General features: G+C 71.0%; 49 protein-coding genes, 2 tRNA genes, 1 other RNA gene and 1 pseudogene (1 of these 53 running past the window's edge). 37 read left to right on the forward strand and 16 right to left on the reverse strand.

All coding sequences use genetic code 11. The features are described from left to right. Positions 1-526 (forward strand): integrase core domain-containing protein (locus ABD073_RS05650; protein WP_343872956.1); only part of this gene is annotated, 526 nt, incomplete at its 5' end. Positions 527-680: 154 nt separating this feature from the next. Here ABD073_RS05650 and ABD073_RS05655 read toward each other — a convergent pair. The 4 genes from ABD073_RS05655 to ABD073_RS05670 form a co-directional block, all read right to left on the reverse strand. Continuing rightward, positions 681-768: transfer RNA gene (locus ABD073_RS05655), tRNA-Ser, on the reverse strand. Between the two features lie 51 nt (positions 769-819). Next, complete coding sequence (locus ABD073_RS05660; RefSeq protein WP_343872957.1) at positions 820-1,185, reverse strand: PaaI family thioesterase; 366 nt, start codon at positions 1,183-1,185, stop codon at positions 820-822. A 4-nt stretch (positions 1,186-1,189) separates the two neighbouring features. Next, positions 1,190-1,552 carry a PaaI family thioesterase gene (locus ABD073_RS05665; RefSeq protein ID WP_343872960.1) on the reverse strand — a complete coding sequence of 121 codons (363 nt, stop codon included), beginning with the start codon at positions 1,550-1,552 and terminating at the stop codon, positions 1,190-1,192. A gap of 57 nt (positions 1,553-1,609) precedes the next feature. Continuing rightward, complete coding sequence (locus ABD073_RS05670; RefSeq protein ID WP_343872961.1) at positions 1,610-3,031, reverse strand: amino acid permease; 1,422 nt, start codon at positions 3,029-3,031, stop codon at positions 1,610-1,612. Positions 3,032-3,166: 135 nt separating this feature from the next. Between ABD073_RS05670 and ffs the strand changes: the two genes are divergently transcribed. Next, positions 3,167-3,263: signal recognition particle sRNA small type (gene ffs / locus ABD073_RS05675), an RNA gene on the forward strand. A gap of 53 nt (positions 3,264-3,316) precedes the next feature. Here the strand turns inward: ffs and ABD073_RS05680 are convergent. Further along, entirely contained in the window at positions 3,317-3,892 is a 576-nt protein-coding gene (locus ABD073_RS05680; protein WP_343872962.1) for a DUF5655 domain-containing protein, read from the reverse strand. 508 nt (positions 3,893-4,400) lie between these two features. Here ABD073_RS05680 and ABD073_RS05685 point away from each other — a divergent pair. From ABD073_RS05685 to murJ, 18 genes and pseudogenes are all read left to right on the forward strand, one after another. Then, positions 4,401-7,127 (forward strand): DNA polymerase III subunit gamma and tau, encoded by a 2,727-nt coding sequence (locus tag ABD073_RS05685; protein WP_386751400.1) that lies wholly within the window; start codon positions 4,401-4,403, stop codon positions 7,125-7,127. Between the two features lie 49 nt (positions 7,128-7,176). Continuing rightward, positions 7,177-8,352 (forward strand): glycerate kinase, encoded by a 1,176-nt coding sequence (locus ABD073_RS05690; RefSeq protein ID WP_343872964.1) that lies wholly within the window; start codon positions 7,177-7,179, stop codon positions 8,350-8,352. A 73-nt stretch (positions 8,353-8,425) separates the two neighbouring features. After that, entirely contained in the window at positions 8,426-8,743 is a 318-nt protein-coding gene (locus ABD073_RS05695; RefSeq protein WP_343872965.1) for a YbaB/EbfC family nucleoid-associated protein, read from the forward strand. A gap of 107 nt (positions 8,744-8,850) precedes the next feature. Further along, a complete protein-coding gene (recR, locus tag ABD073_RS05700) occupies positions 8,851-9,474 on the forward strand; it encodes a recombination mediator RecR (RefSeq protein WP_343872967.1) in 624 nt (207 codons plus the stop codon). 2 nt (positions 9,475-9,476) lie between these two features. After that, a complete protein-coding gene (locus ABD073_RS05705) occupies positions 9,477-10,319 on the forward strand; it encodes an HAD family hydrolase (RefSeq protein WP_343872968.1) in 843 nt (280 codons plus the stop codon). Between the two features lie 394 nt (positions 10,320-10,713). After that, positions 10,714-11,268 carry a PadR family transcriptional regulator gene (locus ABD073_RS05710; protein ID WP_343872969.1) on the forward strand — a complete coding sequence of 185 codons (555 nt, stop codon included), beginning with the start codon at positions 10,714-10,716 and terminating at the stop codon, positions 11,266-11,268. Between the two features lie 3 nt (positions 11,269-11,271). Further along, a complete protein-coding gene (locus tag ABD073_RS05715) occupies positions 11,272-12,033 on the forward strand; it encodes an ABC transporter ATP-binding protein (protein WP_343872970.1) in 762 nt (253 codons plus the stop codon). Then, positions 12,030-14,429 (forward strand): ABC transporter permease, encoded by a 2,400-nt coding sequence (locus ABD073_RS05720; RefSeq protein WP_343872971.1) that lies wholly within the window; start codon positions 12,030-12,032, stop codon positions 14,427-14,429. The genes ABD073_RS05715 and ABD073_RS05720 overlap by 4 nt, the downstream gene beginning before the upstream one ends. A gap of 99 nt (positions 14,430-14,528) precedes the next feature. Next, on the forward strand, positions 14,529-15,548 hold the full coding sequence (locus tag ABD073_RS05725) for an LLM class flavin-dependent oxidoreductase (RefSeq protein ID WP_343872972.1): 1,020 nt from the start codon (positions 14,529-14,531) through the stop codon (positions 15,546-15,548). A 263-nt stretch (positions 15,549-15,811) separates the two neighbouring features. Beyond that, positions 15,812-17,794, forward strand: a complete 1,983-nt coding sequence (locus tag ABD073_RS05730) for a SpoIID/LytB domain-containing protein (RefSeq protein ID WP_343872973.1) — start codon at positions 15,812-15,814, stop codon at positions 17,792-17,794. 378 nt (positions 17,795-18,172) lie between these two features. Next, positions 18,173-18,928: pseudogene (locus ABD073_RS05735) on the forward strand (glycoside hydrolase family 3 protein); the annotation flags it as partial. Between the two features lie 129 nt (positions 18,929-19,057). Next, positions 19,058-20,236, forward strand: a complete 1,179-nt coding sequence (locus ABD073_RS05740; protein ID WP_343873146.1) for a glycoside hydrolase family 3 C-terminal domain-containing protein — start codon at positions 19,058-19,060, stop codon at positions 20,234-20,236. Beyond that, positions 20,233-21,117, forward strand: a complete 885-nt coding sequence (locus tag ABD073_RS05745) for a dienelactone hydrolase family protein (RefSeq protein WP_343872974.1) — start codon at positions 20,233-20,235, stop codon at positions 21,115-21,117. Before ABD073_RS05740 ends, ABD073_RS05745 begins: the two co-directional genes overlap by 4 nt. 241 nt (positions 21,118-21,358) lie before the next feature. Continuing rightward, positions 21,359-24,607, forward strand: coding sequence for an isoleucine--tRNA ligase (gene ileS / locus ABD073_RS05750; RefSeq protein WP_386751341.1), 3,249 nt, complete (start codon positions 21,359-21,361; stop codon positions 24,605-24,607). A gap of 141 nt (positions 24,608-24,748) precedes the next feature. Further along, positions 24,749-25,774 (forward strand): Gfo/Idh/MocA family protein, encoded by a 1,026-nt coding sequence (locus ABD073_RS05755; protein ID WP_343872975.1) that lies wholly within the window; start codon positions 24,749-24,751, stop codon positions 25,772-25,774. Positions 25,775-25,793: 19 nt separating this feature from the next. After that, positions 25,794-26,072 (forward strand): GNAT family N-acetyltransferase, encoded by a 279-nt coding sequence (locus ABD073_RS05760; RefSeq protein WP_343872976.1) that lies wholly within the window; start codon positions 25,794-25,796, stop codon positions 26,070-26,072. A gap of 216 nt (positions 26,073-26,288) precedes the next feature. After that, positions 26,289-27,554, forward strand: coding sequence for an aspartate kinase (locus ABD073_RS05765; RefSeq protein ID WP_343872977.1), 1,266 nt, complete (start codon positions 26,289-26,291; stop codon positions 27,552-27,554). Next, positions 27,551-29,377: a murein biosynthesis integral membrane protein MurJ gene (murJ, locus tag ABD073_RS05770; protein WP_343872978.1), complete on the forward strand. Its 1,827-nt coding sequence runs from the start codon at positions 27,551-27,553 to the stop codon at positions 29,375-29,377. The genes ABD073_RS05765 and murJ overlap by 4 nt, the downstream gene beginning before the upstream one ends. A 356-nt stretch (positions 29,378-29,733) precedes the next feature. On the opposite strand, the gene ABD073_RS05775 is transcribed toward murJ, so the two are convergent. The 3 genes from ABD073_RS05775 to ABD073_RS05785 all read right to left on the reverse strand — a co-directional run bounded on the left by ABD073_RS05775 (position 29,734) and on the right by ABD073_RS05785 (position 33,292). Continuing rightward, positions 29,734-29,810, reverse strand: a tRNA-Pro gene (locus tag ABD073_RS05775). A gap of 69 nt (positions 29,811-29,879) precedes the next feature. Beyond that, on the reverse strand, positions 29,880-30,785 hold the full coding sequence (locus ABD073_RS05780) for a metallophosphoesterase (protein WP_343872979.1): 906 nt from the start codon (positions 30,783-30,785) through the stop codon (positions 29,880-29,882). Then, entirely contained in the window at positions 30,782-33,292 is a 2,511-nt protein-coding gene (locus tag ABD073_RS05785) for a transglycosylase domain-containing protein (protein ID WP_343872980.1), read from the reverse strand. The genes ABD073_RS05780 and ABD073_RS05785 overlap by 4 nt, the downstream gene beginning before the upstream one ends. A 159-nt stretch (positions 33,293-33,451) precedes the next feature. Here ABD073_RS05785 and ABD073_RS05790 point away from each other — a divergent pair, with 159 nt between their 5' ends. Continuing rightward, positions 33,452-33,790 (forward strand): WhiB family transcriptional regulator, encoded by a 339-nt coding sequence (locus ABD073_RS05790; protein ID WP_343872981.1) that lies wholly within the window; start codon positions 33,452-33,454, stop codon positions 33,788-33,790. 82 nt (positions 33,791-33,872) lie between these two features. Here ABD073_RS05790 and ABD073_RS05795 read toward each other — a convergent pair whose 3' ends face one another. Both ABD073_RS05795 and sp36 read right to left on the reverse strand, forming a co-directional pair. Next, entirely contained in the window at positions 33,873-34,331 is a 459-nt protein-coding gene (locus ABD073_RS05795; protein WP_343872982.1) for a RidA family protein, read from the reverse strand. Beyond that, positions 34,331-34,495 carry a Sp36 family protein gene (sp36, locus tag ABD073_RS05800; protein WP_343872983.1) on the reverse strand — a complete coding sequence of 55 codons (165 nt, stop codon included), beginning with the start codon at positions 34,493-34,495 and terminating at the stop codon, positions 34,331-34,333. The genes ABD073_RS05795 and sp36 overlap by 1 nt, the downstream gene beginning before the upstream one ends. 478 nt (positions 34,496-34,973) lie before the next feature. Here sp36 and ABD073_RS05805 point away from each other — a divergent pair, with 478 nt between their 5' ends. Next, positions 34,974-35,141: a hypothetical protein gene (locus tag ABD073_RS05805; RefSeq protein ID WP_343872984.1), complete on the forward strand. Its 168-nt coding sequence runs from the start codon at positions 34,974-34,976 to the stop codon at positions 35,139-35,141. Positions 35,142-35,150: 9 nt separating this feature from the next. On the opposite strand, the gene ABD073_RS05810 is transcribed toward ABD073_RS05805, so the two are convergent. After that, positions 35,151-35,879, reverse strand: a complete 729-nt coding sequence (locus tag ABD073_RS05810) for a Crp/Fnr family transcriptional regulator (protein WP_343872985.1) — start codon at positions 35,877-35,879, stop codon at positions 35,151-35,153. A 172-nt stretch (positions 35,880-36,051) separates the two neighbouring features. Between ABD073_RS05810 and nth the strand changes: the two genes are divergently transcribed. Genes nth through ABD073_RS05830 form a run of 4 tightly spaced genes read left to right on the forward strand, consistent with a single transcriptional unit; the run spans position 36,052 to position 39,863 of the window. Then, on the forward strand, positions 36,052-36,783 hold the full coding sequence (gene nth / locus ABD073_RS05815; RefSeq protein WP_343872986.1) for an endonuclease III: 732 nt from the start codon (positions 36,052-36,054) through the stop codon (positions 36,781-36,783). Continuing rightward, positions 36,780-37,421 carry a TlpA family protein disulfide reductase gene (locus tag ABD073_RS05820; RefSeq protein ID WP_343872987.1) on the forward strand — a complete coding sequence of 214 codons (642 nt, stop codon included), beginning with the start codon at positions 36,780-36,782 and terminating at the stop codon, positions 37,419-37,421. Before nth ends, ABD073_RS05820 begins: the two co-directional genes overlap by 4 nt. Further along, positions 37,418-38,098, forward strand: coding sequence for an NUDIX hydrolase (locus ABD073_RS05825; RefSeq protein WP_343872988.1), 681 nt, complete (start codon positions 37,418-37,420; stop codon positions 38,096-38,098). Before ABD073_RS05820 ends, ABD073_RS05825 begins: the two co-directional genes overlap by 4 nt. A gap of 49 nt (positions 38,099-38,147) precedes the next feature. Beyond that, entirely contained in the window at positions 38,148-39,863 is a 1,716-nt protein-coding gene (locus tag ABD073_RS05830) for an alpha-glucosidase (protein ID WP_343872989.1), read from the forward strand. Positions 39,864-39,951: 88 nt separating this feature from the next. Here the strand turns inward: ABD073_RS05830 and ABD073_RS05835 are convergent, their stop codons facing one another. From ABD073_RS05835 to ABD073_RS05845, 3 genes are all read right to left on the reverse strand, one after another. Next, on the reverse strand, positions 39,952-40,539 hold the full coding sequence (locus tag ABD073_RS05835) for a phage holin family protein (RefSeq protein ID WP_343872990.1): 588 nt from the start codon (positions 40,537-40,539) through the stop codon (positions 39,952-39,954). Between the two features lie 58 nt (positions 40,540-40,597). Further along, positions 40,598-41,899 carry a Na+/H+ antiporter NhaA gene (gene nhaA, locus ABD073_RS05840; protein WP_343872992.1) on the reverse strand — a complete coding sequence of 434 codons (1,302 nt, stop codon included), beginning with the start codon at positions 41,897-41,899 and terminating at the stop codon, positions 40,598-40,600. 90 nt (positions 41,900-41,989) lie between these two features. Next, a complete protein-coding gene (locus tag ABD073_RS05845; protein WP_343872993.1) occupies positions 41,990-42,742 on the reverse strand; it encodes a class I SAM-dependent methyltransferase in 753 nt (250 codons plus the stop codon). 200 nt (positions 42,743-42,942) lie between these two features. Between ABD073_RS05845 and ssd the strand changes: the two genes are divergently transcribed. The 9 genes from ssd to ABD073_RS05890 all read left to right on the forward strand — a co-directional run bounded on the left by ssd (position 42,943) and on the right by ABD073_RS05890 (position 51,040). Further along, positions 42,943-43,989, forward strand: a complete 1,047-nt coding sequence (ssd, locus tag ABD073_RS05850) for a septum site-determining protein Ssd (protein WP_343872994.1) — start codon at positions 42,943-42,945, stop codon at positions 43,987-43,989. Beyond that, positions 43,989-45,134, forward strand: coding sequence for a TadA family conjugal transfer-associated ATPase (locus tag ABD073_RS05855; protein WP_343872995.1), 1,146 nt, complete (start codon positions 43,989-43,991; stop codon positions 45,132-45,134). Before ssd ends, ABD073_RS05855 begins: the two co-directional genes overlap by 1 nt. Next, a complete protein-coding gene (locus tag ABD073_RS05860; protein WP_343872996.1) occupies positions 45,131-45,916 on the forward strand; it encodes a type II secretion system F family protein in 786 nt (261 codons plus the stop codon). The genes ABD073_RS05855 and ABD073_RS05860 overlap by 4 nt, the downstream gene beginning before the upstream one ends. Position 45,917: 1 nt before the next feature. Continuing rightward, positions 45,918-46,649 (forward strand): type II secretion system F family protein, encoded by a 732-nt coding sequence (locus ABD073_RS05865; RefSeq protein WP_343872997.1) that lies wholly within the window; start codon positions 45,918-45,920, stop codon positions 46,647-46,649. 835 nt (positions 46,650-47,484) lie between these two features. After that, positions 47,485-47,736, forward strand: coding sequence for a DUF4244 domain-containing protein (locus tag ABD073_RS05870; protein WP_343872999.1), 252 nt, complete (start codon positions 47,485-47,487; stop codon positions 47,734-47,736). 173 nt (positions 47,737-47,909) lie between these two features. Beyond that, positions 47,910-48,227, forward strand: coding sequence for a TadE family type IV pilus minor pilin (locus ABD073_RS05875; RefSeq protein WP_343873148.1), 318 nt, complete (start codon positions 47,910-47,912; stop codon positions 48,225-48,227). Between the two features lie 212 nt (positions 48,228-48,439). Beyond that, entirely contained in the window at positions 48,440-48,823 is a 384-nt protein-coding gene (locus tag ABD073_RS05880) for an Rv3654c family TadE-like protein (RefSeq protein WP_343873000.1), read from the forward strand. Positions 48,824-48,908: 85 nt separating this feature from the next. Then, complete coding sequence (locus ABD073_RS05885) at positions 48,909-49,745, forward strand: YceI family protein (RefSeq protein WP_343873001.1); 837 nt, start codon at positions 48,909-48,911, stop codon at positions 49,743-49,745. A 125-nt stretch (positions 49,746-49,870) separates the two neighbouring features. After that, positions 49,871-51,040, forward strand: coding sequence for an AAA family ATPase (locus ABD073_RS05890; RefSeq protein WP_343873002.1), 1,170 nt, complete (start codon positions 49,871-49,873; stop codon positions 51,038-51,040). A gap of 154 nt (positions 51,041-51,194) precedes the next feature. On the opposite strand, the gene ABD073_RS05895 is transcribed toward ABD073_RS05890, so the two are convergent. Together ABD073_RS05895 and ABD073_RS05900 are read right to left on the reverse strand one after the other, a co-directional pair. Beyond that, positions 51,195-53,453: a DEAD/DEAH box helicase gene (locus ABD073_RS05895; RefSeq protein WP_343873150.1), complete on the reverse strand. Its 2,259-nt coding sequence runs from the start codon at positions 53,451-53,453 to the stop codon at positions 51,195-51,197. Positions 53,454-53,615: 162 nt separating this feature from the next. Then, on the reverse strand, positions 53,616-55,292 hold the full coding sequence (locus tag ABD073_RS05900) for a S8 family peptidase (RefSeq protein ID WP_343873003.1): 1,677 nt from the start codon (positions 55,290-55,292) through the stop codon (positions 53,616-53,618). Positions 55,293-55,389: 97 nt separating this feature from the next. On the opposite strand from ABD073_RS05900, the gene ABD073_RS05905 reads away from it, so the two are divergent. After that, on the forward strand, positions 55,390-56,895 hold the full coding sequence (locus ABD073_RS05905) for a DUF7059 domain-containing protein (RefSeq protein WP_386751349.1): 1,506 nt from the start codon (positions 55,390-55,392) through the stop codon (positions 56,893-56,895). Positions 56,896-57,031: 136 nt separating this feature from the next. Beyond that, a protein-coding gene (gene topA, locus ABD073_RS05910; protein ID WP_343873005.1) for a type I DNA topoisomerase crosses the window boundary here: on the forward strand, positions 57,032-57,195 show its beginning. The gene runs 2,680 nt beyond the window's last position; the window shows 164 of its 2,844 coding nt (coding positions 1-164); its start codon is at positions 57,032-57,034; its stop codon lies off the right edge, out of view.

Below are 57,195 nucleotides of genomic sequence, written 5' to 3' on the forward strand. Positions count from 1 at the left end.
GGCGGACGCGCCGAATGTGGTGTGGGCGGTGGACTTCCAGTTCGACGCCGACGAGCACGGCCGACCGATCAAGATCTGCTCGATCGTCGACGAACACACCCGGGAGTGCATCGGCGGCCTCGTGGAGCGCTCGATTACCGCCGACCGGCTCACCGCCCACCTCCAGGACCTCGTCGCCGCCCGGGGCGCCCCGGCGGTGCTCAGGTCGGACAACGGGCCGGAGTTCATCAGCGAGGCGATGGCCGACTGGGCCGGCACCCGCACCGGCCTGTCCTACATCCCTCCGGGCTCGCCGTGGCGCAACGGGTACGTCGAGTCGTTCAACAGCCGGATCCGCGACGAGTGCCTCAACATCAACAGCTTCTGCTCGCTGCTGCACGCACAGGTCATCATCGGCGACTGGAAGGACGAGTACAACCACCACCGCCGGCACTCCTCGCTCGGCTACCTACCCCCAGCCGAGTACGCTCGGCAGTGCACCCATCAAATGGAAACCGACGACTCACAGAACGTCCGGACCGAATGAAGGGGGCGGCTCATGTGGGTTGACTCTTGGACGGATGACTTTGGGGATGGCCAACGAACGCCCAACGACGGCACCTGAGACCAGAACTGAGACTATGACCCAGAACGCCCCCGGCTCTCTCACGAGCGCCGGGGGCGTTTCCCCTAGTGGGGGGTGGCGGAGGATACGGGATTTGAACCCGTGAGGGCGTGAACCCAACCCGCTTTCCAAGCGAGCGCCATAGGCCTCTAGGCGAATCCTCCGTGGGAGAGCCTACAGGGATCGCCGCCCGGGGCGCCAATCAGGCCCAGCGCTCACCCGCCCACGTGCCGCAGGGCGAAGGCGCCCTGCCCCTGGGCCAGCATCTCCCCGTCGGAGGATCGGACCAGCCGGGCGCTGGCGAAGGCCGTCCGGCGCGACAGCCTCACCACCTCGCCGGTGGCCACCACCTCGTCGCCCAGGTGCGCCTTGTGCAGGTAGCTGGTGGACAACTGCATGGTCAGGATCGTCGGCCCGTCGCCGATCTCGAGCCGGATGGCCCGGCCCATCGCGGAGTCCAGCAGCGCGGCGAACATGCCGCCGTGCATGGACCCGGAGGCGTTCTCCACCCGCTCGTCCACCACCATCCGCACCGACGGACCCTCGTCCACCTGCACGCCGTTGTGCTCGTAGAAGCCCACCGGCTCAGTCCTTCTGCACCACCGCGAAGGTGGCCTGGCCCGCCGCGATCAGCTCGTCGTCGCCCACACGTCGCACCTCGCCGTCCACCAGGCACAGCGTCTTGGAGGACTTCTTCACCGTCGCGTCGGCCACGAGCTCGTCGCCGGGCTCAGCGCCGTTCAGATAGGTCACCGAGAGCTGCACGGTCACCACGCTCGCCTCGGGATCGTCCAGCTGCTCGCGGCAGGCCGAGCCCATCGCCGAGTCGAGCATGGTGGCCAGCAGCCCGCCGTGCACACCGCCGGAGGCGTTCTCGCTGCTGGCATCGGTGCTGGCCCGCGTTGTGCCGTCGTCGGCGCTGACCCCTACGTGCTCAAGAAAACCCATGGCCGCGAGTCTCGCAGACTCGCGGCCATGGATGGCGGACCCCAAGGGGTGGGGCGGCTAGTTCTGGTGCAGCTCCGCCGGCGTCGCGTCGTCGGCATCCGGAGCCACGACGTTGCCGCGGCTGCGGTACCAGGCCACGCCCAGGATGATGAACCACAGCGGCGTCACCAGCAGCGCCTGCCGGGTGTCGCTCTCCTGGGTCAGCAGCACCAGCACGAAGGCGAAGAAGACCAGCACCACCTGCGGCATGAACCGCGCGCCGGGCATCTTGAAGATGCTGCGCGCGTGCGCCTCGGGGAAGCGCTTGAGGTAGCGCATGTAGCTGAGCAGGATCAGCGTCCACACGAAGATGAACAGCACCGACGAGATCGTGGTGACGATGGTGAAGGCGCCCATGATCGAGTCGTTCAACATCAGCAGGATGGCGGTCAGGATCAGCGTCACCGAGGCCACCAGGCCGGCCACCGGCACCGCATTGTTGCTCAGTCGGCCGAAGCGTTCGTGCGCCATGCCGCGGTGGGCCAGACCGTAGAGCATCCGGGAGGTGGAGTAGATGCCCGAATTGCACGAGGAGCTGGCCGAGGTCAGCACCACGAAGTTCATCACCGAGGCGGCCGCGGTCAGGCCCAGCAGGCCGAACAGGTTCACGAAGGGGCTCACCGCCGGGTTCACCTCGTCCCAGGGCGTGACGCACATGATGGCGGCCAGCGCCAGAACGTAGAAGATGATCACGCGCACCGGGATCGAGTTGATGGCCTTGGGCAGCGTCTTCTCCGGATCCTTCGCCTCGGCCGAGGTGGTGCCCACCAGCTCGATGCCGACGAAGGCGAAGACCGCGATCTGGAAGGCCGCGAAGAAGCCCTTGAAGCCGGTGGGGAAGAAGCCGCCGTGGCTCCACAGGTTGCTCACCTGCGCCACCTGGCCGTTGGGGGCCTTGAAGTGGGTCACGATCATCACCAGCGCGGCGACGATCAGCACCACGATGGCCACGATCTTGATCATCGCGAACCAGAACTCCAGCTCGCCGAACAGCTTCACGGTCAGCAGGTTGAGCGCCAGCAGGCCCAGCATCACCAGCGCCGCCAGCACGATCGACAACGTCTTGTCGTGCACCCAGTAGTCCCAGTAGCCGCTGATCGCCACGACGTCGGCCATGCCGGTGACCACCCAGCACATCCAGTAGGTCCAGCCGGAGAAGAAGCCGGCCCAGGGGCCCAGCATCTCCGCGCTGAAGTCCTGGAAGCTCTTGTAGCGCAGGTCGTGCAGCAGCAGCTCACCCATGGCGCGCATCACGAAGAAGAGCATCACGCCGATGATGGTGTAGACGAGCAGCAGCGACGGACCGGCGGCGTGGACGGTCTTGCCGGAGCCCATGAACAGGCCGGTTCCAATCGCGCCACCGATGGCGATCAACTGGATGTGGCGGTTCTGGAGGTTGCGCTGCAGGTGGCCCTCGTCGGCCGGAGACTGGTCAGTCATGGAGGTCCTTCAGGAAATGGCTCCCCGGCTGGGAACGTGCAAACGCTACGCCCGCAGGCCTGTCCCGGCGGGGAGATCGCATGGTGGGAGGGGCCCGGGTTTCGTGCTGGGGCCCCGGCGGCGCTATTCTTGTCCGCAAGGTCCCCGCGCGGTGGTACCTCGCCCAACTCCCCCAGGGTCGAAAGACAGCAAGGGTAAGTGAGCTCTTCCAGGTGCGCGGGGACCCCTTGCATGTCCGGGGCCGGTCAAGGCCCCCTCGACCTGTGCCCGCCTTGCGTGGTCGGATCAGCCATTCTGCTGGTAGGCCAGCTGCAGCAGGTCTCGTGCCTGCTCGACGGCCGTGTGCGGCTCGGTTCCGGCGTCGAAGTGCATCCAGTGGGTGGCCTGGGCGAATCCCTTGGCCGGCTCGATCCTCTCGTCGACGGGAGCCTCGCGGAAGCGCCGTCCCAGCCGCACCGTGCCGCGCGGGCCGGGAACGATCGCGGCGAACTGGCGGGCGCGGACCACAGGGGTGTAGCTCGCCCGGCCCTCCACGCGGACGTCCTCGCCGGTCTGCGCCGCCGCGGCCACCAGCGCGTCGTGCAGGGGGCGCAGCGGCTCCTTCTTGCCCGTGTACATCTGGTCGGCGAAGGCGTCGGCGCTGGGCATGGTCCAGCCGGCCCGGCCGGCCGCCTCGAAGGCGATCGCCCACTGCGAGTTCTGCTTGACGCCCTGCTCCTTGAGCCAGCGACGCACGGCCGGCTGGTCGAGTGGATCGAGCTCGGCCGCGGACACCATGGCCACCCACTGGTCCATGTCGTGGCCGGTGCGTTCCTGCAGGCTGCGGCTGACGGCCGCGCTCATCTCGTCGGGGGAGGCCATGGCGCCATCCTGCCCCATGGTCGTCGGCCAGGGGAGCAAGCGCCGGGTGCCGCGGATCACGGCCCGTCGGAGCTAATCGCCCCTGCAGCACCAGGGGCGATGCGGTGCGTCGGGACGTGATGCGCACCGGTCTGCCGTGATCCAGGCCTGTGCCGTCGCGGCAGGTCGAGGACGGGTCGAGGGCTGCACCGCGCGACCTCGAAAACTGTCAGCGAGCTCGCATAGGGTGACCAGCGTGGACGAGGACTACGACGAGCCGATGGACGAGGGTGACGCCCTCTTCGCCGAGCAGCGCTTCGAGATGGACGGGCCGGGCCTGTTCGGCTCCGACGAGCCTGCCGGTGATCCCGCCGCGGCTCCGCCGGACGCCGCCCCTGCCGTGACGCAGGAGCCTGACGACGGCCTGTCCGACGATCCCGAGGAGGATCTGCTGATCGGCGGTGCCGACTTCGTGGCCCCCGACGACGAGTCCGCCCCCGATGCGGTCGATGCCGAGAGTCTGGCCGAGATGGCGGGGATCGAACTCGACGAACAGGCCGATGCGGAGCAGGCGGCTGCGCCCATCGAGGGTGCGCCCGACGCGGACGCTGCGGCTGTCGCCACGAACGCCCCGACGCCCGAGCCGGAAGCTGCCCCGGTCTCCGAGGAGATCCCGGAGGAGAGCGCTGAGGCCGAGGCTTCCGTCATGCCCGCGGCCGCCGTCGTCGCCGAGCCTGCTCCGGCCACCGGCCCGTCGGTGACCCGTCCCACGGGTGAGCTGCAGGCCCCGGCCGGCCGCGAGGCCCGCGGCGTCGACAACGCCCCGGCCGCCCCGCTGGCGCTCTACCGTCGCTACCGTCCCGAGACCTTCGCCGAGGTGATCGGGCAGGAGCACGTCACCGACCCGCTGCAGCGCGCGCTGACCAACAACAAGGTGAACCACGCCTACCTGTTCAGCGGCCCGCGCGGCTGCGGCAAGACCACCAGCGCCCGGATCCTGGCGCGCTGCCTGAACTGCGAGCAGGGCCCCACGCCCACCCCCTGCGGCGAGTGCCAGAGCTGTCGTGACCTGGCCCGCGGCGGCAACGGCTCCATCGACGTGATCGAGATCGACGCGGCCTCGCACGGTGGCGTGGAGGATGCGCGTGACCTGCGCGAGCGGGCCTTCTTCGCCCCGGTGCACAGCCGCTACAAGATCTACATCATCGATGAGGCCCACATGGTGACGGCCCAGGGCTTCAACGCCATGCTGAAGCTGGTGGAGGAGCCGCCGCCGCACGTGAAGTTCATCTTCGCCACCACGGAGCCGGAGAAGGTGATCGGCACCATCCGGTCGCGCACCCACCACTACCCCTTCCGCCTGGTGCCGCCGAAGGTGCTGCAGAACTACCTGGGCACGCTGTGCCAGGCCGAGGGCGTCAACGTCGACACCACCGTGCTGCCGCTGGTGGTGCGCGCCGGCGCCGGCTCGGTGCGTGACTCGCTGTCCGTGCTGGACCAGCTGCTGGGTGGCGCCGCCGAGCAGGGCGTCAGCTACGAGCAGGCCTCGGCACTGCTCGGCTACACCCCCGACGCGCTGCTCGACGAGATCATGGACGCCTTCGCCGCCGGTGACTCCGCCGGGGTCTTCGCCACCATCGACAAGGTGATCGAGGTGGGCCAGGACCCGCGTCGCTTCGCCGAGGACCTGCTGCGACGCCTGCGTGACCTGGTGATCGTGGCCGCCGTGCCCGATGCCGTCTCCTCGGGCCTGATCGACGTGGCCGCGGACCAGGCCGAACGCCTCGAGACCCAGGCCAACGGCATGGGCCCCGGTGAGCTGACCCGCGCGGCCGAGGTGATCGCCACCGGCCTGACCGACATGCGCGGCACCACCGCTCCGCGCCTACACCTGGAGCTGATGTGCGCGCGGGTGCTGCTGCCCGGCGCCGACGTCGACGAGCGCGGCGTGCACGCCCGTCTCGACCGGTTGGAACGACGCATCGGCATGCCCGGCGCGCCCGTCCCCGCCGATCCCACGGCGGGGCAGTGGAGCCCCGACGAGCTGGGCGTTCCCACCGAGCCCGCCGGGCCGCAGGCCGCCCGCGCCGCCGCACGGCCCGCCCCGCAGGCCGATGTCGCTGCGCAACAGCCGGCGCAGCAGGTGCCGGACCAGGTCGCGCCCCCGCAAGGCGCGGCGCAGCCGAACACAGCCCGGCAGGACGCAGGTCAGCAGGAGGGCCAGTTCGGCGGACCTGAGGGGCAGGCTGCGGGCCAGCAGCGACCCGCCCAGGCGCCGGAGCAGCCGGCCTCACAGGCTCCCGCCGGGCAGGGTGCCCCCGCCCAGGCAGGGCCCGCCCAAGGTGGCCCGGCCCAGCAGGGGCAACCCGCCGGCGCTCCCGGGCAGAGGCCTGCCCAACCGCAGGGCCAGCGTCCCGCGCAGGGCCAGCGTCCGGCGCAGCCGCAGGGTCAGCGTCCCGCCGGTGGACAGCGCCCCGCCGGGCCCCCGCCGGGCCAGCAGAACGCGCCCCAGCCCGCCCCACAGCAGTCCACCCCGCAGCCGCCGCGCGGTGGCGCCTCGATCAGCGCGGTGGACGTGCGCCGGCTGTGGCCCCAGGTGCTCGAGGTGGTGAAGAGCCGCCGTCGCTTCGCCTGGATCCTGCTCAGCCAGAACGCCCAGGTGGTCGACGTCGACGGCAACCAGCTGGTGCTCGGCTTCGCCAACCAGGGGGCCCGCGACTCCTTCACCTCCGGCGGCAGCCAGGACATCCTGCGCGACGCCATGGTGGAGGTGCTGGGCGCAGACCTGCGGATCAACGCCATCCTGGAAGGCGGCGGTGGCCGCCCCTCTGGCGGCGCGCCCGTGGGCGGCTCCGGCGGACCGGGCGGAAACGTCGGCGGCCCGGGCGGCTCCGCACAGCCCCAGCAGCCAGCCCCTGCAGCGCCCTTCGACGGTGCAGCGCAGCAGGCACCGAGCCAGGACGCTCCCCAGCAGGCACCCGTCCCACCGCGGCCCGACGGCGACCCCGGGCCCAGCACCCCGGTCAGCGCACCGCCTCCCGACGAGGCGCCCGACACCTCACGCTGGACCCAGCAGGCCCGCCAGAACATCCGACCCACCGCCTCCGGGCCGGCACCGGACGAGCCCGAGGTGGACGAGTCGCAGCTGGTCAGCGACGACGACGAGGACCTGGACGAGTCAGGGGAGTCGGCCGCCGAGCTGATCACCCGCACCCTGGGCGCCCATGTCATCGCCGAGGAGCAGCCGGGCCTCTGATGTCCTGCCCCGGCCTGCGCTCGTGGCACGCCGCGCGGCAGGATGAGGCATGCGCATCGTCCTGGCACCCGACTCGTTCAAGGAGAGTCTCACCGCCCAGCAGGTCTGCGAGGCCCTGGAACGCGGACTGAAGACCCACCTGCCCTGGGCCGACTTCGTCCACGTCCCGATGGCGGACGGGGGAGAGGGCACGGTGCAGTCGCTGGTGGACGCCACCGGCGGCAGCCTGCGCACCACCCCCGTCACCGGCCCGCTCGGTGAGCCCGTCGAGGCCACTTGGGGCGTGCTGGGCGACGGCACCACCGCCGTCATCGAGATGGCCGAGGCCAGCGGTCTGGGGCTGGTGCCCCCCGATCGTCGTGACCCCCGCTCCACCACCACGCGCGGCACCGGCGAACTGCTGCTCGCCGCCTGGCAGGCCGGCATCGACCACGTCGTGCTCGGCATCGGCGGCAGCGCCACCAATGACGCCGGGGCCGGCCTGGCCCAGGCCCTCGGCGCGCGGCTGCTCGACGCCGACGGCCAGGAACTGCCTGCCGGCGGTGCGGCGCTCGCCCGGCTGGACCGCTTCGACCTCTCCGGCCTGGACCCTCGTCTGGCCAGCACCACCATCGAGGTGGCCTGCGACGTGACCAACCCGCTGTGCGGGCCCGAGGGCGCCAGCGCCATCTACGGTCCGCAGAAGGGTGCCGATCCCGCCTGCGTCGCCGAGCTCGACGCAGCCCTGGCCCGCTTCGCCCAGGTGGTGGCCGCCGACCTGGGCCGTGAGGTGGCAGACGTCCCGGGCGCCGGGGCGGCCGGCGGGCTGGGCGCCGGGCTCTTGGCGCTGGCCCCGCACGCCCGGCTTCGGCCCGGCATCGACATCGTCGTGGACCAGTCGCGCCTGGCCGAGAAGCTGGATGGGGCTGCCCTGGTGGTCACCGGCGAAGGCCGCATGGACGGCCAGACCCGCTTCGGCAAGACCCCGATGGGCGTCGCGCTCGCAGCCCATCGTGCGGGAGTGCCGGTGGTCGGCATCGCCGGTAGCCTCGGCGACGGTGCCGAGGAACTGCTCGGCGAGGGCTTCGTCGCCATCCTGCCCGTGCTCGACCGGCTCGATGAGCTGCCCGCCGTGCTGGCCGCGGCCGCGCAGAACGTCGAGCGCACCGCAAGGCAGGTCGGGGCGCTGCTCTCGCTGCCGCTGCAGAGCGCGTCAGGGCAGGAGCCTGTCACCGGCACCGCGTAGGCTTGCCCCTGCACCGCGGGACACCGCGCGCAGTCATCCACCACCGGCCCCGTCCGGCGACGAGAGGACCACCATGTTTCCCGAGGGTATGGACATGAACGCACTGCTGGCGCAGGCCCAGGCCATGCAGGCCCAGCTGCAGCAGGCACAGGCCCAGCTGGTGGCCTCCAGCTTCACCGGCACCGCCGGCGGTGACCTTGTCGAGGCCACCATCACCGGCGACGGCGAGCTGACCGCGCTCACCATCAAGCCCGAGGCGATGGACCCCGAGGATCCGGAGAGCCTGGCTGACCTGGTGCTGGCCGCCGTCCGCGACGCCAACGCCCAGCTCAAGACCAAGGCCGCCGAGGTCATGCCCGCCATGCCCGAGATGGGTGGCCTCGGCTTCTGAGCCGCATCGGCCCCGGACCCTCCCAGTGAGGGTCCGGCGGGCCGACCTGCCCGGCCACGCCGGGACGCACCGACGCAACTGCCGCCGTCGCGGCACGGAAGGACACGATGTACGAGGGCCCGGTACAGGACCTGATCGACGAGCTGGGCCGCCTGCCCGGCGTCGGCCCCAAGAGCGCCCAGCGCATCGCCTTCTGGATGCTGGACCAGCCCGCCGAGGAGATCCAGCGCTTCGCCCAGGTGGTCAGCGAGGTGAAGGCCAAGGCGCGCTTCTGCCAGGTCTGCTTCAACGTCTCCCAGGAGGAGACCTGCCGGATCTGCCGCGACCCGCGCCGCGACCAGAGCGTCATCTGCGTGGTGGAGGAGAGCAAGGACGTGGTGGCCATCGAGCGCACCCGTGAGTTCCGCGGGCTCTACCACGTGCTCGGCGGCGCCATCAGCCCGATCGACGGCAAGGGCCCCTCCGACCTGCACATCCGCGAGTTGCTCAGCCGGCTCGCGGATGGCACCGTGACCGAGATCATCCTGGCCACCGACCCCAACACCGAGGGCGAGGCGACCGCCACCTACCTCTCGCGCCTGCTCAAGGACATGGGCCTGCAGATCAGCCGCCTGGCCTCCGGCCTGCCCGTCGGCGGAGACCTGGAATATGCCGACGAGGTGACCTTGGGCCGCGCCTTCGAGGGCCGCCGCTACGTCGAGGGCTCCTCGCGCCCCACCCCGCGGGTCTGACCATGACCGGGCCGCTCCGGCTGGTCGCCACCGACCTGGACGGCACCCTGCTGCGCAGCGACCGCACCGTCAATGCGTGGACCCGCAGCGTCCTCGACGCCTGCCGCGCCCGCGACGTGCTGGTGGTACCGGTGACCGCCCGCCAGCCCGTCAGTCTGCGCCCGATTGCGGAGCAGTGCGGGATGGACGAGACCGCCGAGCACGGCTGGGCGCTGTGCTCCAACGGTGCGCTGGGCATCAACCTGGTCAGCGGCGAGGTGCTCTTCGAGCGACTGCTTGCCGTCGACGTGGCGACGACGCTGGCCGAGGCCCTGGCGGTGGACCTGCCGGAGGTGCGCTTCGTCGCGGTGCGGGATCGTGGCGACGCCTTCGTGGCGCAGGAGGGCTATGCCGCGATGGCCAGTTTCACCGACCACCACCGTGATCCGGCCTCGATGGGTGCTGCTGCGCTGTCCGAGGTGCTGGCCGAACCCAACTTGAAGCTGGTGCTGCGCCATCCGCAGCTGGCGCCGGCCGAGCTGCTGGCCAGGGTTCAGGCGCTGGGGCTGGAGGGCGTCGAGCCGACGGTCAGCGGCGCTGATTTCGTCGAGGTCTCCGCGGCCGGTGTCACCAAGGCTACCGGGCTCGCCCTGCTCTGCGAGGGGCTCGGCATCCAGGCCGACCAGGTGGCGGCCTTCGGCGATGCCCACAACGACATCGCCATGCTGCGCTGGGCCGGCACCTCGTACGCGATGGACCACGCCGACGACGAGGTGAAGGCGGCGGCCACCGGTGTGGCCGGCGATCACGACGACGACGGCGTCGCTCGCACCCTGATGGACCTGATGCGCTCCGGCCGGATCTGAGCGGTCCGGGCCTTGGGCCCGCTGACCGCACAGTCCGGCCTCTGGGCCCGCTGACCGCACAGTGTGACGGTTTGGTGGGGGTAGTCGCCCACCAATCTGTGACATTGATGCTCTGGACGGTGACCGGCCATCCTGTCGAGGTGGCGGGGAGCACGAGCACCCGGAATGGAGAAGGCCCCGGCGTCCAGGGTGATGGACGCCGGGGCGGTCCGGTGCTCGCTCCCTCAAGCGCTCACCGGTGACCAGAAGGGTGGCTTGCCCCCATTCAATCAAAGATGAGAATCATTTGCAACAAACAGTGATGGACCGAATCCTCATGCAGGCTTGTGCATGCATACCGAGTATGTGACTATGGAGCATCCGCACCGCATACCGAGTATGCACAGGAGGTTTCATGTCCGTACGCCAGTCCCTGCTCGCCCTGTTGGGCGAGCGGCCCCGGCACGGTTACGAGCTCAAGAGTGAGTTCGACCGTCGCACCGGTGGCTCTTGGCCGCTGAACATCGGGCAGGTCTACACCACGCTCGAACGCCTCGAGCGCGACGGGCTCGTCCAACGTGGCGAGGCCGACGACGAGGGGCGGGTTGTGCACAGCATCACCCCTGCCGGCCGCGCCGAGGTGGACGAATGGTTCGCCAATCCCGTGGCCATGAACAACCCGCCCCGCAATGAGCTGGCCATCAAGATCGCACTCGCCGTCACCCTCGACGACGTCGACGTGGCCGCCCTGATCCAGACCCAGCGGCGGGCCTCGCTGGAGAACCTGCAGGCCTTCACCCGGGCCCGTCGCCAGGCCGACCCCGACGACCTCGCCTGGCAGCTGGTGATCGAGTCGCTGATCCACACCGCGGACGCCGAGGTCCGCTGGCTCGACCATTGCGAGGCCGCGGCCCTGCGCGCTGCGCGGCGGCGCACCCAGTCCACTTCCCCGACCACCGACAGGAGCTGACCCATGGCGATCCTCGAGATGCGCGGCGTGAGCCGCCACTACGAATCCGGCGCGAACCAGGTGCTCGCGCTCGACGGGTTGGACCTGAGCGTGGAGGCCGGGGAGTTCGTGGCCGTGATGGGCCCGTCGGGTTCGGGCAAGTCCACCCTGCTCGCCGTGGCGGGTGGGCTTGACGAGGCCTCCTCCGGCGAGGTGCTGATCGACGGTCGTTCCCTGGCCGGTCTGGGCCGTGACCAGCTCGCCGAACTACGGCGACGCGGCGTCGGCTACGTCTTCCAGGACTTCAACCTGGTGCCCATCCTGTCCGCTCGCGAGAACGTCATGCTCCCGCTGGAGCTGGACGGCGCGCGGCCGCAGCAGGCGCGGGCCCAGGCAGAGAAGGCCCTGTGCCGTGTCGGGCTCGACGCTCTGGGTGACCGGCCCGTGGAGCAGCTCTCGGGAGGCCAGCGTCAGCGGGTGGCGGTCGCCCGCGGCATCGTGGGGGAGCGACGGCTGCTGCTGGCCGACGAGCCCACCGGCTCGCTGGACTCCACCACCGGTGACGAGGTGCTCTCCCTGCTGCGCGATCTTGCCGACGAGGGTGCTGCCGTGGTGCTGGTGACCCACGACGCCCGTCATGCCGGTTGGGCTGATCGCGTCGTCTTCCTGCGCGACGGGCGCCTGCTGGACAGCGCCGCGGCGGCGACGGATGTCACCGAGGCCGCCGCGCGGGTCGGTGCCCTGCTCGAGGGGCAGGGCCAGACCTGGACCGAGGGGGAGCGATGAACCCGGCCGTGATGCGGCTGGCCCGACGCGAGATCAGCCGAAACCCCATGCGGTCACTGTTGATCTGCCTGCTGGTGGCGCTGCCCATGGTGCTCTTCGGGGCGATGGCAGTCACCTTCGCCAGCTCCACCAGCACAGAGCAGGAGACGCAGCAGGCCACCTTCGGGCGGGCCAGCGCGGTGGTGCAGGCACCGTCCGGGGGCAGGCTTCCCGCCCTTTCCCTGGAGCAGGGCCAACGCGCCGTGCCCTTCGGCCAGCGCACGGCCGAGCTGGTGGACCATGCGACGAAGCGCTCCATCGAGGTCCAGGACATCGACCTGCATGATCCCGTCTTCGAGGGGCGTTTCAGCCTGGAGGAACGCCGCCAGGAGCCGAACGGAGTCTGGCTGGACAGCAGCCTGGCGCGTCCCGGCACGGTGGGCCTGGCCCAGACCGTGACCATCGACGGTCGGAGCTGGCCGGTGCTGGGAGTCGTGACGCTCCGCATGGAGGCCCTGGACGGCGTCTACGTCGCCCACGGGCACCCACTGGCCGCGAAGGCTTCGACCGGGGCCTGGATTCAGGGGCCCGAGCCGAGCCAGCAGCAACAGGAGCAGTGGGAGTCCCAGGGGCTCCAGGTCGGACTTCCCATGGCGGGCAACTGGGCCGGCGTCGACCAGGCCACCGTCACCGCACTGCTCTTCTCCTTCGCCCTGGCCGCCGGTGTGGTCACCGCCGCGCTCTGCGCCGCCGCCTTCACGGTGGGCCTGGCTCGCCAGCGTCGTTCCCTGTCGGTGCTGGGCGCCGTGGGTGCCCCCTCGGGCCAGCTGCGAGCCATTGCCCTTGCCCAGGGGCTCCTGCTCGGGGTGCCCTCTGCCCTGGTGGGCGTCCTGCTCGGCACCGGACTGGGTGCCTGGTGGGTCAGCCAGCACCTCGGTACGGAGTTCTCGAGCTACTACGGCGTGCACATCCCGTGGCTGCGGCTGCTGGGACTGGTCCTCGTGGGGGTTCTCTCGGCCCTCGTCGGGGCCTGGCTCCCGGCGCGCCGGCTGGGTGAGGTGACGCAGGACCAGGCTCGGCCGGTTTCAGCCTCGGTTCCCCGGAGGTCGTCCCGGCTGAGGGTCGGCCTGCTGCTCATCGCGCTGGGCCTCGGCTGCGCAATCCTGCTGGCCCTTGTGCTGCCCCGGCAGCGGGAGCTGCCGGAGGAGGAATACGTCATCAGCGGCATCCTCTGCTGTCTGCTGGTCTTCCTGGGAATCCTGCTCTCCGCCGGTGCATTGGCCCGACGCCTCGGTGTCATGGATGGCGGCCCGATGCCCTGGCGGCTCGCCGTGCGTGAGCTCGGGCGGCAGCGCTCCCGGGCGGTCTCGGTCATCGTGGCCATGACGGCGGTCTCGGCCCTGGCCAGCGGGGCCCTGGTGGCGCTGGCAGCGCAAGGAGGCGATGTCACTCCGGCCGAGCGCCTCGGCTGGGCGGTCACGCGCACCACCGACGAGAACGGCAAGGCTCTGCCGTCGTCCGATGCGAAGGCCTTGGACGAGGCGATCAGCTCCACCGTGGGCATCTCCTCGGGAATCGATGCCGCCATGACCGGCCACGAGGTCGGCGCCAACTACCAGTGCGCCCGCCGAACTGTCTGCTCGGTCGGGACCGGTCTGCTGGTGGTCACCCCGGAGCAGGCACAGCAGGTCCTGGGGAACCGGGCCGAACCTGACGCCATGGCCACCCTCACCGCAGGCGGCGTCATCCTCGGGCAGGGGCAGGGCTGGGATGGCAGCGAGGACGAGTTCGTCCTCGACCCCGGGGCCAGTGACGGCAACTCCCGCGCCGTGACCCTGCATGCCACGGTCGCGCCCGCCCTGGGTCCGGGCTGGGCGATGGTGACCCGGCAGACGGTGGAGCGTCACCATCTGGGTCCGCTGCTCCCGGTGCGCGTCATGAAGCTCGGCGCGGTACCCAGCCAGGAGCAGGTGGACCAGATCGGCACGGTCGCGCTCGAGCACGGGCTGCCCGCTCCCCTGGTGGAGGCGCCTGGCGAGGACTTCGTGCCCAGGCTGCTGCGCTACGTCTCCGGTGCCGGTCTGCTGCTCTGCCTGGCGGTGGGGGCCATCACCACCGGCCTCGGCGTGAAGGACGCCCGGGAGAACAACCGGACCATGGTGGGCGTCGGCGCGAAGGGATCCACCATCCGCGGCGTCGGTGCCGCGCTGGCGGGCCTGGGCAATGGGCTCGGTGTGGTCCTCGGCGTGGTCGCCGGAGCCCTGCCGATGGCGCTGGTCACCTCGGCCATGCCCTATCCGCTCGGGCTGCCGTGGCTCCACCTGCTGGCCCTCCTCGTCCTGGTGCCGCTGCTCTGCTCGGCACTCGGCTGGCTGCTGGCCAGGCCCCCGGCGCCCCGGGCGGTGCGGATCGACTGAGGTCGGGGCCGGTCGGCGGGCGGGGGTGGGGTGCTTTGGCGCCCCACCCCCGTCGGCTCCCGTCGGGAATAGTTGAGGCTTCAACTTGGTTCTTGGGGCATGAAGAGCTTCGGATTCCTCAGCTTCGGCCACTACGGCAACGGCACCGGCCCCAACGACCCGGACGCCCGTCGGATGCTCCACGAGGCGATCGAGCTGGCCCAGGGGGCCGACATGATCGGCGTGGACGGCGCCTACTTCCGCGTGCACCACTTCGCGCGGCAGGCCGCCTCGCCCATGCCGCTGCTGACCGCCATCGCGGCCACCACCAAGCAGATCGAGGTGGGCACCGGCGTGATCGACATGCGCTACGAGAACCCGTTGCAGCTGGCTGAGGAGGCCGCCGCGCTCGACCTGATCTCCGACGGGCGCGTCGCCCTGGGCATCAGCCGTGGCGCCCCCGAGCCCGCCAATCGTGGCTGGGAGGCCTTCGGCTACACCGGCTCCACGGACCCGCGCGGAGCTGACCTCGCGCGCGACAAGTTCGACACCTTCCTGCGCGCGGTGCGCGGCGAGACCATGGTGGAAGCCGACCCGAAGCAGTTCGGGCCCGGTGTCCGGCTGCGCGTCGAGCCCCACTCCCCGGGGCTGGACAGCCGGATCTGGTGGGGTGCGGGCACCCGCGAGACCGCCGAGTGGGCCGGTCGCCAGGGCGTGAACCTGATGAGCTCCACCCTGCTCACCGAGGCCACCGGCCAGTCGCTGGGCGAGCTGCAGGCCGAGCAGATCCGTCGCTACCGGACCGCCTTCGCCGAGGCCGGCCACGGTCGCACGCCCAGGGTGTCGGTGACCCGGTCCATCTTCCCGGTGGTGGACTCCCATGACGCGCTCTGGCTCCAGCTGCGTGACAAGGGCGACCAGATCGGCCAGATCGACGGCTTCACCTCCACCTTCGGGCGCAGCTACGTCGACGAGCCCGACCGCCTGATCGAGCAGCTCAAGGCCGACGAGGCGGTGCAGGAGGCGGACACCCTGATGCTGGCGGTGCCCACCCAGCTGGGCGTCGAGCCGAACCTGCGGATCCTGCTCAACTTCGCCGAGCACGTCGCCCCCGCCCTGGGCTGGCACGCCGAGGGCTGAGCCAGCACTCGCCGACCCCCCACCACCACCTCGCCCGGGACACCTCGGTCCCGGTCGAGGTGCTGTCCCTGGATGTTTGCTCGCCCGTCCCCGGCCCGTGGCGCGAAGGTCACCGTGGGCGAGCAGGCTCGGCTGTCGTGAGGTTGAAGCCCGGCTGAGCATCGGTGCCGTTCCCGCGTGGGTCTCGACCCCGCCTCGAGGCTTCGATGCCGCCAGTCTATGACGCCCGTCATAGCTTCGGGTGGTCGTCGAGAGGATTCCCCATGTCGCACCAGTCGTACCGTGGCCGCAGCGCCCTCGTCCTGCTGGCCACCGCCATCGCCTGCTCCGCCGGCGCGCTCCCGGCCCAGGCCGCCGAGCCGGTGCAGCCGCCGGTCAACGGGGCGTTCACGCTGGTGGGGCGCGGCTACGGCCACGGCCGGGGGATGAGCCAGTGGGGCTCCTACCAGCAGGCCGTCGAAGGGCGCTCCTGGAGCCAGATCGTCTCCTTCTACTACCCGGGCGCGATCCTGGCCACGCTCACCGGCAAGAAGATCCGGGTCAACACCACCTCCATGACCGGCAACACCGTGCGTGTCGTGCCCGAGGCGGGACTGGTGGCCACTGACGGCGTGCAGACCGTCACCCTGGCCACCACGGATGCGGGCCGACCGATCAGCCAGTGGGAGGTGGGGCGTCCCTCCAGCGGGGGCAGCGCCACCACCTCGACGTTGTGGTTCACCACCGCCGCCGGCCGCAAGCCGCTGCGCAGCACCGAGCGAGGCCGCTGGACCATCACCGCCACCGACGGCAGCCTGGTGGCCCTCAACACCTCCGGCAGCCGGGTGGTGACCTATCTGGGCAGCTTCACCGGCCACCGCTCCGGCACCAGCACCATCCCGGTGCTCACCACCAGTCTCGAGGACTACACCCGCCAGGTGGTGCCCTGGGAGAACATCGCCTCCTGGCCGGTGCAGGCACAGGCCGCCCAGGCCGTCGCCGCCCGCAGCTACGGCGCCTGGCACCTGAGCCACCCGAAGCACTCGCTCTACGACATCTGCGACACCACTTCCTGCCAGGTCTTCAAGGGCATCACGCAGGAGAGCACCAGCACCCGCCAGGGCGTCGCTGCTACCGCCGGCAAGGTGCTCAGCGTCGGTGGTGCGGTGGTGCGCAGCGAATTCTCCGCCTCCAACGGCGGCCAGACCGCGCCCGCGGGCGTCAGCTACACCGCCCTCACGGCCGACCCCTACGAGATGCGGCTGCCCACTACTGTCACCACCTGGAAGGGCAGCCTGCCGGTGTCCAGGCTGCAGGCCCGCTTCCCGCAGGTGGGCACCGTCACCGGGCTGGTCGTCACCGCGCGCGACGGCCACGGCCAGTGGGGTGGGCGCGTCAAGACCCTGCAGCTGCGGGGCACCGCCGGCAGCGTCACCCTCACCCCCGGCCAGATCTCGACCCTGGTCGCCGGCTGGAAGGGGGACTACTTCAGCCTGGCCGGGGGCCCCGACGCGCTGACCCGTGACTGGTCGGGCGACGGGCGCGCAGAAGTCCTGTCCCGCGACGCCTCTGGTGGCCTGTGGAGCGCCGAGGCCACCTCCCGCTCCACGCTCGCGGCACCCCGACGCATCGGCTCCGGCTGGGGTGGGTTCACCAGCGTCTTCAGCGGTCAGTTCACCGCCGACCGGCTGGGCGACGTGCTCGCCCTGACCAGCACCGGCGAACTGCGGCTCTACGTCTCGCGCGGCGCCACCTGGGCGGCGCCGGTCACCGTCGCCACCGGCCTGACCGGCTACACCGACCTCACCTTGGCCCCTGGCTTCACCAACGGCGCGCCGGCCGTGCTGGCCCGCCGCAGCTCCGACGGTGCCCTGGTGCGCTTCGCCGCCACCGGCAAGGGCACCATGTCTGCCACGCCCACCGTGATCAGCCCCTCCGGCTGGGCCGGCAAGGGCTACACCGAACTCTTCGCCGTCGCCAACATCACCGGGAACGCCCACCCTGACCTGGTGGTGCGCGCCGCCAACGGTGACTTGCTGGCGTGGCAGGGCGACGGGGCCGGCCGCCTCACCACTGCCAGCCGGATCGGCAACGGCTGGAACGGCTTCGCCACCATCGGCTCGCCCGGGGACATGAACAGCGACGGCCGCTCCGACGTCGTTGCCCGCCTCGCTGACGGCAGCACCCGGGTGTACACCACCCGCCCCGGCAGCGGCTTCAACGCCCCGGTGGGCACCAGCCCCTCTCCGGCAGCCATTCTGGGATGAAACCAGCTGCAGGACAGCTCCCTTTGATGGATGAAGAATTTGTTGGTGAATAGTTAACTCACCACATTTCATGGCGTTTGAACCCCATGACGATAGCCTTCTGCCACCGAATTTGCGCACCGAAGCCAGATTCGAGGTCTAGGAGAAATCGTGCGAATCCCACTGTCCACGCTCGCCGTGGCCACGCTGTCCTTCACCCTGGTCGCCGCCGCGCCCTGGAGCGCCGTCGCAGCCCCCAGCAGCGAGCCGGGCCCCAGCCAGTCAGATCCCTGCCCCTGGGTCTCCTCCACCGCACCGGCCCAGGAGCGGGCCCGTGCCCTGCTGGCGGCCATGAGCCTGGACGACGAGATCGCCATGGTGCACGGCACCGCCGGCGTGATGCAGCCCTACGGCCCCACGTACGCCGGCCAGGTGGCGGCCAATCCCCGCTTGTGCATCCCCGCCCTCAACCCGCCCGACGGCCCCGCCGGCGTCGGCAATGACAAGACCGGCGTCACGCAGCTGCCGGCCCCGATCACGCTGGGCGCCACCTGGGACCGGGGCCTGGCCCGCCGCTACGGCGAGGTGATCGGTGCCGAGAACCGTGGCAAGGGCTCCAACCTGGCGCTCGGTCCCGGCCTGGACATCGCCCGTGACCCGCGCGCCGGGCGCTTCTTCTAGGACCTCGTCGAGGACCCGGACCTGATCGGCGCGCTGGCCACCGCGGAGACGGAGGGCATCCGTTCGCACGGGGTGATGGCCACGGCCAAGCACCTGTCCGCCTACACCCGCGAGACCGGCCGCAATACCGAGGCCAGCGATGTCACCGTCGACGAGCGCACCCTGCAGGAGCTCTACTTCGCGCCCTACGAGCCGGTGGTGCAGGCCGGCGTCGACTCCGTGATGTGCAGCTACAACAAGGTCAACGGGGTCCACGCCTGCAACGACACCTACGCCATGAGCCAGGTGCTCAAGGGTCAGCTGGGCTTCACCGGCTTCACCATCAGCGACTGGTTCGGCATGCACGCCTCCGTGGCCAGCGCCAATGCAGGCCTCGATCTGCAGATGCCCGACTCCTGCTACTACGACGCCCGGCTGCGCACAGCGCTCCAGGAGGGCAGGGTCAGCCCGGCGCGGCTCGACGACATGGTGCTGCGGATCACCACCCGGATGTTCGCCAACGGGCTGTTCGACGGCCAGCAGGCCGGCTCGCCCACGGCCCGCGTGACCACCGACGAGCACGCCAGCCTGTCGGCCCAGGTGGCCGCGGACGGAGCGGTGCTGATGCGCAACAAGGGGCTGCTGCCCCTGGACCAGGGCACCCGCAGCATCGCGGTGATCGGCTCGGCTGCCGGCCGCAACGCCCTGGGCTCGGGAGGCGGGAGCGCCCATGTGGTGGCCGACCGGCTCGTGACGCCGCTGCAGGGCATCGCCCGGGAGGCCGAGGCGCGCGGCGTCTCGATGCGCTCCTACACCGGCGCACTCCCGGCCACCGCGGCGCAGACCGCGCGCGAGGCCGACGTGGCCGTGGTCGTGGTGAGCAAGCTGATGACCGAGAGCAAGGACGAGTGGGACCTCTTGCTGTCTCCCACCGATCGGCTCGTGCTGGAGGCCGTCACGAAGGCCAATCCGCGCACCGTCGTGGTGGTGAACACCGGCGCCCCGGTGGACCTGACCCCGGCCTCGCAGGCCGCGGCCCTGCTGTGGATGGGCTATCCCGGGCAGAGCTTCGGCTCGACCCTCGCGGACCTGCTCTGGGGTCGTACCGCGCCCGGTGGCCGGCTCCCGGTCACCTGGCCGGCCAGCGCGGCGCAGCTGCCCACCCGACAGGAGAGCCTGGCCGTCGGCTACCGCTGGTACGCCCAGCAGGGCCACCAGCCGCTGGCGGCCTTCGGCTCCGGGCTCGGCTACACCAGCTTCGCCTACACCAACCTGGCCGTCGGGGCGGAGCAGGGTGACGGCTCGATCCCGGTGAGCGTCACGGTGCGCAACACCGGATCCCGCGCAGGCGCCGCCGTGCCGCAGCTCTACGTCGACCAGCCGGCGGGTGTCCCCGCCACTCCGCGGGCGCTCAAGGACTTCGCCAAGGTGCAGCTCGCCCCCGGTGAGTCCCGCACCGTCACCCTGCAGCTCACCCGACGTGACCTGTCGCACTGGGACGTGAGCCGCACCCGCTGGGTGCGCAGCGCCGGTGACTACGCCGTGCACCTGGGTGACAGTGCCGCAGACCTCAGGTTGCGCGGAACCGCCCACGTCGCGGCCACTACGGACACCAGCATCCCGACGCCCGCCGCACCCGCCGGGGCGCCGGCCGGCGACGAGAGCGCGGGGGAGTCCTTCAAGGACACCATGGTCTGCGGCAACGGCGGTTTCATGGCCGGCGGAGTCGGCCTGGCCTCCTACTTCGGGCTCGCCCGGCAGCGGCAGGCCGTGGTGGCACCGACCGACGAGGCGGGGCGATGAGCCGCCGCTGGCTGCCCGCGGTCATCGCCTGCGGCCTGCTGGGCGCCGGCCTCCCGACGGCTCCAGCCCTGGCCTCCGGGAGCCGAGCCGTCGTGGCACCTGTGAGTGCGCAGGCCGATGCGGGGACCAACCTCCAGGGGCTGGGGAGCCACAGCTGGACGACCACGACGCTGAGCGGCGCTCAGACCCCGGCCCCGCTCGGCGGCATCGACTACCTGGTGCCGCAAGGGGTGGACGGGCCACTTCCGGTGGTGACGATGGTGGCCGGCTTCTCGGACACCCGGCAGTCGGTTCGCTGGCTGGCCGAGAGGCTCGCCAGCCACGGTCTGCTGGTGCAACTGGTGGACTCGGTCACGCCCATCGACCCGCCCACGGCGCGTGCCCGCGCGCTGGTCAGCGCGCAGGACTTCCTGCTCACCGGCTCACCGGTGCGCACCCTGGTGGATCCCTCGCGTACCGCGCTGTGGGGCTACTCGATGGGCGGTGGGGGAGCACTCGAGGCGGCCCAGCAGCTACCCGGCCTGGACGCCGTGGTGGCCGTCTTCCCCTGGGACGCGAGCCCGCGCTTCCCCCGGATCACGGCTCCCACCCTGGTGGTCTCGGGTGAGCGGGACGCCGTGGCGGTGCCCGCCTGGTATGCCGACCCGGCCTATGCCTCGTTGACCATGCCGGACCGTGCCTACGCGATGGTGGCCCAGGCCAGCCATCCGCTGCCCTCGCACTCCACCGATCCCCGACTGACCGAGCTCAGCGTCGCCTGGCTGGTGGACCACCTGGTGGGCTCGCCGGCCGCCCACGCCTGGCGCTGCCCGGGACCGCAGGTGGGGGTGCCGGTGGCGGGCACCGCGGGCTATGCGCAGTGGCGGGCCACCTGCCCCTGAGGGACAAACCGTTTGGGGCAGCGGCGGCGCTCCGCCTAGACTTGGCTCGTCGCAAGGCACTGATGGGGCCATCACCCCGGAGCTGCCGGAAGAACGGCCGGGAAACCGGCTCACTAGACCCGGCCGCGGCGAGCAAGAGGGGGACCGGTGCGCCGGTCCAAGGAGGGTGGTACCGCGGGTCGCCCGGAGAGTCTCCGGATGCCTCGTCCCTTCGTCTGGAGACCCGACGAAGAGGACAGCGATGAGCACCGAAGAGCCAACACCTGCCACGCCCGTGACTGCGGAGCCCAGTGGGCGTGCTGCGACGCAGGAGCAGCCAGAGGCCGGGCGCGGAGCGCAGGGGGTCCAAGGGGGATCGCTCCCCCTTGCCTACAGGACGGTTCCTGCGCAGGTTGATCTTCCCGCCATGGAGCACGAGGTCCTGGACTTCTGGGCCGCGAACGACACCTTCGAGGCCACCCTGGCCAAGACCGCCGGCGGCGAGCCGTGGACCTTCTACGAGGGCCCGCCCACCGCCAACGGCCAGCCCGGCACCCACCACATCGAGGCCCGCGTCTTCAAGGACGTCTTCCCCCGCTTCAAGTCCATGCAGGGCTTCCACGTCGACCGCAAGGCCGGCTGGGACTGCCACGGTCTGCCCGTCGAGCTCGCGGTGGAGAAGGAGCTCGGCATCGACTCCAAGGACCAGATCGAGGACTTCGGCGTCGAGGCCTTCAACGACCGCTGCCGCGAGTCCGTCAGCCGCCACGTCGGCCAGTTCGCCGAGCTCACCAACCGGATGGGCTACTGGGTGAACATGGACGAGGCCTACTGGACCATGGCGCCGGAGTACGTCGACTCCGAGTGGTGGGCGCTCAAGACCATCTTCGACAAGGGCCTGCTGGTGGAGGACTTCCGCGTGGCGCCCTACTGCCCGCACGACCAGACAGCGCTCTCGGACCACGAGCTGGCGCAGGGCTACGAGGACACCGTCGACACCACCGTCTTCGCCCGCTTCCCGATCACCAGCGGCCCGCTGGCCGGCCAGGTCGACCTGGCCATCTGGACCACCACCCCGTGGACCCTGATCGCCAATGTCACCGTCGCGGCGGGTGCCGAGATCAGCTACACCGTGGCCCGCAAGGACGGCGAGCGCCCCGTCGTGATCGCTGTCGAGAACCTGGCCACCGCGCTGGGTGAGGACTGGCAGGCCGGCGAGACCTACACCGGTGCGCAGATGGAGGGCTGGACCTACCAGCGCCCCTTCGACGTGATGGAGCAGCCCGGCAAGGCCTTCTTCGTCGTCAACGAGGACTACGTCGCCATCGGCGAGGGCACCGGCCTGGTCCACCAGGCCTATGCCTTCGGCCAGGACGACTACGAGTCCAACAAGCGCCACGGCGTCGAGTTCGTCAACCCGATCGGCGTCGACGGCTGCTTCAAGGAGGGCCAGGGCTTCGTCTCCGGCCTGTTCTTCAAGGCCGCCGACCCGGTGATCATCGAGCAGCTGCGCGCCAGCGGCCTGCTGCTGCGCACCCTGGACCACGAGCACCCCTACCCGCACTGCTGGCGCTGCCACACCCCGCTGATGTACTACGCCATGCCCAGCTGGTACATCCGCACCACCCAGCGCAAGGAGCAGCTGCTGGCGGAGAACGAGAAGACCAACTGGTTCCCCGAGTCCATCAAGCACGGCCGCTTCGGCGACTGGCTGAGCAACAACATCGACTGGGCGCTGAGCCGCAGCCGCTACTGGGGCACCCCGCTGCCGGTCTGGCGCAACGACGAGGACCCCACCAAGCTGGTCTGCGTCGGCTCCCGCGCCGAACTGGCGGAGCTGGCCGGCGACCCGGCCGTGGCCACCATGGACCCGCACCGGCCCTTCGTCGACGACGTGGTCTTCACCCTGCCCGGCGAGTCCGGCACCTACCGTCGCGTCCCCGAGGTGATCGACGCCTGGTTCGACTCCGGCTCCATGCCCTTCGCGCAGTGGGGCTACCCGTGGGTCGAGGGCAGCAAGGAGAAGTTCGAGGCCAACTACCCGGCCGACTTCATCTGCGAGGCCACCGACCAGACCCGCGGCTGGTTCTACACGCTGATGGCCGTGAACACCCTGGTCTTCGACCAGTCCAGCTACAAGAACGTGCTCTGCCTGGGCCACATCCTGGCCGAGGACGGCCGCAAGATGAGCAAGCACCTGGGCAACATCCTGTTGCCCATCCCGCTGATGGACAAGCACGGTGCCGACGCGGTGCGCTGGTTCATGGCCGCCTCCGGCTCGCCGTGGGCTGCCCGACGCGTGGGTGACACCACCATCACCGAGACCGTCCGCAAGGTGCTGCTGACCTACTGGAACACCGTCGCCTTCCACGCCCTCTACGCCAATGCCAATGGCTTCGTGCCCGGCCAGGCCTCGGCCCCGGCCGAGCTGCACGTGCTGGACCGCTGGCTGCGCTCGGCCACCAACCAGCTGGTGCTCGACGTGACCGAGGCGCTGGAGCGCTTCGACACCCAGCACGCGGGCAGCCGGATCGCCGACTTCATCGACGAGCTGAGCAACTGGTACGTGCGTCGCAGCCGCCGTCGCTTCTGGGACGGCGATGCCTCGGCGCTCACCACGCTGCACGAGACGCTGGAGGTGCTCACCCGCCTGATGGCGCCGCTGGTGCCCTTCGTCACCGAGCGGGTCTGGCAGGACCTGTTCGTGGCCAGCGATCCGCAGGCTCCGGCCTCGGTCCACCTGGCCTACTGGCCGGTGGCCGACACCGCGGTCATCGACACCGAGCTGGCCCGCCACATGGAGCTGACCAAGCGTCTGGTGGAACTGGGTCGCTCGGCTCGCGCCGAGGCCCGGGTGAAGACCCGCCAGCCGCTGGCCCGGATGCTGGTGCCCAGCTACGCCCACGCGCAGCTCGACGAGAGCCTGGTGGCCGAGATCGCGGCCGAGCTCAACATCGCCGCCATCGACTCCTTCAGCTCCGCCGGCGACGTGGTCGACCACTCCGCCAAGGGCAACTTCCGCGCCCTGGGCAAGCGCTTCGGCAAGCAGACCCCGCTGGTGGCCAAGGCCATCGCCGAGGCCGATGCCGCCCAGCTGGCGGCCGACCTGACCGCCAACGGCACCGCCCGCGTCGACTTCGACGGTGGCGTGGAGGTGAGCGCCGAGGAGGTGATCATCTCCGAGCGTCCACGGGAGGGCTGGAGCGTGGTCAACGAGCAGGGTGAGACCGTGGCCCTCGACCTGCAGCTCACGCCCGAGCTGGTGCAGGCCGGCCTGGCGCGCGAGGTGATCCGCTTCGTGCAGGAGACCCGCAAGGCCACCGGTCTGGAGGTCAGCGACCGGATCAGCCTGGAGTGGGCCGCCGAAGGGGAGCTGGCCGAGGCCGTCGAGCAGCACGCCCAGCTGATCGCCGACGAGGTGCTGGCCACCTCGATGGTGCGGGGCGAGGCCGACCAGGACTGGGCCGCCGAGCCGGATCTGGGGCTGGCGGTGCGCGTCACCCGCGCCTGAGCACGCTGGCTCTGCCGGCCAGGAGGCCATCACGGCGCCCGCCACCCTCAGGGTGGCGGGCGTCGTCGTCCTGGCTGAGGAATTGCCCTACCCGCTGTCGTAGGCCTTTTCCCGACCGGCCTGCAGTGGCAGGCTTTGTGCATGGGAGCACCGATTGCGGAGCAGATCGTCGAGCTCGACCGCCCGGTTCGCTGGGGGATCGCCGGACCGGGGCGGATGGCGGCCAGTTTCGCCGACGACTTCGCCCATGTCGACGGGGCCGTTGCCCATGCAGTCGGCTCGCGCAGCGCCGAACGCGCCGCCCAGTTCGCCGAGCGCCACGGCCTGGCCGCCTCCTTCGGGAGCTATCGCGAGCTGTGCGCCGACCCGGAGGTGGACGTGGTCTACGTCGCCACGCCGCACCCGCAGCACAAGGCGATCGCGCTGGAGGCCATCGCCAACGGCAAGGCCGTGCTGGTGGAGAAGGCCTTCGCGGCCACCCTGGGCGGGGCCCGGGCCGTGGTCGACGCCGCCCGCGACAAGCGGGTCTTCGCCATGGAGGCGATGTGGACCCGCTTCCAGCCCACGGTGCGCAAGCTGCACGAGATCATTGACGAGGGCCAGTTGGGCCGGGTGATCTCGCTGCAGGGCGACTTCACCGCCCACCGCACCTTCGATCCCGAGGACCGGCTGTTCAACAAGGACCTGGGTGGCGGGGCGCTGATGGACCTGGGCGTCTACGTGCTGGCCTTCGCGCAGGACCTGCTGGGCAGCCCCAAGGACCTGGTGGCCCGCGGCACCCTGCTGGAGAACGGCGTCGACGCCCAGACCTCCCTGCTGCTCGACTACCCGGAGGGGGCACAGGCCACGCTGAGCTGCTCGCTGCGTGGTGCGGGGCCCAGCCGGATGGTGGTGATGGGCGAGCAGGGCTGGGTGGAGGTGGAGTCCCCCTTCCACAACTCCTCGCGCCTGATGGTCCACCGCAAGGGCGCGGTGCCGCAGGTGCACCACCTGCCGCCGGTTGGACGGGGCTACAGCCACGAGATCGCCGAGGTGAACTCCTGCTTGCGCGCTGGGCGAACCGAGAGCGCGCTCATGCCGCTGGATGGCACCCTTGTGGTGCAGGGCCTGCTGGAGGAAGCGCTGGGCCAGTTGGGCATCGAATACCGAGACGACGACCTGTCCTAGGTCGTCAGGAGAGGACGGCATGGATCTCATCGTCACCCACAACTCCGAGAAGAACCGCTACGACGGAACCATCGAGGGCAAGCTGGCCGGTTTCATCGACTACGTCCCGAAGGGCGACGTGGTGGAGCTGCCCCACACCGAGGTGATGAGCGAGTACGAGGGACAGGGCATCGGCAGCCAGCTGGTGCGCAAGACCCTCGACCACCTGCGGGCCATCGACAAGAAGGTCGAGCCGAGCTGCCCCTTCGTGGACGGCTGGATCGACAAGCACGAGGACTACCAGGACCTGCGCGCCTGAGCGGCGTCACGGGCCGGCCGGGCGGGGGAGCGATCCCCCGCCCGGCGTGCGTCCGGACGCAGGTCGGCACTGATGGCAGGCTCGAGCAGTGCCCCCAGTGGGGCTCGCGCCCGGACGCGCGGGCGTCCGAGGGATGCAACAGCGCGGGTGCGCGCCGGTGCGCTTGTAGAGTTTGGCGAGGCGCCCGGAGCGGGTGGCCGCGAACCGGGAGGTCTGATGGGACGAATCGTCCAGAAGTTCGGTGGCTCGTCGGTTGCCGATGCCGCCTCGATCAAGCGTGTGGCGCGACGCATCCTCAACGCCAAGCTGGCCGGCAACGACGTCGTCGTGGTGATCTCCGCCATGGGTGACACCACCGACGAGCTGATGGACCTGGCCATGCAGGTCAGCCCGCAGCCCAAGCCGCGCGAGCTGGACATGCTGCTGACCACCGGCGAGCGGCAGAGCGCCGCCCTGCTGGCGATGGCGCTGTCCGACCTGGGTGCCGAGGCCCGTAGCTACACCGGCTCGCAGGCCGGCGTGCTGACCACGCCCACCCACGGCAATGCCCGCATCATCGACATCACGCCCGGCCGCATCGAGAGTGCGCTGGCCGCCGGCAACATCGTCATCGTGGCGGGCTTCCAGGGCGTCTCGCAGGACACCAAGGACATCACCACTCTCGGCCGTGGAGCCTCCGACACCACCGCCGTGGCGCTGGCCGCCGCGCTGGGTGCCGACTACTGCGAGATCTACTCCGACGTGGACGGCGTCTTCACCGCCGACCCGCGGATCGTCCCCGGCGCCCGCCGGATCCCCGAGATCAGCTACGAGGAGATGCTGGAGATGGCCGCCAACGGCGCCAAGATCCTGCACCTGCGCTGCGTGGAGTACGCACGCCGCGAGAACGTCCCCGTCCATGTCCGTTCGTCCTTCTCTGACAAGCCCGGTACCTGGGTGAAGGACCAGCCCGAAGGAAGCACCGTGGAAGAAGCAATGATCACCGGCGTCACGCAGGACCGCGGCGAGGCGAAGATCACCGTTGTCGGCGTACCGGACCGTCCCGGCGAGGCCGCCGAGATCTTCGACACCATCGCCCGCGCGGACATCAATATCGACATGATCGTGCAGAACGTCTCGCAGGTCTCCAGCGGCCGCACCGACATCTCCTTCACCCTGCCGATGAGCGACGGGCGCAAGGCCATCGAGGTGCTCAACATGAACAAGGACAAGATCCAGTTCGACGAGCTGCTCTACGACGACCAGATCGGCAAGGTCTCCATCGTCGGCGTCGGGATGCGCTCGCACCCGGGCGTCACTGCCAAGTTCTTCCGCGCCCTGGCCGAGGCCGGGATCAACCTGGACATGATCAGCACCTCGGAGATCCGCATCTCCGTCGTGGTGGACTCCGAGCAGGTGGACGAGGCGGTCCGCGCCGCCCACACCGCCTTCGGCCTGGATGCCGAGGGAGAGGCCGTGGTCTATGCCGGCACCGGCCGGTGACCGACCGCCACGACGACCGGCCTCGGCGCCCTCTGGACGAGGACGCCGAGGCCACCGTCGTGCTGGGGGCGCGCGGTGTCGATCCCGACGCACCGCTCCCGGCGCCGGCACCCGACGAGACGGTGGTGGCCCCGCAGCGGCAGGCCACCGCAACCGCCACCGAGCTCCCTGAGCCCGACCCACTGGGCGACGGTTCCGCCCAGGCGGTGACCGAGGCACCGGCAAGGGCCGCCGCCCCCACTGGGCAAGGCCCTTCCCTGGGGCGGGCGAGCGCCATCATGGCCGCCGGCACCCTGGTGAGCCGCGTGCTGGGCCTGGTGCGCCAGTTCCTGCTGGCCGGCGTGGTGGCGGCCAGCGCGGTCTCCGACGCCTTCAACGTCGCCAACACGCTGCCCAACTACCTCTTCCAGCTGCTCAACGCCGGCGTGCTGAACGCCGTGCTGATCCCGCAGATCACCAAGGCCATGAAGCGCCACGACGGGGGACAGGACTTCGTCAACCGGCTGATCACCGCCGCCATCGGCTCCATCCTGGCGCTCACCTTGGTGGGCCTGGCGCTGGCCCCATGGTTGGTGGACCTCACCTCGGGCGAGAAGGTGCCGCTGCACCTGGCCACCGCCTTCGCCTACATCTGCCTGCCGCAGATCCTCTTCTACGGCCTCTACGCGGTGCTGGGCAATGTGCTCAACGCCCGCAACCAGTTCGCCGCCTTCATGTGGGCGCCCGCGCTGAGCAATGTGGTGCAGATCGCCGGTCTGGCCACCTTCCTGGCGCTGTGGGGTCAGCAGACCGACCCGTCGGTCTGGAGCCCGGCCATGATCTGGACCCTGGCCGGCAGCATGAGCCTCGGCATCCTGCTGCAGGCCCTGGTGCTGGTGGTCCCGCTGTGGCGTGGCGGCTTCCGCTACCGTCCCCGCTTCGGTCTGCGTGGACACGGCTTCGGCGAGGCCTCGCGGATGCTGGGCTGGACGCTGACCGCCATCGTGATCGCCCAGCTCGGCGGCCTGTTCACGCAGTGGGTGCTCACCGAGGCCAGCCGCGGCGCCTTCACCGCCTACGGCTACGCGATGATCATCTTCATGCTGCCCCACGGCCTGATCACCGTGAGCATCCTCACCGCCCTGTTCCCGCAGATGAGCCGCACCTGGCAGGACAGCGACGTGGCGGGACTGCGTCGCCTGGTGAACCGCGGCCTGCGCACCCCCGCGGTGGCGATCATCCCGGCCAGCGCCGCCATGGTTGCCATGGCCCGGCCGCTGGTGGACGTGATGCTGCGGCTGCCCGACGACGACGCCCGCCAGGTGGCCGAGGCCCTGCAGATCATGGCCGTCGGCACCCTCGGCTTCGGCCTGAGCACACTGCAGCAGCGCTACTCCTTCGCCCGGGAGGAGGGGCGGCAGAACCTCGCCTACCAGGCCTTCCTGACCGCCCTGCAGGTCAGCTTCGCGCTGGCCGCCCTGCTGGTGCTGCCGCACCGCTTCGCGCTGGCCACCGTCGCACTCGGCCTGGTGGTGGGCAACTGGGCCGTCTCCCTGGTCTTCATCGCCGTGGCCCGACGCCAGCTCGACGGCCTGGGTCTGGCCGGCGTGGCCCGGCTGTGGACCCGGCTGCTGATCGCCTCCGTGCTGGCCGCCGGAACGGCCTGGCTGGTGGTCTACGGCATGACCGGCTTCGGCGCATCCTGGCTGCTCTCGGCCATCACCTGCGTGCTGGCGGGGCTGGCCTTCGGTCTGGTCTTCCTGGCCGTCTCGCGCATCCTGCACCTGCGTGAGGTGGACGAGCTGCTCGCCCCGGTGCTGCGACGCCTGCACCTGGCGCGCTGACCACCGCTTCGCGCGCACCGGCCCCATGACGCTGGCGGCCGTGTGATCGGACAGCAAAAAGGCCCCGGCCAAGAGCCGGGGCCTTCTTGTTGGTGCGAGTCACGCTCGGGGGTTCGTGACTCGCGATGCAGGACCAACGCTCGGGGGGTCATTGGTCCGGTTGTGTCGGCCGCGCTCGGGGGTTCGCGACCTGTTGACAACAATATGCGGCATGTCAGACTTTGGCAACGCGAGAAGGGGTCCTGAGCGGTCCTTTTCACTTGTTCAATTTTAAGTCCTGACAAAAGTGAATACATGACTGAACAAGACGACGAGAGGGCTTGTGGTTCTCGTGAACCACAAGCCCTCTCGACTGCTGGTCGGGGTGACAGGATTTGAACCTGCGACCTCGTCGTCCCGAACGACGCGCGCTACCAAGCTGCGCCACACCCCGGTCCTGCGTTGGCCCCTTGGGCCGTGGACTACTGTATCCCACCAAGCCCGTCGAGCACCAACTGGGTGCTCAGCCGGCCACGAGCGTGAGCAGCGTCGCCTCGGGGCGGCAGGCCACCCGGTAGGGGGCGAAGGGGGAGGAGCCCAGACCGGCCGAGACGTGCATCCAGCTGGTGTGCAGCTCCCCGCCGGACGTGGCCGCGGTGTGCGAACTGAGCCCCTTCACGCGGGGGGTGTCCAGGTCGCAGTTGGTCACCAGGGCACCCTTGAAGGGCACGCAGACCTGACCGCCATGGGTGTGACCGGCGAAGATCATGTCCATCCGGTCCGCGGCGAAGGCGTCCAGCAGGCGCAAGTAGGGCGCATGCGTGACCGCGACGTTCAGGTCAACTTCCTCCACCGGAGGCCCGGACACCAGCGAGTAGTCATCCTTCCTGAGATGGGCGTCGTCGGTGCCGCGGAAGGCGATGCGTCGCCCGGCCACCTCCAGCTCGGCGCGGTGGTGGTTCAGGTCCGCCCAGCCACGCGAGGTCATGGCGCTGCGCAGGTCGTCATAGGGCAGCGGCCGCTCGGTGTGCTCCTCCACCTTCGAGGGCCCGGCCAGGTACTTCGCCGGATTCTTGAAGGCGGGCATGGTGTAGTCGTTCGAACCGAAGACGAAGACCCCCGGCGCGTCGAGCAGGGAGCCCCAGGCCTCCAGCAGCGGTTCGAGGGCGTCGGGTGAGCAGAAGTTGTCGCCGGTGTTCACCACCAGGTCGGGCTCCAGCTGCGCCAAGCGCGAGACCCACTCCAGCTTGCGCCGTTGGCGCGGCAGCAGGTGGATGTCACTGATGTGGAGCACCGTGATCGGCGCCTGCCCGGCGGGCAGCACCGGCACGTCGACGCGTCGCAGGGTGAACTGCTGCGCCTCCCACAGCCCGTAGCCCAGACCGGTGGCCCCCACGGCGGCCGTGCCGCCCAGCACCTTGCCGATCACGGCGTCTTCTTGCTGCTGGCGGTGGCGCTCGGCTTGGGCTGCGCGGTGGTCTTCGTCGCGGTCGGCTTCGGGGACGCCTTGGTGGTGGTCTTGGTCGCGGTCGGCTTGGTGCTCGAGCGCGTGGCGGTGGCGCGGGGCTGGCTGGTGGCCGTCCGGGTGCGGGTGGCCGTCGGCTTCGGCGCAGGACGCGGGCCCATCGAGGTCACGAAGTAGATCGGATCACCGGTGCGGCGACGCCCCGAGGTGGGGTAGTAGTAGAGCATCGTGCCGGCCGGGGCCGAGTTGTACTCCTGGGTGTACTGCACCGAGAAGCCGGCGGCCTGCAGCGCGGCCTCGCGGTCCTTCCAGGTCATGCCACTGGTGTCCGGGATCTCCTGGTACTTGCCCTGGATGGCCTCCTGGGAGGGGGAGTGGAACTGGGTGCGCGGCAGGTCGGCGACACCGGCGCGCATGGCCCGACGCCAGATCTTGCCGGCGTCACGGCCGCCGGAGCCGCTCAGTTGGCACCCGCCGTAGGCGACACACTCGGTGCCGTGCGAGAAGCGGCCCGTGATGGAGCGGCGCTTCTTGCCCTTGTACTGCGGGGCCTGCTTGTCGGCAGCGATCATCGCGATGCCGGCCAGCTCCGGGGTGTAGCCGGCCAGCCAGACGGCCTCGGCGCTGTCGATGGTGCCGGTCTTGGCAGCCTGGTCGCGGCCGTCGCCCAGGTTGGCCGGGTTGGCGGTGCCGCCGGGGCCGATGGTCTTCTGCAGCAGCAGGCTGACGGTGTCGGCCACATAGGGCTCCATCACCTTCTTGCAGTCGGCAGAGGGGACGGCCACCTTCTTGCCCGCCTTGTTCGTCACCGACTCGACGATGATCGGGTTGCAGTGCACGCCACGGTTGGCGAAGGTGGCGTAGGCCTCCGCCATGGACAGCGGGGTCACCTCCACGGCACCCAGGGTGTAGGAGATGATGTTGTCGTAGTAGGGCGAGTCCTTGATCAGATCCTTGCCATCGGCGCGCTTCACGCCCGCTGCCTGCGACATCTTGACCACATTGCACAGCCCGGCATCGCGCTCCAGCTGGACGAAGTAGGTGTTGATGGACTTCATGGTGGCCTGGGTCATGTTGAAGTGGCCGGCACCGGTGGAGTTCTTCGGCTTGTAGTCGCCAGCGGTGAAGGGACCCTTGCAGGAGCGGAAGGTCTGGCCCTTGAACTGCATGGTCTGGGGCGAGTTGTAGGAGCGGCTGATCGAGATGCCGTTGGCGATCGCGGCGGCGATGGTGAAGGTCTTGAAGGTGGAGCCGGCCTGGTAGCCCTCGGCACCACCCAGACCTGCATCGACCGAGTAGTTGTACCAGGTCTGGCCCTTGCCATTGCCCAGCTTGGGCCGGTTCTGCGCCATGGCGACGATCAGGCCGGACTTGGGCTGGATCATCACCGAGGTGGAGATGAAGGGGTCGGTGGGGGCGATCCGGCCCGCGACGGCCGCCTCGGCCGCCGTCTGCGCCTTCGGGTTGATGAGCGTGCGGATGGTCAGGCCACCGCGCTGCAGGGTGTTCAGCCGCTCCTGACGGGTCTTGCCCAGCACCTTGAACTGGTCGCTGGTCATCACGTTCTTCACGTAGAGGCAGAGGGTGGGGAACTGCGAGTCCACGCAGTCGTTCTTGGGCTGCTGCACCAGCTTGGCGTCGAAGCCGGTCTTCTTGGCGGCATCGGCCTGGGCCTTGGTGATCAGCTTCAGCTCCAGCATCCGGTTCAGCACCACGTTGCGACGCTGGATCGCGGTGTTGGGATTGTGGATCGGGTCGGTGGCCACCGGGTTCTGCACCAGGCCCGCCAGCATGGCGGCCTGCGGCAGGGTCAGCTTGGCCGCCGAGGTGTTGAAGTAACGGTGGGCCGCGGCCTCCACGCCGTAGGCGCCCGCACCGTAGTAGGCGATGTTCAGGTAGCGCTCCAGGATCTGGTCCTTGCTGAGCTTCTTCTCCACGGCCACCGCATAACGCAGCTCGCGCACCTTGCGGGCCAGGGTCTGCTCCTGCGCCTTGAGCACGCCCTCCTCGTCGTTGGCCACGTTGGCGGCCTCGATCTGCACCTGCTTGACGTACTGCTGGGTCAGCGTCGAGCCGCCCTGGGTGGAGCCACTGGCGCTGCGCAGGGCGGCGCGCGCGGTGCCACGGAAGTCGATCGCGCCGTGCTCGTAGAAGCGGCTGTCCTCGATGGCCGTCTGGGCGGTGCGCATCAGGGGAGAGATCTGCTTCAGCGGCACGTAGACGCGGTTCTCGGCGTAGAACTCGGTCAGCACCGAGCCGTCGGCCATCAGCACGCGGGAACGCTCCGACTGCGGCCCGATGGCCAGCTCGGCGGGCAGTGACTCCAGCGAGTTGGCACTGGACTTGACCAGGGAACCCCCGACGGCGGCGAAGGGGAGCAGCAGTCCGGCGACCAGCAGTCCGCAGACGACGCTGAGGGCGGCAAACAGGCCCAGATGGTAGGCATTGCTGCCCGACGTGCGTGGAGTCATGGTTCCCAGACTACGTGAGGAACGTTCAGGCACTGGTTCGGCGCGGCGGGCACTCTGACCCATTGCAGAGTGACGTGCCAACAGCTACGGTCAGTGAAAGACAGCCTGACAACCGTTTTTGCCACGTTGTCAGATGTCTCGAGGTAGGAAGGGCAGACGATGTCACTCACCGAACCCGAAGACTGGACGTTGTTGGCGCGATGTCGCGGCATGGCGGATGCGCTCTTCCCCGAGGGCAAGGACCAGAAGCGTGCGCGGGCCGTCTGCATGGGCTGCCCGGTGCGTTCGCAGTGTCTCGCCGAGGCCCTGGACAGCAGGATCGAATGGGGCGTGTGGGGTGGTCTCACCGAGCGTGAGCGCCGCCAGCTGTTGCGTCAGCGCCCGGAGGTGAAGTCGTGGGCCGCGGTGCTGGCCGAGTCCGGTGGCGAGACAGACCTCGACGCCCAGGCGACTGCCGCCCGCGCCGCCCTGCGCCGCAAACACCCCGCCGAGGGCTGAGAAGTGAACGTCGCCGCCGGCCCACAAGGGCCGGCGGCGATGGCTTGCCGTGACCAGGGCGTCCCGGGTCAGTCCGCGGTGGTCAGGCGATCTCGCAGACCAGTTCGATCTCCACGGGCGCACCCAGCGGGAGGCTGGCGACGCCGACGGCGCTGCGGACGTGGCTGCCGGCCTCGCCGAAGAGCTCGCCCAGCAGCTCGGAGGCCCCGTTGCCGACCGCGGGCTGGCCGGTGAAGTCGGGCGCCGAGGCCACGAAGACCACGATCTTGATGATGCGCTTGATGGCGTCGATGCCGCCGGCCTGCTCGGCCGCCGCGGCCAGCGCGTTCAGGATGGCGGTGCGGGCCTGCTCGGTGGCCTGCTCGGGGCTCACCTCGTCGCCCACCAGACCGGTGACGGCCAGCTTGCCCTCGACCACCGGCAGCTGGCCGGAGGTCCAGACCTGGTTGCCCACCACGGTGGCCGGGACGTAGGCCGCCAGCGGCTTCGCCACCGCCGGCAGCTCCAGGCCCAGCTCGGCCAGACGCTCGCTGGGGCGCATCAATTGGACTCGACGATCGGGCGCTTGAAGTAGCCCACCAGGGTGTCCGGGTTGGGCCCGGGGACGAGCTGCACGAGCTCCCAGCCCTCGGAACCGAAGTTGTTCAGGATCTGCTGGCTCACGTGGCTCAGCACGGGCGCGGTGAAGTATTCCCACTTGGTCATGGCGTCAGCCTAGCGAGCGGGCTGTCCGGCGCCACCCCCGATCCCGAGCTGACGTTGGCACTGTGGACGGGGAGTCCATTGACCAGAATGCGCCGTGATCCGGCCCGAGATGGTCCGAAACGGCAGGGTGGGGCCAGATCCGGGCGGAACAGATCGATGTGCTGCCGGTGGATGGGACCCGTCAAGAGCTGGGGCTCCCGATTCGCTGGGGCCGGGTCGGCGACCCCTGGGCCCGTAGTGTGGCGCCGTGCGATCCACACCGAGTCCCGCCGTGCGCGGCGCGACCAGCCAGCAAGGGGACTCGGCGCGCAGTACCCCGGGCTCCGTCCTGCGAGTCATCGCGCGCCTCGTCGCGAATGCCCTCTACGGGGTCCCGGGCATCGCCGTGATCTAGTGCGACCTGTACTTCCTGGCCTCCTGGCCCCTGGAACGGTGGCTCGGCCCGCGTGACCCCACCGAGAACGACGGGTGGGAGGCCTTGTTCCTGATCCTGGCTGTCGTCAACCCCATCTACTGGGGCATCTGGTACTTGGGCAATCGGTGGACGCGGGTCTCGCGCGCGCCCCGAGGCGCGGGCTGGGCCTGCGCCGTGATCGGCGTCCTGCTGCCCTTCCCGATCGCGGCGATCATCGTCGAGCTTCGCTGACCGGCAGGCTCAGTCGACGCGGGCGCGGAGCCGCTGCGGCTCGCGGATGGTGACGCTCTTGCCGCTCATCGAGATCCACTTGCGGGCGACGAAGTCGGTGAGCACCTTGTTCACGGTCTCGCGGCTGGCGCCCACCATCTGTGCCAGCTCTGCCTGGGTGAGGTCGTGGTGCACCTCGGTGCCCTGCTCGCCGGGGACGCCGAAGCGGTCCGCCAGGTGCAGCAGCAGGTAGGCCATCCGCCCCGGCACGTCGCTGAGCACCATGCCGGAGATGGTCTCGTTGCTCTCCCTGACCCGGTGGGCCATCTGGTAGAGCATGGCCTGGCTCACGTCGTGGTGGTGCTGCACCAGTTCCAGCATCGGCTCGCGTGGCACGTGGGCCAGGTGGCAGTCCAGCATCGCGGTGGCGGTGGTGGAGCGGTTGCCGCCGTCGAGCACGGACAGCTCGCCGAACATCTCGCCCGGGCCGATCAGGCTGAGCAGGCTCTCGCGGGGAGCGGGAACCATCGGGCGACCGCGGCGGGTGACGGTCACGGCGGGCTGGGGCTGGCGTGAGGGCTTGGTGAGCTTCACCTTGCCGGTGAGCAGCACGTAGAGGCCGTCGGCCGGTTCCCCGCTGCGGAAGAGCACCCCGCCGCGTGGCAGCTTGAGGGTCCTGACCTCGGCGTCGAGGGCCTGGCGTGAAGCCGGCTCCAGGTTCTGGAACAACGGCAGCCGTGCCAGCAGCTCCTCGTGCATGTGCCCTCCAGCGGTCATTGGTGGTGAGGCGGGTCCTCGCGAGTGGGTGGCTTTCGTCACACGACTCGGGCACCGAGTGTAGGCGATGGCCCAGCTCGCGGGGCTGGCGGGGCGCAAGTCCGCGCCCCGCTGGGCCCGAGAACCGTCGGTGGTCCCGGCTAGTCTTGCGGACATGGCACAAGGAGCAACGCGCTCGCCCCGGGGCGCCGCCCGACGACCATCGGCCGCGCTGGTGGACCGCGCCCGCAGGGGCAACGACCTGCTGGCCCTGACCTACCCCGAAGCGCGCTGCGAGCTGGACTTCTCCGATCCCTTCGAGCTGCTGGTGTCCACGGTGCTGTCCGCGCAGTCCACCGACAAGCGGGTCAACCTGGTCACGCCGCAGCTCTTCGCCCTCTTCCCCGACGCCACGGCCATGGCCGGTGCGGAGGCCTCCGAGCTGGAGGAGATCATCCGCCCCACCGGATTCTTCCGGGCCAAGACCGAGTCCCTGCTGGGACTGAGCCGGATGATCGTCGACGAGCACGACGGCGCGGTGCCCAACACCCTCGAGGAGCTGGTGAAGCTGCCCGGCGTGGGGCGCAAGACCGCCAATGTGGTGCTGGGCAATGCCTTCGACGTGCCGGGGATCACCCCGGACACCCATTTCATGCGGGTCACCCATCGGCTCGGCTGGACCAAGGCCACCAAGCCGGATCCGGTGGAGGCGGAGGTGGGCCTGCTCTTCCCGCCGCAGGACTGGGTGCAGCTGTGCCACAACGTGATCTGGCACGGCCGTCGTCGTTGCCATGCCCGACGCCCTGCCTGCGGTGCCTGCCCGCTGGCGGAACTGTGCCCCAGCTTCGGTGAGGGCCCCACTGACCCGGTCGAGGCCGAGAAGCTGGTCCGGGAGCCTCGCGGATGAACAGGCGCACCCGTCTGGCGGCGCTGGCTGCCGTCCTCACCCTTGCCGCGGCCTGCACCCCCGCGGCGGAGCAGCCCACCGTCCCGCAGTACACCGTCGGTGGCGACGAGACGCAGGCGCCCAGCCTGGCGCCCGACGAGATCCTGCCCGCCCGCACGGCAGCCGGCATTCCGGCCTGCCCCCGAACCGCCTCCGGTGCGAAGGCCGTCGCCGGTGGCTTGCCGGCCCTGGAGCTGGACTGCCTGGGCGGCGACAGCACGGTCAACCTGGCCGGCCTGCAGCGCGGCACCCCGTGGGTGGTCAACCTGTGGGCGCAGTGGTGCCAGCCCTGCAATGACGAGGCGCCGCTGGTGGCGCAGGCGGCCAAGGACTACCGCGGCAAGATCAACTTCCTCGGCATCGACTACGACGATCCCTTCCCCCACAAGGCCATCGCCTTCGCCGACAAGTACCAGCTGGGCTTCGCCCAGGTGGTCGATCCCGAGCAGACGACGCGGGTGCCGGCGCGCGTGAGGGCGGTGCCGCAGACCTACTTCGTCGACGCCGGCGGTCGGATCGTCCACATCGAGGTGAAGCCCCTCAAGAGCTCCGAGCAGTTCGACGCCCTGGTGGCCGAGCACCTGGGGGTGCAGAAGTGATCGACCCGCGCAGCCTGCCCACCGACCTGCAGGAGCTGGTCGGTCGGCTCACCGACGACGGCCAGCAGGTCGGCGACCTGCCGGGTATGCGCCGCCCCCGTGGCGGGCGCAGCCGTCGCGCCGCGGTGCTGATCCTGGTGGGGGAGGACCGGATGGACCTCACCTTCACCGAACGGCCCGCCCACATGCGCAAGCATCCCGGGCAGATCTCCTTCCCCGGCGGCTCCCTCGACCAGGGCGAGACCGCGGTGCAGGCGGCCCTGCGCGAGGCCCGCGAGGAGATCGCGCTCGACACCACCGGCGTCCAGGTGCTGGGGCGGCTGCCCAACGCCCATGTCCCGGCCAGTGGCTTCGACGTCGCCGGCATCGTCGCGCTGTGGGACGGCACCTCGCCGATCCGCCCCGCCAGCCCTGACGAGGTGGCCGCCATCCACCGCTACCCGCTGGCCGACCTGGCCGACCCCGCCAACCGCTTCACCGCGCGGCTGCCCACCGGCTACCGCGGCCCGGCCTTCGTCTTCGACGACATCTTCGTCTGGGGCTTCACCGCGCACCTGGTGGACACATTGCTGGACCTGTCCGGCCTGGCCGTGCCGTGGCCCCAGGAGAAGGAGCTCGATGTGCCCTGGCGCTTCCTGCGCGAGGGCAAGGGGCCGGACACCCCCGTCGAGGACTGATCCGCGCCCGCCCTGTCGCGGTCCGTGGGGGCATGGAAGGATCGTGGCCATGCCCGAACTTGCCGATGCCCACAACCCGGCCGCCCGCACGCCCGACTGGTGGAAGAGCGCCGTGGTCTACCAGGTCTACCCGCGCTCCTTCTGCGACTCCGACGGTGACGGGATGGGCGACATCCCCGGCATCATCTCCAAGCTGGACTACCTGCAGCAGCTCGGCGTCGACGCGCTGTGGATGAGCCCCGCCTACAAGAGCCCGCAGGACGACAACGGCTACGACATCAGCGACTACACCGACATCGACCCGATGTTCGGCACGCTCGAGGACGTCGACGCCCTGATCGCGGGCCTGCACGAGCGCGGCATGAAGCTCGTGATGGACCTGGTGGTGAACCACACCTCCGACGAGCACCCCTGGTTCCAGGAGAGCCGTGACCGCACCTCGGCCAAGGCCGACTGGTACTGGTGGTCCGACCCGCGTCCCGGCTTCGAGCCCAACACCCCCGGCGCGGAACCCACCAACTGGGCCAGCGCCTTCAGCGGACCGGCCTGGCACTGGGACGAGCAACGCGGGCAGTACTACCTGCACATCTTCAGCCGCAAGCAGCCCGACCTGAACTGGGAGAACCCAGAGGTCCGCCAGGCGGTGCACCAGATGATGCAGTGGTGGATCGATCGCGGGGTCGACGGCTTCCGGATGGATGTCATCAACCTGATCTCCAAGCGGCTGCCGCTCACCGACGGCGTCGTGGTGCCGGGCCAGGCGCTGAGCTGGGACAACGGCTATGTCGACGGTCCGCGGATGGATGAATTCCTGCACGAGATGAACCAGGCGGTGCTCGACGGAAACCACCTGCTCACCGTGGGTGAGGCGCCCGGCGTCACGGTGGAGCAGGCCAGCAAGTACACCGCGCCGGAGCGCCAGGAGCTCGGGATGGTCTTCCAGTTCGAGCACGTCGGGCTGGACGAGCAGCCCGGTTCGGGCAAGTGGGCCCTCAAGGACCTCCACCTGCCCGACCTGAAGGCCAACCTGGCCAAGTGGCAGAACGGTCTGGAGGGTCGGGGCTGGAACTCGCTCTACTGGGACAATCACGACCAGCCGCGCATCGTCTCGCGCTGGGGCGACGACTCCCGCGAGCACCGGGTCAACTCCGCCAAGACGCTGGCCACCGCCCTGCACCTGCTCAAGGGCACGCCGTACATCTACCAGGGCGAGGAGATCGGCATGACCAATGCCGGTTTCACCAGCATCGACCAGTACCGCGACATCGAGATCCTGAACCACCACCGCGAGGCGATGGCGCTGGGTGCGGACGAGGCGGAGCTGCTCAAGAGCTATGCCGTCAAGGGTCGCGACAATGCCCGCACCCCGATGCACTGGGATGACTCGGAGCAGGCCGGCTTCACCACTGGCACGCCCTGGCTGCCGGTGCATGCCAACAAGTCGTGGATCAATGCCGCTGCCGCGGTGGACGACCCCAACTCGGTCTTCCATCACTACCGCCGCCTGATCGAGCTGCGCCACACCGACGCGGTGGTGCGCGAGGGCGTCTTCGGCCTGCTGGAGCCCGAGCACGAGCAGCTCTTCGCCTACACCCGCACGCTGCGCGACCAGCCGCCGCTGCTCGTGCTGGCCAACCTGTCCAGCCAGCCCTGCGAGCTGCCCGAGGACCTGCGTCGTGAGGGTGAGCTGCTGCTGGGCACCCATCCCGATCCTGCTGCCGACCGGCTCCAGGCCTGGGAGTCGCGGGTGGTCCGGCTGGCCTGAGCCGACGCCCCGGGGCAGCCCCGGACATGACGAAGCCCACCGGTCTCCCGGTGGGCTTCGTCAGTTCCTGCCCCGGTGGGGCGAAGGATCAGGCGCGGGTCTGGTCGACGCGGGTGGCGCCGGTGCCGGTGCCGGTGGCGGCGTGGCGCGGGGCGGCCGGCGTGGTGGCGCTCAGGCCGGCCTCGTCGACGTCCTTGGCGGCCTTCTTCACCTGGGCCAGGCCCTTGCGGTCGCGCACGTCGGCGTCGACGCTGTTGACGCCGCGCTGCAGCGAGCCCTTGAGGGTCTCCACGGTCTTCTTGGCCTCGGTGATGGCGGCCTTCGGGGGCTTGACGTCCTTCAGCTTGCCCTTGCCGATCAGCGCCATGATGCCGGCGATGATGAGCAGGACCAGGGCCATGGCCACCAAGCCCAGCGCGCTGGCAGCGATGGGGCCCCAGCCGAAGAGGTGCGAGAAGAGCAGCCCGAAGCCCAGGCCACCGGCCAGGAAGAGCAGCGAGGCGGCATTGGCCCCGAGGTATCCGGCGCCGCCGAACATGCCACCGGCGGTGCCGGCGGCCTTGGCGCTGGGCTGGATCTCAGCCTTGGCCAGCGCAACGGTGTCCTGGGCGGCGGACTTGGTGTCCACCACGATGTTGTTGACCAGGGTCTTGGGGTCCATGCGTTCGTTGATCACGATGCCTCAGCTCCTCGAATGTGCTGTATTCACCGACGAGCCTAGACGCTCCCGCCCCTCAGGGGCACACCCCGGTCCCCGTGGACGAGGTCCGGGCGTGGTGATTATTCCGTCGGCGTAACGCGAAACCGGCCACCACGGCGGCCGTCAGGGAGGCCACCAGGACTGCCGCCTTGGCCCCCTCGGCCGTGGCCGGGTCGGCGAAGGCGAGGTCGGCCATCAGCAGGCTCACGGTGAAGCCGACGCCGGTCACGATGCTCAGCGCAGCCACGTCGGCCCAGGTGACACCGGGGGCGAGCTCGGCAGAGGTGAGCCGGGCGGTCAGCCAGGAGGCCGCCAGCACGCCCACGAACTTGCCCAGCAGCAGGCCCAGCAGGATCCCCAGCGGCTCGGGCTCGGCCACCAGCCGGCGCAGCATCTCGCCGTCCATGGCCACGCCAGCGGAGAAGAAGGCGAACAGCGGCACCACCAGGCCGGCGGACCAGGGCTCGACGTGGTGCAGCCAGCGCGTCACCGGGTCGTGCTCCTCCAGCTCGCTCACCCGGGTGGCCAGGCCCACCAGCACGCCCGCGATCGTGGCGTGCACGCCGGAGGAGAGCATCAGCCACCAGGCGGCGACGCCCAGCGCCACGAAGACCAGCACCCGCCAGCGGCCACCGAGGTCGAAGCGGCGGCGCTGCAGCAGCCAGTAGACCGCCACGCAGGCCAGCGACGCCAGCAGGGACAGGACGTCCAGGCCGTGGGAGAAGAAGACGGCGATCACCAGGATGGCGCCCAGGTCGTCGACGATGGCCAGGGTCAGCAGGAAGGCCCGCAGGCCGCCGGGCAGGTTGCGCCCGACGATCGCGAGCACCGCCAGGGCGAAGGCGATGTCGGTGGCCATCGGGATGGCCCAACCGCCCAGGTCGCCGTCCAGCAGCGTGTTGACGGCGACGTACAGGCCGGCGGGGAGTGCCATGCCGCCGACGGCGGCCATGATGGGCAGCAGCGCATCGGCCGGCCGGCTCAAGGAACCTTCGACGAACTCACGTTTGAGCTCCATGCCGGCCACCAGGAAGAAGATGGTCAGCAGGCCGTCGGCGGCCCAGCCGTGCAGGTCCAGCGGCCCGATCTGGATGTGCTGCAGGTGGTGGTAGGTGTCCGGGGCGAGGTTGGCCACCAGCAGCGCCAGGACGGCGGCCGCCAGCATCAGGGCACCTCCGACGGTGCTGCTGCGCAGGAATTCGCCGATGGTGACCTGGTCGAGCCCCTCGCTGGAGCGGAAGGCCACCAGGCGACGCGGGTTGCGGCGGGCTCCGGTGTCAGAGGTCTCAGGGCTGGGCGGGATCGAGTTCACGATGTCCTTCGGGATCGGCGACAACTGTTGCCGACCAGACTTCCCGGCGCACCGGTTGTCGATTCTACCGAACCAGCGCCGCATCCGTCCCCACCGCTGCGGGTGGAGGCCGGCTCAGAGCGGGATGACCAGTCCGGTGTCGTCGATCTCGATCGGGGCGGTGAGCTCCTCGTGGTCCACATGGGCCCGCCAGACCTTGAGCTGGTAGGGCAGCTTCAGGTCGTCGGCGCCGGGCCTGGCGTCGTCGTAGAGCGAGCGGGCGTCGTCCAGCACCATCTGGCGCAGGTCGTCGTCCAGCGCCGCCACCGCAGGCTGGTTCGCGACCATGGCGAGCATCTGGTCGCGGGTGATGCCCTGCCAGACGCGGAAGCTGCGGCTCTCGTGCTCGGGGAAGTACTTGCTGGTGAGCAGTGCCTCCACGGAGTCGTCGCCGTAGTCGCCGCGCATCGCCTGGTCGTCCACCTGGCGCAGCAGCGAGATCAGCCGCTTCACCCACGGCACCGTGTCGTCGCGCACCAGGTAGGAGACCGAGGCCATGCCGCCGGGTCGCAGCACCCTGGCCATCTCGGAGAGCACCAGCCCGGGGGCGAAGCGGTGGAAGACCTGGTGGGCGGTCACCACGTCGAACTGACAGGGGTCGAAGGGCAGCCCTTCCGCCTCCGCCGCGATCGCGATCAGGTCGGGGCGGCTGGCGAGCTGCTCCACCCGCTCCAGGTCCTTGTCGATCGCCATCACGGTGTGCCGACGATGGGCCAGCAGGCGGGGCAGGGACGGGCTGCCACCGAGGTTGAGCACCCGGACGTGGCTGGCACCGCCGACCATCCAGTCGATGGCCTGCTCGGGGAACTGGCTGCGACGTGGGGGCATGCGGGCCACTCTATTGCCTCGATGCGAAGCGGTCTGACTGGTGGACAGTCGGTCGCCGTGTCTTCCTGCAGGGGTGGGGATCGCCGGGCCGCGGCAGGCCGCCGGATGGTGGGGCGCAGAGTTGTCCACAGGGGTGGGTTGTCCACAGATCATGACGGTCAGCAGAGAAATTCTCCGGCCGGGCGTCCATGCTCCCGGGCATGAATGCCGATGCCTGGTCCCCGCCCGCGCCGCTGCTGGTCTCCCGGGACGCCCGCCTGGTCGAGACCGCCCTGGCAGCAGCAGCTGCCGCCGGGGTGGAGCCCGTCGTGGTGCGTGACATGGCCCGGGTGAGGGCGTTGTGGCGCTCGGCGCCGGTGGTCCTGGTGGGCTGCGAGCTCGCCCCGATGGTGGCCGGGATCGCCTTGGAACAACGAGCCGGCGTGCACCTGATCGGGCCGGACCTGGACAGCGTGGCCGCCTGGTCGGCGCCATTGCAGGCCTCGGTCCTGGTGCTGCCCGAACAGAGTGCCCTGCTCACCCAGGTGCTGGACCAGCAGCTCGGGTCGGGTGGGGCGGTGGTGCTGCGCCTGGTGGGCGGCTCGGGAGGGCTCGGCGTCAGCACGCTGTGCTGCGCGCTGGCCCAGCAGGCCGAGCGGCGCGGGCTGCGCGCCGCGGTGGTGGAGCTGGATCCCACCGGAGGTGGGCTCGACCTGGTGCTGGGTGCCGAGACCGCGCCGGGCTGGCGCTGGCCGGAACTACGGGCCGCGGCCGGCCATCTGGACGCCCTGGCGGGCAACCTGCCCAATGTCTCCGGGGTGGACATCGTCTCCCACGCGCGCCCCGGTCCGGACCAGGACAGCGAGCAGCCACCGGGCGCGGAGGCGGTGCGTGCCGTGGTGGGGTCCTTGGCGCGGACCCATGACCTGGTGGTCCTCGACGGCGGCGCGGGGCCGGACAGCCTGCTGGAGGCCTGGCCGGGGCAGCGGCAGCTGCTGCTCTGCGGGGCCGACGTGCGCGGCGTGGTGGCCGCCCGGGCCCGGGCACGCGCCTTCGGCCTGCACGATCTGGAGCTCGTGGTGCGTACCGGGGCCGCTCGACGACTACCGCCCCAGGCCGTGGGGGAGGCGCTCGGCTGCCCGGTGCTGGGCCATGTCGGCGATGACCGGGCCGTCACCCGGGCGGCCGAGAGCGGGGTGCCGGTTGCGCGTGGGCGTCGCGGCTACGCCGGTCAGGTGGCCCGGCTGCTGGATGCGGTGGTGGCGTGATGCGCGAGGAGGACCTGGAGCTGGTGCGGATCCGACTGGCAGGCCTGGGCCGGTCGTGGCGCCCGGCCGATGTCGCCGACGCCTTGCGCTCGGTGGGGCTGGTGGTCTCCGATGCCCTGGTGCTGCGGACCATGGAGCAGCTGCGACGCACCAGCGTCGGCGCCGGTCCGCTGGAACCGCTGCTCGGCCTGCCGGGGGTCACCGATGTGCTGGTCAACGGAGCGGAGCAGGTCTACGTCGATCGCGGTGAGGGTCTGGAACGCTGCCCGGAGGAGTACTTCGCCGACGAGGAGGAGGTGCGTCGCCTCGCGGTGCGGCTGGCCGCGCAGGCGGGGCGCCGCCTGGACGAGGCCAGTCCCTGCGTGGACGCCCGGCTCGCCGACGGAACCCGCGTCCACGCCGTGCTGGCCGGCCTGGCAGATCCCGGCACCTGCATCTCGCTGCGCATCCCGGGGCGCCAGGCGCTGGGGCTGGAGCGGTGGGTGGAGGGCGGCTCGATGGACCGCCGCAGCGCGGACCTGCTGCGAGCCCTGGTGGAACGGCGGGTGGCCTTCCTCGTCTCCGGAGGAACAGGTTCGGGCAAGACCACCCTGCTCGCCACCCTGCTGGGCCTGGTGCCGGCGTCGGAGCGGATCGTGGTGGTGGAGGACTCGCGCGAGCTGTCCCCGCAGCATCCCCACGTGGTCCGGCTCGAGGCGCGGCAGGCCAATGCCGAGGGGGTGGGTGCGGTTGACCTCACCCACCTGGTGCGCCAGGCACTGCGGATGCGACCCGACCGGCTGGTGCTGGGGGAGGTGCGCGGCGCCGAGCTGTGCGACCTGCTGACCGCGCTCAACACCGGCCACGAGGGCGGCTGCGGCACCGTCCACGCCAACTCCGCCACCGACGTGCCCGCCAGGCTGGAGGCGCTGGCGGCCTTGGGCGGCATGTCACGAGAGGCCTGCCACGCGCAGGTGGCCTCGGCCCTCAAGGTCGTGGTGCACGTGCGACGGGACCCTGACGGTCGGCGACGGCTGGACCAGGTGGGCCTGGTGCACCGCCGCCCGGATCGCAGCATCGAGGTGGTGGAGGCGATGCGGGTGGACCGCAGCGGTCAGGGTCATCCCGGCCAGGCATGGGACGAGCTGATGGGGCTGGTCCCATGACGGTGCTTGCAGCCCTGTGGGCAGGTCTGTCCGTCTGGTTGCTGGTCGGCCCGACGCCCCGGGTCGTGGCGACGCGTGCCAGCACCGGGCGCCGCACCGGTGCGCAGCTGCCCGCCGTGCTGGCCGGTGGTGCAGCATGCCTGATTGGCCTGCTGCTGGCCGGGCCCTCGGGACTGTTGTGGGCCTTGCTGGGTGTGGTGGTCGTCGGCACCGGCGCCCGGCTGGCGCTGCGCTCCCGGCGTGAGGCGACCCGCAGGCGGGCCCGCCAGCAGGTCTGCCAGGCCACCCAGGTGGTGGCCGGGCAGTTGCGGATCGGTGCGCTGCCCGGTGCTGCCCTGACCCAGGCGGCGAAGCAGTGCCCACGCCTGGAGCGCGCGGCAGCCACCCAGGCGATCGGCGGCGACGTGGCGCGCGCCCTGGACGAGGCAGGAACCCAGCCCGGCTGGGAGGGCCTCGGTTCCTTGTCACGGGCCTGGCGGCTGGCCGAGCGCAGCGGCGCACCGATGGCCTCCTTGGCCGAGCAGGTGAGCCTGCAGGTGCGTCGTGAGGACGCCTCGCGGCACCAGGTGCAGGCGGAGCTCTCCGGGCCGCGGACCACCGCGCGTCTGCTGCTCGTGCTGCCGCTGATGGGCATCCTGATGGGCCGTTTCGCCGGCGGTGACCCCTTGGACTTCCTCACCGGAAGCCTGCTGGGCCAGGCCTGCCTCGTGGCCGGGGCAGTGCTGGCAGCGGCAGGGACGCTGTGGATCGAGCACATGGCCGACGCGGCTCAGGAGGCCTGAGATGATCGTCCTGGCCGCCCTGCTCGTCGCCCTGGCCACTTGGTTGTGGGTGTCGCCCGTGCCGCGCTGGAGCACCCGGCGGCAGGCTCCAGAACTGCCGACCGTGCTGCGGCCACGACCAGGTGCCCCGGCTCTCCCGCGCAGGTTGATGGTCTCGCTCCCGGCCGCCGGAGGGGGCTGGTTGGTGCTCGGCGCCCGCCCCGAGCTGGCGCCGGTGGCCCTGGCGGCCGGCGTCATGGCCGCGGTGGGCTTGGGCCTCCTGGAACCCTCCGCTTCCCGACATCGCCGCGGCGAGCTGGTGCAGCAGGTGCCCGAGGCGCTGGAGCTGATGGCCGCCGCCCTGGAGGCGGGCGCGCCGTTGCGGGGCGCCGTGACCACTGTGGCGGCGCTGGCGCCCCCGTCGGCACAAGCGGACCTGCGGGCCGTCACCGCCCGCATCGGGGTCGGCTTCAGCGATGTGGAGGCCTGGGCCGTGCTGCTCGACGACCCGACCTGGGCACCGGTGGCGCAGGACCTGGCCCGCAGCGCGGACACCGGGGCGGCTGCTGCCCAGCTGCTGCGTCAGCACGCCATCGACATCCGTCGACGCCGTGAGGACGATCTCACCCGCCAGGCACGCGCCGTGGGGGTGCGGTCCGTCCTGCCCCTGATGGCCTGCTTCCTGCCCGCCTTCGTGCTGGTGGGCGTGGTGCCCATCGTCGCCGGGTTGGTGGGCGACTACCTCAATCGCTGACGTCCGCACGGCAAGGACGAGCGGGCCGCGGCGACACGGGGAGTGCCCGCCGAGACGACGAGGTGACCGTCCGCCGCGGGGACGCCCGCTGGGCATGGACGGTGGGGGCTGCTGCCCCCGGGTCCCTTCCGGCCACGCCCAGCCGCGGAGGCCGCCCTGACCCGCTGGTCCGGTCGTTCAGCCGAGGGTCCGCCCGGTGCTCCGGTAGTCGGCCTCGGTCCACGGCTGCGCCGGGTGCTCCGGCAGTCGGCCTCGGTCCACGGCTGCGCCGGCCTGCTCGCACGAGCCGTCAACCCCGGATCGCGCCCAGGCTGGTTGGTCGCGTCCAGGCAGGATGGTCGCGTCCAGAAGGCGCCCGATCAGCTGGGCCGACATCCCATCCGCCCGTCATCGCCACCCTGCGCCGTGTGCGGTCCTGATGGTCGCCCACGACCGACGGTGAGGATCAGCAGGGCGCGCCGGGCGTTGGGAGTCACCGGGGCAGCCGGCGGCGATCAGCGCACCAGGACCGTCGGGCCATCCCGCCGTGGGCGTCGTCCGCGAGGCAGCGCCGCGCCAGGCCCGGACGACAGCCAGCCCGGCGCCAGGCGTGGCAACAGCCAGTCCTGCAGTGCATCCGGCGCGGACAACACCCAGCCCCTTCTCTTGGCCCTCGTTGCGACGATGCGGCTCCACCGGATACCGGCTGACAAGGCAGGACATCTTCTGTCCACAGGTCAGCCGCAGCCTCGTCCTTGTCCACAGCCCTCGTCGGCCGTGACTCCGGGAAGGCCTCGGCGTCCATGCTCCACGGTGAACCCGGTGCGGACCGGGTCGCTCACGAGAGGAAACCACCATGTCCGTCACCCACACGACCACCGAGGTCGCCCTGCCCCTGCAGTCGCCCCGTCCGGCCCCGCGTCCCGCCGTCGCCACCCTGCGGCGCTGGGGCCAGCGCGGGATGGTCACCGCCGAGTACGCCGTGGGCATCCTGGCCGCCATCGCCTTCGCCCTGGTCCTGCTGAAGGTCTTCAACGACAACGAGGTCTTCACCGTCCTGCTGAAGCAGGTCACCGCCCTGATCGGCACCATGGGCAAGAACATCTGACCCCGTGGTCGCGGGCATCGGCGTCACCCCGCCGGTGCCCGCGTCGCCCCTCCAATGCCGGCGTCACAGCGCCGGGGTCGGGCCCCCATCTCGTGCCTCACCCTCCTGACCGCTGGTCAGGCAGCACCGTCATTCCCCAACCGAGAGGAGCCGCCATGCATCGCGATCGCGGCATGGTCACCGCCGAGCTGGCAGTCGGTCTGCTGGCCGCTGCCCTGGCTGCGGTCTTCGCCTGTTGGACCGTCTCCCTGGTGGTCCTGCAGACCCGTTGCGAGGAGGTGGCCGGCCAGGTGGCGCGCCAGCTGGCACGAGGGGACCAGGGCGCCGCCGACCGAGCGCGGGGCCGTGCTCCCCAGGGCGCCAGGGTCGACATCACCCGGGCCGACGGCACCGTCCGGGTGCAGGTGGATGTCGACTCCTCCTTGGGAGCTGTCGGTCCCGTGCACCTGCGTGGGGCGGCCGTGGCTGACCTGGAACCGGGGGAGCAGTGATGGGTGCCCAGACGGAGGCGATGTGCGCAGGCGCCTTGCGGACCGGCGGTGTCACGGGCCGCGCGCCGCAGATCGTGTCGCACGGTTCCACGCCCCGGCGGCAGGGCTCCACGCCCCGGCGGCAGGGTGACGCGGTGCGGCGGCAGGGGTTCGCGGTGCGGTGGAAGCAGAACCCGTGCGTCGGGGCCCGGCGAGGACGCGGCCGAGAGCGGGTGCGGTCTGCAGGACACTGGCGGCGCGACGAACGAGGTGCCGGCACGGTCCTCGCGCTCATGGTGGTGCTCACCACCTGTGCCGCGCTGCTGGTCGCGGTCTGGCTGGTCGGATGGATCGGCTGCCTGCGGCAGGCGCGCTCGGCGGCGGACCTGGCCGCCCTGGCCGGGGCCCAGGCCTACACCGCCGGGCAGGACCCCTGCCCGGCCGCGCGTGCGGCTGGCGCCCGCAACCAGGTGACGGTGGGATCCTGCCGCCTGGAGGGACACCCCGACAGCTTCCTGGTCAGGGTGCAGGTGCGCGCCCAGCTCAAGCCGGCCTGGGGAGGTGCAGCCCGCACGGTCGAGGCCCGGGCGGTGGCCGGCTCGCTGCGGACCGGCTGAATCATCGGTCCCACTCCTCGGATCCGTTTGACGCAACCGATCAGCCGGTGGTCGCATAGAGCCACGCTGAAAGTTCGGGGGAAATATGCAGCGGATCGACGAGATCGACGGTACGTACCATCTTGACGCCGCTCACAGCGCCGTCGGCTTCACCGTGCGTCATGCCGGGCTGACCAAGGTGCGCGGCACCTTCGACTCCTTCCATGGCTACGCCATCATCGACGCCACCAACCAGGAGTACTCGGCGCTGATGGTCACGCTGTCCACGGCCAGCATCAACACCTTCGTGGCGGATCGCGACGCCCACCTGCGCAGCGCCGACTTCTTCGACGTGGAGACCTTCCCCACCATCACCTATGTGGGTACGCACTTCGAGATCCTCGACGAGCAGCGGGTCCGGGTGGACGGCGACCTCACGGTCAAGGACGTCACCCGTCCGCTCAGCCTGGAGTTCAGCTACACCGGCGGCGCCCGAGACCCCTTCGGCAACGAGCGGATCGGCTTCGAGACCACCACCCAGATCAGCCGCAAGGACTTCGGCCTCACCTGGAATGCCGCGCTCGAGACCGGCGGCTGGCTGGTCAGCGACGAGATCAAGATCGAGATCGAGGCCTCCGCGGTCAAGCAGCTCGTCGAGGTGCCCGAGGGGGACTTCGAGTACATGCCGCCCGCCCTGCCCGACTTCGGCGACGAGGAGCTCAATGAGGCCTATGTGCGCGAGCTGACCCGTCCGCGTCGCGCCCTGGCCGACGACCCCGAAGACAGCCAGGTGCTCGACGAGCAGGCCTTGGGGGTGCAGCGGGCGGCGCGTCGACGCGCGGTCGAGGACACCGACGAGGTGGAGCTGCAGCAGCCGATCACCGAGGTCGACCGGCCCCAGGCCTCTCGCGCCGGGTGGCGCCGACTGCTGCAGCGTCGCTGAGCCCGACCACCTGACCGCGTCGGCCAGCTCGCGGCGATCCTGCACGATCGTGTCCTGGCGTCCGCCAGCGCCGGGGGCAGGTGGTCGCGGCAGATTCTGTCGGTGGCGCTGCCTAGGCTTCCCGCATGATCACCACTGTCGCCGTGGAGGGCTTCCGCAGCCTGCGCTCCCTCGTGCTGGAGCTGGGCCAGGTCACCCTGGTCACCGGCGCGAACGGTTCAGGCAAGTCGAGCCTGTACCGGGCGCTCTCCTTGCTGGCCGACACCGCCCAGGGCAGCATGATCGCCTCACTGGCACGGCAGGGTGGTCTGCAGAGCGTGCTGTGGGCCGGCCCGGAGCAGATCAGCCACCAGATGCGCATCGGTGAGGTGCCGGTGCAGGGCAAGGCGCGGCGGGTGAAGCCGGTCTCGCTGCAGCTCGGTTTCGCCACCGAGGAGCTCGGCTACATGATCGACGTGGGCCTGCCCACCCCGCGCGCGAGCCTGTTCGACCACGATCCGGAGATCAAGCGCGAGCTGGTCTTCGCCGTCCCGCTGATGCGCCCGGCCAGCCTGCTGGTGCGCCGCAAGAACGCCCAGGTGGACGTGAACGACGACGGCTGGCGGCGCGTCGTGGAGGACCTGCCCAGCCGGCTCAGCATGCTGGGCGAGCTGGCCGATCCCACCGCCTATCCCGAGCTGCTCGGGATGCGGCAGGAGGTGCGCTCCTGGCGCTTCTACGACTCCTTCCGAACCGACGCGACGGCGCCCGCCCGCCAGCCCCAGGTGACCACCTGGACCCCGGTGATGGCTGGCGACGGAGCGGACCTGCTGCCGGCCCTGGGCACCGTGATGGAGTCCGCCTTTGCCGAGCCGCTGCACCAGGCCATCGCCTCCGCCTTCCCCGGCGGTGAGCTGCGCCTGTTCGACCAGGGCCGACGCCTTGAGCTGGCCTTCCACCAGCACGGCCTGCTGCGCCCGTTGTCCGGCGAGGAGCTGTCCGACGGCACGCTGCGCTTCCTGCTGCTGGCCGCCGCCCTGCTCAGCCCCCGCCCGCCGGGCCTGCTGGTGCTCAACGAGCCCGAGACCAGCCTGCACCCCGACGTGCTGCCCGCGCTGGCAGACCTGGTCGTCGCCGCCTCCCGCCGCACCCAGGTGGTGGTGGTCTCCCACTCGCCGGTGCTGGCCGACCGGATGCGCGCGGGGATCGGCGAGGGCCTGGTGCACGTCGAGCTGGTCAAGGACACCGGTGAGACCGTGGTCGCGGGACGGGAGGGCCTGCTGGACCAGCCGGCCTGGAACTGGGGACATCGCTGAGGCCCGGTCGGCCGCGCACCTGGTCCACACCGCGCTCGCCGGCCCCGACGGCAGATCACCTCGGGGGCCCAGGCCGGGTCACGCGGCCGCAGATCCGGACCGACTGGCGCGCTCTGGGATGCCGTCCGTCGAGTCCGGCAGGCGTTCCCACGCCTCAGCCGGCCGAGAAGGCGTCCAGCCCCAGCAGGCCGGAGAGCAGGCGTCGGGCGGACTCCTTGTCCAGCACCTGGTTGGCATTGCCGCACTTGGGGCTGACCACGCAGCGGGGGCAGCCCGCCTCGCATTCGCACTGCTCCAGCCGCTCCAGGGTGGCCAGAGCCCACTCCTCGGCCCGCTCGAAGCCACGGTCGGCGAAGCCGGCGCCGCCGGGGTGGCCGTCGTGCACCACGATGGTGCAGCGCCCGGTGTCGGGGTGCAGGATCGTCGAGACGCCGCCGATGTCCCAGCGATCGCACGGCGCGAACATCGGCAGCAGGCCGATCGCGCAGTGCTCCGCCGCGTGCGCGGCGCCGGCCAGCTGCACGGCATTGAGGCCCAGCTCGGCCACCAGGTCGTCGGGCACCTCCCACCACATGGCCCGGGTGCGCAGCACGTGCTCGTCCATCTCCAACGGGGTGGTGTCCCAGACCTCGCCGGTCAGCTCGTCGCGCCGCAGGAAGCCCACCACCTGCTCGGTGATCTCCACGTCACCGCGTGAGACGGTGCCGCCACGGCCGAAGTCGCGCTGGTCGGAGATGGACAGGATCCGCACCTCGGACAGGCTCTTCGGCTGGGTGAAGTAGCCGGGCCGCTCCGGGCGCACCAGGGCCTGCAGCTCCTCGGGCAGGTAGTCGTCCACCAGCCACTGCTCGCCCTGGTGCAGGTAGACGGCGCCGGGGTGCACCGTGCGGTCGGCCGCGCCGCGCTCGATCTGGCCCACCACCCGGCCGGTGGTGACGTCGACGATGTCGAGTGGCCGCCCTCCCAGCGAGCGCAGGTCGATGGAGTCGACGGCGCGCTCCGGCCGGGTCCAGTACCAGCCGGTGGCGCGACGTCGCAGCAGCCCCTGAGCCGCCAGGCGGTCCGCGACGCCGGCCATCGACGGTCCGAACCAGCGCTCGTCGGCGGATACCAGTGCCGCCTCCTGGGCGGCCGCGGCCAGATGCGGACCCATGATCCACGGGTTCTCGGGGTGCAGCACAGTGCTCTCCACCGGAGCCTCGAAGAGCAGCTCGGGATGGCTGAACAGGTAGACGTCCAGCGGGTCCTCGCGGGCCATCAGCACCACCAGGGCGTCGCGCTCGCCACGGCCTGCCCGGCCGGCCTGCTGCCACAGGGCCGCCAGCGTGCCGGGGAAGCCGCAGATCACCACCGCGTCCATCCCGGCCACGTCGATGCCCAGCTCCAGGGCGTTGGTGGCCGCCACCCCGTGCAGGGTTCCGGCCTGCAGGGCGTGCTCGATGCCGCGCCGGTCGCTGGCCAGGTAGCCGGAGCGGTAGGAGGCCACCTGGGCGCCGCCGGTCACCTGGTCCTGGGCGCGGACCGCGATCAGCTCGGCCAGGGTGCGGCTGGCCACGAAGGTGATCACCTGCTTGCCCTCGTCCACCAGGTTGGCCATCACCCGGGCGGCATCGGTGTGGGCGGCGTCGCCGGGCTGCCAGAGCAGCACGTCGCGGGCGGCGTGCGGGGAACTGTCCTCGCTCACCACCGCCACCTCGGGCTCCCCGATCAGTCGGCCGCCGGCCTCGGCGGCATTGGTGGCGGTGGCGCTGGCCAGGATGAAGGTGGGGTTGGCGCCGTACTGTGCGCACAACCGTCGCAGCCGGCGGATCACCTGGGCCACGTGGGCGCCGAAGACGCCGCGGTAACGGTGCGACTCGTCGATCACCACGTAGCGCAGGCTGCCCAGGAAGCCTGCCCAGCGGGCGTGGTTGGGCAGCACCGAGCGGTGCAGCATGTCCGGATTGGTGAGTACATAGCTGGCGAACTCCCGAGCGAAGCGGCGCTCCTGCACGTCCGAGTCGCCGTCCAGACAGGTGACCTTCCAGCCCTCGGGGCCCAGCTCGGTGGCGCTGCGCAGCTGGTCGTGGGCCAGGGCCTTGGTGGGCGCCAGGTAGAGCGCGGTGTGCTTGCGGGTCACCAGGCGGGATCGCACCGAGTCCACCTCGACGCCCAGCACGCCCGGATCGACGGCGGTGGCCGCCATCACCGGCAGCAGGTAGGCCAGGGTCTTGCCCGAGGCGGTGGAGGTGCAGATGGCGGCATGCCGGCCGGCGAAGGCCAGCTCGGCCAGCTCCGTCTGGTGGCGCCAGGGCCGGGTGATGCCCTGGGCGCTGACCGATTCCAGCACGGGGGAAGGCAGCCAGGCGGGCCAGTTGCTGGTCCGGCCGGCGCTGGCCTCGCGATGGTGCACGTGCACCACCTCGTCGCCCATCAGCCAGTCCGGAATCGCCACGCCGTTCAGGATGCCACGCGGCACCGACAGTCCTGGTGAGCGCTGCGGCGGCAGGATGCCGTCGCCGGCCCGTGAGTCGCCGGCCCGTGAGCGGGAACGGGCGCCGGGAACCCCCGGCGCCCGTCCGTGACGGCGCAGTGCTCAGCGGTGGATCGGCACGCTCAGCACGCTCCATGCCACGCGCGTGGTGTAGCCGGGCCTGCTGCCGGTCACCCGCACCCGCATCCGGTGGCCCAGGTCCGCGGTGGTGGAGCGGTAGCGGGCGCCGGTGGCGCCGCTGATGGCGGTGGCGGTGCCGCGCGAGTTCACCCGGTACCACTGGTAGCGCAGGGTGACCGGCGCCGGCCCCCAGATACGGGGGACGGCGTTGACCAGGTTGCCCACGACCGGCCTCCCGCCGATGGTGGGCGTGGCGGACAGGCTGAGGTTCCCGGGGGCGACGACGGCGCTGGCGACAGAGCAGGAGGTGCGGCTGGCGAAGCCCGCGCGGGATCCGGTGACGCACAGCTGCAGGCGCGCCCCGAGATCCGCGGGTTGGGCGGTGTAGCCGGCCGAGCTGCCCACCAGGGTGCGGCGGGTGCCCACGAGGCGGTACCAGCGCATGGCGGTGGAGCTGGCCCCCGGGACCCAGCCGCCACGGTCGCTGGCCACGGCGCTGCCCACCCGAGGAGTCCCCTTGACCTGGGGCATCCAGGCCATCCGGAAGCTGCCGGGCGCACTGCTGGTGGGCGCTGGGGCCGGGGCCGCGGTGGTGGGTTTCGGGGCCGCCGTGGTGGGGGCGGGAGCCGTCGTGCTGGGTGCAGGAGCCGTCGTGGTCGGTGCAGGAGTCGCGGTCGTGGGAGCGGGCGCCGGGGCGACCGTGGTGGGGACCGTTCCGGTGGTCTCCCGGCTCCAACCGGTGTACAGCAGCCGGTTGGGGGTGTCGTGGCTGATGCCCCGGATGGCGCCGACGGTGGCCTGCTGCACCAGGAAGGACTGCACCTGCACGGGGCTCCAGCCGGGGTGGGCCTGCAGCGCCAGCGCCGCAGCGCCGGAGACGAAGGGTGCCGCCATCGAGGTGCCCGACTTCACACCGAAGCTGCCGTCATTGGTGGCCGACAGGATGTTGTAGCCGGGTGCCACCAGGTCGACGCCGCTGCCATAGCTGGAGTCCCAGGCCATGGTCTCGCTGACGGTGGAGGAGGCGACGGTGATGACATTGGGCAGCCGTCCGGGGTACTCCTCGCCGGCCGACATGCTCTCGTTGCCGGCCGAGACCACGACGGTGATCCCGTCGGCGATGGCATCGTCGACGGCGTCCTCCACGGCCGAGAGCTGGGTGGCCGTCGACACCGGGTAGGCGATCGACAGGTTGGCCACCGCCGGGGTACCGGCCTGGTGGTCGGCGATCATCCAGCGCAGCCCCTTCACCAGCTGCGCATCGCCACCGGAGAAGTCGCAGCCCAGCACCCGCACCGGGACGACGGTGGCGCCCTTCGCCACGCCATGCCCCGTGCCCGCGGCGATGCCGGCGACGTGGGTGTCGTGGTCGGCGCAGTCACCGGTGCCATTGCCGTCGTCCATGGCGGTCATGCCGGCCCGCACCCGGCCCCTGAGGTCGGCATGCTCGGCCATCACGCCGCTGCCCACCACGTAGATGGTCACGCCCTGGCCGGTGAGCGTGGAGGTGAAGCTGCCGTCCAACCCGCTGCGTGCGTCGATCCGGTCGAGACCCCAGTCCTGGGGGCCCAGGCCCTGCGCCTGGGCGGGTGTCGCGAGCCCGATCGCGGCGACGGTGCCGGCCACGGCGACGACGGTGAGCGTGGTCCTGATGTGCATGTTCCGATTCCCCCTGTGCGCAGGAATGGGCCTGCGGCCCCAGGATCCTACGATTTTCTGTTCAACTGACTGAATCGTCTGCCAGCTTGCGCACAGCATGGCCCGCGGCAAGGCTGGGGCCATGCTGAATCCCGATCAGGTCACCACGCTGCGCGGCCACCTGGAGGCCGCCGGATACACGATCGACGAGGTCATCGACCGGATCGGGGAGCCCGGCCAGGAAGGCTTGGGCCGCAATTCCACGGTGCCGGCGACCGAGGCCCTGGCGGGCGCCGAGGACGCGCAGGCCACCATGATCAGCCTGTGGCCGCTGCAGCAGCCGGTCTCCCGTCGGGCCGCCGAGGCCGCGCTGCCGCTGGACGATCTTGCAGCCGCCGGCATGGTGGCGCTCGAGGGTGACCAGGTACGTGCCCTGGTGGACCTGCGCCCCTACGGGTCTGCCGATGACGGCGCCTCCGGCTGGATCGTCAGCGACCTCACGCCCGGGCTGGACCAGATGACCGCCCGGACCCGCCCCGACTACGTGCTGGGCGTCTCCCCGGCGTCCACCTCGCTGGCCCAGATGACCATGCGCACCCCGGTGGGCAGCGCTCTTGATCTTGGAACCGGGTGCGGGGTGCAGAGCCTGCACCTGGCCCGGCATGCGCAGCGGGTGGTGGCCACCGACATCAACCCCCGTGCGCTGGAGCTCTCCCGGCTGACCGCCGCCCTGAACCAGGTGGACGTGGACATCCGCGACGGCAGCCTCTACGAGCCGGTGGCCGGCGAGCGTTTCGACCTGGTGGTCACCAACCCGCCCTATGTGATGAGCCCGCCCACCAGCGAGGGGGAGCGGCTGGTCTACCGGGAGGGCAGCTTCGGTGGCGACGGGCTGGTGGAGGCGGTCGTGAAGGGCGCGCCGGCCCACCTCAACCCGGGCGGATCGCTGCAGGTGCTGGGCAACTGGGCCATCCTCGAGGGCGAGCCCTGGCAGGAGCGGCTGGTCGGCTGGGCGCAGGGGACCGGCTGCGACCTGTGGGTGGTGGAGCGCGAACGGCTCGACATCTACAACTACATCGAGGTCTGGCTCACCGACGCGGGCCTGGCGGGCAGCCCGGAGTGGATGCCGCGCTACCGCGCCTGGATCGACTACTTCCGAGGCCTGGGCATCGTCGGCGTCGGGATGGGCTGGTTCACGCTCACCGCAGCCGGTCGTGAGGTGCCCGACGTGCAGGTGGAGAGCTGGCCGCACGCCATCGCCCAGCCGGTGGGCGAGGCCATCGCCGAGCACCAGGACTGCGTGACCAATGCCTTGCTGGGCGATGAGCAACTGCTGGCACGCCGCTGGCGGCTGGCCGAGCACGTCGACCAGGAGACCATCGGGGAGCCGGGCGCCGCCGACCCGCGCCACATCGTGCTGCGCAGCCAGGCGGGACTGCGTCGGGCGGTGGAGGCGGACACGGTGCTGGCCGGCGTGCTGGGCGCCTGCGACGGTGACCTGCAGCTCGGCCAGATCACCGCGGCGCTGGCCCAGCTGCTCGAGGTGGACGAGGATTCCCTGCGCCAGCAGGTGCTGCCGCAGGTGCGCCAGGCGCTGCGCGACGGGATGCTGCTGGGAGCCTGATCCCAGCGGCTGCCTCGCCGGGAGGCAGCCGGCGGTCAGCGGCTAGCATGACCCACGACAGGCGGTTGGAACCGTTCGCCACGCGTGGCATGATCAACCGCTCCCCCCAAGTACGCAGAAGTTTCGAGGCAGACACATGGCATCCACTCCCCGCCGGCTCGTGATCGTCGAGTCACCGAACAAGGTGGCCAAGATCAAGAGCTACCTCGGCGACGGCTACGTCGTGGACTCCTCCGTGGGCCACGTCCGTGACCTGCCGACGGGATCGGCGGAGGTGCCCGCCAAGTACAAGGGTGAGAA

The sequence above is a fragment of the Luteococcus peritonei genome (assembly GCF_039526385.1).
GTDB classification, from domain to species: Bacteria; Actinomycetota; Actinomycetes; order Propionibacteriales; family Propionibacteriaceae; genus Luteococcus; species Luteococcus peritonei.

Coding starts and splice junctions, on each gene's coding strand:
- ABD073_RS05665 (WP_343872960.1), bottom strand. CDS start 1,552: ATGGGTTTTCTTGAGCACGTAGGGGTCAGCGCCGACGACGGCACAACG.
- ABD073_RS05670 (WP_343872961.1), bottom strand. CDS start 3,031: ATGACTGACCAGTCTCCGGCCGACGAGGGCCACCTGCAGCGCAACCTC.
- ABD073_RS05680 (WP_343872962.1), bottom strand. CDS start 3,892: ATGGCCTCCCCCGACGAGATGAGCGCGGCCGTCAGCCGCAGCCTGCAG.
- ABD073_RS05685 (WP_386751400.1), top strand. CDS start 4,401: ATGGCGGGGATCGAACTCGACGAACAGGCCGATGCGGAGCAGGCGGCT.
- ABD073_RS05690 (WP_343872964.1), top strand. CDS start 7,177: ATGCGCATCGTCCTGGCACCCGACTCGTTCAAGGAGAGTCTCACCGCC.
- ABD073_RS05695 (WP_343872965.1), top strand. CDS start 8,426: ATGTTTCCCGAGGGTATGGACATGAACGCACTGCTGGCGCAGGCCCAG.
- recR (WP_343872967.1), top strand. CDS start 8,851: ATGTACGAGGGCCCGGTACAGGACCTGATCGACGAGCTGGGCCGCCTG.
- ABD073_RS05705 (WP_343872968.1), top strand. CDS start 9,477: ATGACCGGGCCGCTCCGGCTGGTCGCCACCGACCTGGACGGCACCCTG.
- ABD073_RS05710 (WP_343872969.1), top strand. CDS start 10,714: ATGTCCGTACGCCAGTCCCTGCTCGCCCTGTTGGGCGAGCGGCCCCGG.
- ABD073_RS05715 (WP_343872970.1), top strand. CDS start 11,272: ATGGCGATCCTCGAGATGCGCGGCGTGAGCCGCCACTACGAATCCGGC.
- ABD073_RS05720 (WP_343872971.1), top strand. CDS start 12,030: ATGAACCCGGCCGTGATGCGGCTGGCCCGACGCGAGATCAGCCGAAAC.
- ABD073_RS05725 (WP_343872972.1), top strand. CDS start 14,529: ATGAAGAGCTTCGGATTCCTCAGCTTCGGCCACTACGGCAACGGCACC.
- ABD073_RS05730 (WP_343872973.1), top strand. CDS start 15,812: ATGTCGCACCAGTCGTACCGTGGCCGCAGCGCCCTCGTCCTGCTGGCC.
- ABD073_RS05740 (WP_343873146.1), top strand. CDS start 19,058: ATGCGCAACAAGGGGCTGCTGCCCCTGGACCAGGGCACCCGCAGCATC.
- ABD073_RS05745 (WP_343872974.1), top strand. CDS start 20,233: ATGAGCCGCCGCTGGCTGCCCGCGGTCATCGCCTGCGGCCTGCTGGGC.
- ileS (WP_386751341.1), top strand. CDS start 21,359: ATGAGCACCGAAGAGCCAACACCTGCCACGCCCGTGACTGCGGAGCCC.
- ABD073_RS05755 (WP_343872975.1), top strand. CDS start 24,749: ATGGGAGCACCGATTGCGGAGCAGATCGTCGAGCTCGACCGCCCGGTT.
- ABD073_RS05760 (WP_343872976.1), top strand. CDS start 25,794: ATGGATCTCATCGTCACCCACAACTCCGAGAAGAACCGCTACGACGGA.
- ABD073_RS05765 (WP_343872977.1), top strand. CDS start 26,289: ATGGGACGAATCGTCCAGAAGTTCGGTGGCTCGTCGGTTGCCGATGCC.
- ABD073_RS05785 (WP_343872980.1), bottom strand. CDS start 33,292: ATGACTCCACGCACGTCGGGCAGCAATGCCTACCATCTGGGCCTGTTT.
- ABD073_RS05790 (WP_343872981.1), top strand. CDS start 33,452: ATGTCACTCACCGAACCCGAAGACTGGACGTTGTTGGCGCGATGTCGC.
- ABD073_RS05795 (WP_343872982.1), bottom strand. CDS start 34,331: ATGCGCCCCAGCGAGCGTCTGGCCGAGCTGGGCCTGGAGCTGCCGGCG.
- sp36 (WP_343872983.1), bottom strand. CDS start 34,495: ATGACCAAGTGGGAATACTTCACCGCGCCCGTGCTGAGCCACGTGAGC.
- ABD073_RS05810 (WP_343872985.1), bottom strand. CDS start 35,879: ATGCACGAGGAGCTGCTGGCACGGCTGCCGTTGTTCCAGAACCTGGAG.
- nth (WP_343872986.1), top strand. CDS start 36,052: ATGGCACAAGGAGCAACGCGCTCGCCCCGGGGCGCCGCCCGACGACCA.
- ABD073_RS05820 (WP_343872987.1), top strand. CDS start 36,780: ATGAACAGGCGCACCCGTCTGGCGGCGCTGGCTGCCGTCCTCACCCTT.
- ABD073_RS05830 (WP_343872989.1), top strand. CDS start 38,148: ATGCCCGAACTTGCCGATGCCCACAACCCGGCCGCCCGCACGCCCGAC.
- ABD073_RS05845 (WP_343872993.1), bottom strand. CDS start 42,742: ATGCCCCCACGTCGCAGCCAGTTCCCCGAGCAGGCCATCGACTGGATG.
- ssd (WP_343872994.1), top strand. CDS start 42,943: ATGAATGCCGATGCCTGGTCCCCGCCCGCGCCGCTGCTGGTCTCCCGG.
- ABD073_RS05855 (WP_343872995.1), top strand. CDS start 43,989: ATGCGCGAGGAGGACCTGGAGCTGGTGCGGATCCGACTGGCAGGCCTG.
- ABD073_RS05860 (WP_343872996.1), top strand. CDS start 45,131: ATGACGGTGCTTGCAGCCCTGTGGGCAGGTCTGTCCGTCTGGTTGCTG.
- ABD073_RS05865 (WP_343872997.1), top strand. CDS start 45,918: ATGATCGTCCTGGCCGCCCTGCTCGTCGCCCTGGCCACTTGGTTGTGG.
- ABD073_RS05870 (WP_343872999.1), top strand. CDS start 47,485: ATGTCCGTCACCCACACGACCACCGAGGTCGCCCTGCCCCTGCAGTCG.
- ABD073_RS05875 (WP_343873148.1), top strand. CDS start 47,910: ATGGTCACCGCCGAGCTGGCAGTCGGTCTGCTGGCCGCTGCCCTGGCT.
- ABD073_RS05885 (WP_343873001.1), top strand. CDS start 48,909: ATGCAGCGGATCGACGAGATCGACGGTACGTACCATCTTGACGCCGCT.
- ABD073_RS05890 (WP_343873002.1), top strand. CDS start 49,871: ATGATCACCACTGTCGCCGTGGAGGGCTTCCGCAGCCTGCGCTCCCTC.
- ABD073_RS05895 (WP_343873150.1), bottom strand. CDS start 53,453: ATGGGCGACGAGGTGGTGCACGTGCACCATCGCGAGGCCAGCGCCGGC.
- ABD073_RS05900 (WP_343873003.1), bottom strand. CDS start 55,292: ATGCACATCAGGACCACGCTCACCGTCGTCGCCGTGGCCGGCACCGTC.
- ABD073_RS05905 (WP_386751349.1), top strand. CDS start 55,390: ATGGCCCGCGGCAAGGCTGGGGCCATGCTGAATCCCGATCAGGTCACC.